The organism is Paenibacillus sp. NPDC093718, from assembly GCF_050279985.1.
Taxonomy (GTDB): Bacteria; Bacillota; Bacilli; order Paenibacillales; family Paenibacillaceae; genus Paenibacillus_AQ.
The window spans coordinates 1-57671 of sequence record NZ_JBNNUS010000017.1 but is presented as its reverse complement, the minus strand read 5'-3'; the positions used below and the strand labels follow the sequence as shown (position 1 = coordinate 57671).

General features: G+C 48.6%; 67 protein-coding genes and 1 other annotated feature (1 of these 68 running past the window's edge). Of the genes, 1 reads left to right on the top strand and 66 read right to left on the bottom strand.

Annotated elements, in window-relative coordinates; translation table 11 throughout:
* The 48 genes from ACQKPA_RS31215 to ACQKPA_RS30980 all read right to left on the bottom strand — a co-directional run.
* Window positions 1–570, bottom strand: partial view of an adenylate kinase gene (locus ACQKPA_RS31215; RefSeq protein ID WP_427496216.1) — the 5' portion only. 75 nt of this gene lie to the left of the window's left edge; the window shows 570 of its 645 coding nt (coding positions 1–570); the start codon lies at window positions 568–570; its stop codon lies beyond the left edge, outside the window.
* An 89-nt stretch (window positions 571–659) separates the two neighbouring features.
* On the bottom strand, window positions 660–1958 hold the full coding sequence (gene secY / locus ACQKPA_RS31210; protein ID WP_427496215.1) for a preprotein translocase subunit SecY: 1299 nt from the start codon (window positions 1956–1958) through the stop codon (window positions 660–662).
* Window positions 1958–2398 (bottom strand): 50S ribosomal protein L15, encoded by a 441-nt coding sequence (gene rplO, locus ACQKPA_RS31205; RefSeq protein WP_006212903.1) that lies wholly within the window; start codon window positions 2396–2398, stop codon window positions 1958–1960. Before rplO ends, secY begins: the two co-directional genes overlap by 1 nt.
* Window positions 2399–2444: 46 nt before the next feature.
* The gene (rpmD, locus tag ACQKPA_RS31200; protein WP_006212904.1) at window positions 2445–2630 is read right to left on the bottom strand and encodes a 50S ribosomal protein L30; all 186 of its coding nucleotides are present in this window, start codon (window positions 2628–2630) and stop codon (window positions 2445–2447) included.
* A gap of 12 nt (window positions 2631–2642) precedes the next feature.
* Window positions 2643–3140: a 30S ribosomal protein S5 gene (gene rpsE / locus ACQKPA_RS31195; protein WP_009589212.1), complete on the bottom strand. Its 498-nt coding sequence runs from the start codon at window positions 3138–3140 to the stop codon at window positions 2643–2645.
* A gap of 26 nt (window positions 3141–3166) precedes the next feature.
* Complete coding sequence (gene rplR, locus ACQKPA_RS31190; protein ID WP_071221017.1) at window positions 3167–3535, bottom strand: 50S ribosomal protein L18; 369 nt, start codon at window positions 3533–3535, stop codon at window positions 3167–3169.
* Window positions 3536–3646: 111 nt separating this feature from the next.
* Complete coding sequence (gene rplF / locus ACQKPA_RS31185; protein WP_071221018.1) at window positions 3647–4189, bottom strand: 50S ribosomal protein L6; 543 nt, start codon at window positions 4187–4189, stop codon at window positions 3647–3649.
* Between the two features lie 29 nt (window positions 4190–4218).
* Window positions 4219–4617, bottom strand: a complete 399-nt coding sequence (gene rpsH / locus ACQKPA_RS31180) for a 30S ribosomal protein S8 (RefSeq protein WP_006212908.1) — start codon at window positions 4615–4617, stop codon at window positions 4219–4221.
* Between the two features lie 33 nt (window positions 4618–4650).
* Window positions 4651–4836: a type Z 30S ribosomal protein S14 gene (locus tag ACQKPA_RS31175; protein WP_074961883.1), complete on the bottom strand. Its 186-nt coding sequence runs from the start codon at window positions 4834–4836 to the stop codon at window positions 4651–4653.
* Between the two features lie 46 nt (window positions 4837–4882).
* Window positions 4883–5425, bottom strand: a complete 543-nt coding sequence (gene rplE, locus ACQKPA_RS31170; RefSeq protein WP_007132558.1) for a 50S ribosomal protein L5 — start codon at window positions 5423–5425, stop codon at window positions 4883–4885.
* Between the two features lie 28 nt (window positions 5426–5453).
* Window positions 5454–5810: a 50S ribosomal protein L24 gene (gene rplX, locus ACQKPA_RS31165; protein ID WP_006212910.1), complete on the bottom strand. Its 357-nt coding sequence runs from the start codon at window positions 5808–5810 to the stop codon at window positions 5454–5456.
* 77 nt (window positions 5811–5887) lie between these two features.
* Window positions 5888–6256, bottom strand: coding sequence for a 50S ribosomal protein L14 (rplN, locus tag ACQKPA_RS31160; protein ID WP_006212911.1), 369 nt, complete (start codon window positions 6254–6256; stop codon window positions 5888–5890).
* A 36-nt stretch (window positions 6257–6292) separates the two neighbouring features.
* A complete protein-coding gene (gene rpsQ, locus ACQKPA_RS31155) occupies window positions 6293–6559 on the bottom strand; it encodes a 30S ribosomal protein S17 (RefSeq protein ID WP_427496214.1) in 267 nt (88 codons plus the stop codon).
* A gap of 44 nt (window positions 6560–6603) precedes the next feature.
* The gene (rpmC, locus tag ACQKPA_RS31150) at window positions 6604–6801 is read right to left on the bottom strand and encodes a 50S ribosomal protein L29 (RefSeq protein ID WP_007132561.1); all 198 of its coding nucleotides are present in this window, start codon (window positions 6799–6801) and stop codon (window positions 6604–6606) included.
* Window positions 6791–7225, bottom strand: a complete 435-nt coding sequence (rplP, locus tag ACQKPA_RS31145) for a 50S ribosomal protein L16 (protein WP_009589221.1) — start codon at window positions 7223–7225, stop codon at window positions 6791–6793. Before rplP ends, rpmC begins: the two co-directional genes overlap by 11 nt.
* A 2-nt stretch (window positions 7226–7227) precedes the next feature.
* Entirely contained in the window at window positions 7228–7893 is a 666-nt protein-coding gene (gene rpsC, locus ACQKPA_RS31140; protein ID WP_006212915.1) for a 30S ribosomal protein S3, read from the bottom strand.
* Between the two features lie 13 nt (window positions 7894–7906).
* Complete coding sequence (rplV, locus tag ACQKPA_RS31135; RefSeq protein WP_015737624.1) at window positions 7907–8239, bottom strand: 50S ribosomal protein L22; 333 nt, start codon at window positions 8237–8239, stop codon at window positions 7907–7909.
* 36 nt (window positions 8240–8275) lie between these two features.
* Window positions 8276–8551, bottom strand: a complete 276-nt coding sequence (gene rpsS, locus ACQKPA_RS31130; protein ID WP_023964919.1) for a 30S ribosomal protein S19 — start codon at window positions 8549–8551, stop codon at window positions 8276–8278.
* 73 nt (window positions 8552–8624) lie between these two features.
* Window positions 8625–9455, bottom strand: coding sequence for a 50S ribosomal protein L2 (rplB, locus tag ACQKPA_RS31125; protein ID WP_427496213.1), 831 nt, complete (start codon window positions 9453–9455; stop codon window positions 8625–8627).
* Between the two features lie 29 nt (window positions 9456–9484).
* Window positions 9485–9778: a 50S ribosomal protein L23 gene (rplW, locus tag ACQKPA_RS31120; protein WP_006212919.1), complete on the bottom strand. Its 294-nt coding sequence runs from the start codon at window positions 9776–9778 to the stop codon at window positions 9485–9487.
* Window positions 9778–10401 (bottom strand): 50S ribosomal protein L4, encoded by a 624-nt coding sequence (gene rplD, locus ACQKPA_RS31115; protein WP_009589231.1) that lies wholly within the window; start codon window positions 10399–10401, stop codon window positions 9778–9780. Before rplD ends, rplW begins: the two co-directional genes overlap by 1 nt.
* Window positions 10402–10427: 26 nt before the next feature.
* Complete coding sequence (rplC, locus tag ACQKPA_RS31110) at window positions 10428–11051, bottom strand: 50S ribosomal protein L3 (protein WP_009589211.1); 624 nt, start codon at window positions 11049–11051, stop codon at window positions 10428–10430.
* Window positions 11052–11092: 41 nt separating this feature from the next.
* Window positions 11093–11401, bottom strand: coding sequence for a 30S ribosomal protein S10 (rpsJ, locus tag ACQKPA_RS31105; RefSeq protein ID WP_006212922.1), 309 nt, complete (start codon window positions 11399–11401; stop codon window positions 11093–11095).
* 457 nt (window positions 11402–11858) lie between these two features.
* Window positions 11859–13049 carry an elongation factor Tu gene (gene tuf, locus ACQKPA_RS31100; RefSeq protein ID WP_071221020.1) on the bottom strand — a complete coding sequence of 397 codons (1191 nt, stop codon included), beginning with the start codon at window positions 13047–13049 and terminating at the stop codon, window positions 11859–11861.
* Between the two features lie 97 nt (window positions 13050–13146).
* The gene (gene fusA, locus ACQKPA_RS31095; RefSeq protein ID WP_427496212.1) at window positions 13147–15228 is read right to left on the bottom strand and encodes an elongation factor G; all 2082 of its coding nucleotides are present in this window, start codon (window positions 15226–15228) and stop codon (window positions 13147–13149) included.
* Window positions 15229–15276: 48 nt separating this feature from the next.
* Window positions 15277–15747, bottom strand: coding sequence for a 30S ribosomal protein S7 (gene rpsG, locus ACQKPA_RS31090; RefSeq protein WP_006212929.1), 471 nt, complete (start codon window positions 15745–15747; stop codon window positions 15277–15279).
* A gap of 53 nt (window positions 15748–15800) precedes the next feature.
* Window positions 15801–16220 (bottom strand): 30S ribosomal protein S12, encoded by a 420-nt coding sequence (gene rpsL, locus ACQKPA_RS31085; protein WP_006212930.1) that lies wholly within the window; start codon window positions 16218–16220, stop codon window positions 15801–15803.
* 140 nt (window positions 16221–16360) lie between these two features.
* Window positions 16361–16612, bottom strand: a complete 252-nt coding sequence (locus tag ACQKPA_RS31080) for a ribosomal L7Ae/L30e/S12e/Gadd45 family protein (protein ID WP_015737626.1) — start codon at window positions 16610–16612, stop codon at window positions 16361–16363.
* Between the two features lie 171 nt (window positions 16613–16783).
* Window positions 16784–20398 (bottom strand): DNA-directed RNA polymerase subunit beta', encoded by a 3615-nt coding sequence (gene rpoC / locus ACQKPA_RS31075; RefSeq protein ID WP_427496211.1) that lies wholly within the window; start codon window positions 20396–20398, stop codon window positions 16784–16786.
* A 93-nt stretch (window positions 20399–20491) separates the two neighbouring features.
* Window positions 20492–24037, bottom strand: a complete 3546-nt coding sequence (gene rpoB / locus ACQKPA_RS31070) for a DNA-directed RNA polymerase subunit beta (protein WP_427496210.1) — start codon at window positions 24035–24037, stop codon at window positions 20492–20494.
* 348 nt (window positions 24038–24385) lie between these two features.
* Complete coding sequence (locus ACQKPA_RS31065; RefSeq protein WP_427496230.1) at window positions 24386–24991, bottom strand: class I SAM-dependent methyltransferase; 606 nt, start codon at window positions 24989–24991, stop codon at window positions 24386–24388.
* A gap of 182 nt (window positions 24992–25173) precedes the next feature.
* Window positions 25174–25536, bottom strand: coding sequence for a 50S ribosomal protein L7/L12 (gene rplL / locus ACQKPA_RS31060; protein ID WP_076326231.1), 363 nt, complete (start codon window positions 25534–25536; stop codon window positions 25174–25176).
* A gap of 67 nt (window positions 25537–25603) precedes the next feature.
* Window positions 25604–26107, bottom strand: a complete 504-nt coding sequence (rplJ, locus tag ACQKPA_RS31055) for a 50S ribosomal protein L10 (protein ID WP_009591975.1) — start codon at window positions 26105–26107, stop codon at window positions 25604–25606.
* Between the two features lie 58 nt (window positions 26108–26165).
* Window positions 26166–26324 (bottom strand) — a sequence feature (ribosomal protein L10 leader region).
* A 69-nt stretch (window positions 26325–26393) separates the two neighbouring features.
* Window positions 26394–27086, bottom strand: a complete 693-nt coding sequence (gene rplA / locus ACQKPA_RS31050) for a 50S ribosomal protein L1 (protein ID WP_009591966.1) — start codon at window positions 27084–27086, stop codon at window positions 26394–26396.
* Between the two features lie 80 nt (window positions 27087–27166).
* Window positions 27167–27592, bottom strand: coding sequence for a 50S ribosomal protein L11 (gene rplK, locus ACQKPA_RS31045; RefSeq protein ID WP_076326233.1), 426 nt, complete (start codon window positions 27590–27592; stop codon window positions 27167–27169).
* Between the two features lie 71 nt (window positions 27593–27663).
* On the bottom strand, window positions 27664–28197 hold the full coding sequence (nusG, locus tag ACQKPA_RS31040) for a transcription termination/antitermination protein NusG (protein ID WP_006212939.1): 534 nt from the start codon (window positions 28195–28197) through the stop codon (window positions 27664–27666).
* 21 nt (window positions 28198–28218) lie between these two features.
* Window positions 28219–28410 carry a preprotein translocase subunit SecE gene (gene secE, locus ACQKPA_RS31035; protein WP_006212940.1) on the bottom strand — a complete coding sequence of 64 codons (192 nt, stop codon included), beginning with the start codon at window positions 28408–28410 and terminating at the stop codon, window positions 28219–28221.
* A gap of 24 nt (window positions 28411–28434) precedes the next feature.
* Entirely contained in the window at window positions 28435–28584 is a 150-nt protein-coding gene (gene rpmG / locus ACQKPA_RS31030; protein ID WP_006212941.1) for a 50S ribosomal protein L33, read from the bottom strand.
* Window positions 28585–29159: 575 nt separating this feature from the next.
* Window positions 29160–29804 (bottom strand): RNA polymerase sporulation sigma factor SigH, encoded by a 645-nt coding sequence (gene sigH / locus ACQKPA_RS31025; protein ID WP_427496209.1) that lies wholly within the window; start codon window positions 29802–29804, stop codon window positions 29160–29162.
* A gap of 204 nt (window positions 29805–30008) precedes the next feature.
* A complete protein-coding gene (locus tag ACQKPA_RS31020; RefSeq protein ID WP_427496229.1) occupies window positions 30009–30527 on the bottom strand; it encodes an NYN domain-containing protein in 519 nt (172 codons plus the stop codon).
* 5 nt (window positions 30528–30532) lie between these two features.
* On the bottom strand, window positions 30533–31285 hold the full coding sequence (gene rlmB, locus ACQKPA_RS31015; RefSeq protein WP_113061177.1) for a 23S rRNA (guanosine(2251)-2'-O)-methyltransferase RlmB: 753 nt from the start codon (window positions 31283–31285) through the stop codon (window positions 30533–30535).
* Between the two features lie 89 nt (window positions 31286–31374).
* On the bottom strand, window positions 31375–31818 hold the full coding sequence (locus ACQKPA_RS31010; protein ID WP_427496208.1) for a Mini-ribonuclease 3: 444 nt from the start codon (window positions 31816–31818) through the stop codon (window positions 31375–31377).
* Window positions 31815–33221 carry a cysteine--tRNA ligase gene (gene cysS / locus ACQKPA_RS31005; RefSeq protein WP_427496207.1) on the bottom strand — a complete coding sequence of 469 codons (1407 nt, stop codon included), beginning with the start codon at window positions 33219–33221 and terminating at the stop codon, window positions 31815–31817. Before cysS ends, ACQKPA_RS31010 begins: the two co-directional genes overlap by 4 nt.
* Before the next feature lie 58 nt (window positions 33222–33279).
* The gene (gene cysE, locus ACQKPA_RS31000; RefSeq protein WP_427496206.1) at window positions 33280–33972 is read right to left on the bottom strand and encodes a serine O-acetyltransferase; all 693 of its coding nucleotides are present in this window, start codon (window positions 33970–33972) and stop codon (window positions 33280–33282) included.
* Between the two features lie 680 nt (window positions 33973–34652).
* Window positions 34653–36116, bottom strand: coding sequence for a glutamate--tRNA ligase (gene gltX / locus ACQKPA_RS30995; protein ID WP_427496205.1), 1464 nt, complete (start codon window positions 36114–36116; stop codon window positions 34653–34655).
* 69 nt (window positions 36117–36185) lie between these two features.
* On the bottom strand, window positions 36186–36674 hold the full coding sequence (gene ispF / locus ACQKPA_RS30990) for a 2-C-methyl-D-erythritol 2,4-cyclodiphosphate synthase (RefSeq protein ID WP_427496204.1): 489 nt from the start codon (window positions 36672–36674) through the stop codon (window positions 36186–36188).
* Window positions 36671–37366, bottom strand: a complete 696-nt coding sequence (ispD, locus tag ACQKPA_RS30985) for a 2-C-methyl-D-erythritol 4-phosphate cytidylyltransferase (protein WP_427496203.1) — start codon at window positions 37364–37366, stop codon at window positions 36671–36673. The genes ispF and ispD overlap by 4 nt, the downstream gene beginning before the upstream one ends.
* Before the next feature lie 78 nt (window positions 37367–37444).
* Window positions 37445–38533, bottom strand: a complete 1089-nt coding sequence (locus ACQKPA_RS30980; protein WP_427496202.1) for a PIN/TRAM domain-containing protein — start codon at window positions 38531–38533, stop codon at window positions 37445–37447.
* Window positions 38534–38929: 396 nt separating this feature from the next.
* Between ACQKPA_RS30980 and ACQKPA_RS30975 the strand changes: the two genes are divergently transcribed.
* On the top strand, window positions 38930–39325 hold the full coding sequence (locus tag ACQKPA_RS30975; protein WP_071221035.1) for a DUF1573 domain-containing protein: 396 nt from the start codon (window positions 38930–38932) through the stop codon (window positions 39323–39325).
* A 123-nt stretch (window positions 39326–39448) separates the two neighbouring features.
* On the opposite strand, the gene pssA is transcribed toward ACQKPA_RS30975, so the two are convergent.
* The 18 genes from pssA to ACQKPA_RS30885 form a co-directional block, all read right to left on the bottom strand.
* Entirely contained in the window at window positions 39449–40183 is a 735-nt protein-coding gene (pssA, locus tag ACQKPA_RS30970; RefSeq protein ID WP_071221036.1) for a CDP-diacylglycerol--serine O-phosphatidyltransferase, read from the bottom strand.
* A gap of 49 nt (window positions 40184–40232) precedes the next feature.
* Window positions 40233–41309 (bottom strand): DNA integrity scanning diadenylate cyclase DisA, encoded by a 1077-nt coding sequence (gene disA / locus ACQKPA_RS30965; protein WP_071221037.1) that lies wholly within the window; start codon window positions 41307–41309, stop codon window positions 40233–40235.
* 13 nt (window positions 41310–41322) lie between these two features.
* Complete coding sequence (gene radA / locus ACQKPA_RS30960; RefSeq protein ID WP_427496201.1) at window positions 41323–42690, bottom strand: DNA repair protein RadA; 1368 nt, start codon at window positions 42688–42690, stop codon at window positions 41323–41325.
* A gap of 552 nt (window positions 42691–43242) precedes the next feature.
* Entirely contained in the window at window positions 43243–45699 is a 2457-nt protein-coding gene (gene clpC / locus ACQKPA_RS30955) for an ATP-dependent protease ATP-binding subunit ClpC (RefSeq protein WP_071221039.1), read from the bottom strand.
* Window positions 45700–45808: 109 nt separating this feature from the next.
* On the bottom strand, window positions 45809–46873 hold the full coding sequence (locus ACQKPA_RS30950) for a protein arginine kinase (RefSeq protein WP_427496200.1): 1065 nt from the start codon (window positions 46871–46873) through the stop codon (window positions 45809–45811).
* Window positions 46874–46911: 38 nt separating this feature from the next.
* Complete coding sequence (locus ACQKPA_RS30945; RefSeq protein ID WP_427496199.1) at window positions 46912–47436, bottom strand: UvrB/UvrC motif-containing protein; 525 nt, start codon at window positions 47434–47436, stop codon at window positions 46912–46914.
* A 24-nt stretch (window positions 47437–47460) separates the two neighbouring features.
* Window positions 47461–47922, bottom strand: coding sequence for a CtsR family transcriptional regulator (locus ACQKPA_RS30940; RefSeq protein ID WP_427496198.1), 462 nt, complete (start codon window positions 47920–47922; stop codon window positions 47461–47463).
* Between the two features lie 357 nt (window positions 47923–48279).
* Window positions 48280–48996 carry a GntR family transcriptional regulator gene (locus ACQKPA_RS30935; RefSeq protein ID WP_427496197.1) on the bottom strand — a complete coding sequence of 239 codons (717 nt, stop codon included), beginning with the start codon at window positions 48994–48996 and terminating at the stop codon, window positions 48280–48282.
* A 7-nt stretch (window positions 48997–49003) separates the two neighbouring features.
* Window positions 49004–50020 (bottom strand): sugar kinase, encoded by a 1017-nt coding sequence (locus ACQKPA_RS30930; RefSeq protein WP_427496196.1) that lies wholly within the window; start codon window positions 50018–50020, stop codon window positions 49004–49006.
* The gene (gene dagF / locus ACQKPA_RS30925; RefSeq protein WP_427496195.1) at window positions 50013–50768 is read right to left on the bottom strand and encodes a 2-dehydro-3-deoxy-phosphogluconate aldolase; all 756 of its coding nucleotides are present in this window, start codon (window positions 50766–50768) and stop codon (window positions 50013–50015) included. Before dagF ends, ACQKPA_RS30930 begins: the two co-directional genes overlap by 8 nt.
* A gap of 1 nt (window position 50769) precedes the next feature.
* Window positions 50770–51873: a DgaE family pyridoxal phosphate-dependent ammonia lyase gene (locus ACQKPA_RS30920; protein WP_326114810.1), complete on the bottom strand. Its 1104-nt coding sequence runs from the start codon at window positions 51871–51873 to the stop codon at window positions 50770–50772.
* Entirely contained in the window at window positions 51851–52954 is a 1104-nt protein-coding gene (locus tag ACQKPA_RS30915; RefSeq protein WP_427496228.1) for an amidohydrolase/deacetylase family metallohydrolase, read from the bottom strand. Before ACQKPA_RS30915 ends, ACQKPA_RS30920 begins: the two co-directional genes overlap by 23 nt.
* Window positions 52955–53307: 353 nt before the next feature.
* Window positions 53308–54054, bottom strand: coding sequence for a hypothetical protein (locus ACQKPA_RS30910; RefSeq protein WP_427496194.1), 747 nt, complete (start codon window positions 54052–54054; stop codon window positions 53308–53310).
* Window positions 54051–54752, bottom strand: a complete 702-nt coding sequence (locus ACQKPA_RS30905) for an ABC transporter ATP-binding protein (RefSeq protein ID WP_427496193.1) — start codon at window positions 54750–54752, stop codon at window positions 54051–54053. Before ACQKPA_RS30905 ends, ACQKPA_RS30910 begins: the two co-directional genes overlap by 4 nt.
* 23 nt (window positions 54753–54775) lie before the next feature.
* Entirely contained in the window at window positions 54776–55141 is a 366-nt protein-coding gene (locus tag ACQKPA_RS30900) for a GntR family transcriptional regulator (RefSeq protein WP_076326254.1), read from the bottom strand.
* A 45-nt stretch (window positions 55142–55186) separates the two neighbouring features.
* Complete coding sequence (locus tag ACQKPA_RS30895) at window positions 55187–55945, bottom strand: ABC transporter permease (protein ID WP_427496192.1); 759 nt, start codon at window positions 55943–55945, stop codon at window positions 55187–55189.
* A complete protein-coding gene (locus ACQKPA_RS30890; RefSeq protein WP_427496191.1) occupies window positions 55938–56975 on the bottom strand; it encodes an ABC transporter ATP-binding protein in 1038 nt (345 codons plus the stop codon). Before ACQKPA_RS30890 ends, ACQKPA_RS30895 begins: the two co-directional genes overlap by 8 nt.
* A 500-nt stretch (window positions 56976–57475) precedes the next feature.
* On the bottom strand, window positions 57476–57671 hold a 196-nt coding region (locus tag ACQKPA_RS30885; RefSeq protein ID WP_427496190.1), incomplete at its 5' end, for a hypothetical protein.

Below are 57671 nucleotides of genomic sequence, written 5' to 3'. Positions count from 1 at the left end.
ACCTTTGTTCTCATAAAACGTGAGGAGTGGTGCTGTTTTGTTGATATATTCGTCTAAACGAATGCCGACGCTCTCTTCGTTATCATCGGAGCGTTGGTACAATTCGCCGCCGCATTTATCACAAATGCCTTCCTGTTTAGGAGGATTAAAGATCACATGATAAGTCGAACTACAGTTTTTGCAAATCCGGCGGCCGGTAAGGCGAGCCAGAAGCTTTTCCCGATCAACTTTCAGGTTGATGACGTGATCAAGACCAGTATTCAAGCGGGCGAGAATCTCATCCAGCGCTTCCGCTTGCGAAAGGGTTCTTGGAAAACCGTCCAATAAAAAACCTTTTTCGCAATCGGACTGCTGCAGTCGCTCTTCCACAATACCAATCGTAACGTCATCCGGTACCAGCAGACCCTGATCCATGAATTCCTTCGCTTTAATCCCGATGGGAGTTCCTTGTTTGATCGCGAGACGAAATGCATCGCCCGTTGAAATATGAGGAATACCGAATTCATTCACGATGTTCTCTGCTTGCGTCCCTTTTCCTGCCCCAGGAGGACCCATGAATAAGATGTTCACCTTACGTCACTCCCTCCCCTTGATTGACTAGCAAGAACAACACAATAGGCGCCGGGAAGCGATACAGACCACTCGCCGGAACCTATCGCCTATTTATTGATAAAACCTTTGTAATGACGTTTGATCAGTTGGCTTTCGATCTGCTTCATCGTATCCAGTGCAACACCGACCACGATCAAGAGGGACGTACCACCAATCTGAACCGTACGCGGAAGACCTGCAAGTGATCCAAAGAACACCGGAAGTACGGAGATCACGGCCAGGAACAGAGCTCCTGTCATGGTCAGACGGGTCATAACCCGGGTCAGATACTTCTCGGTAGCTTTACCAGGACGAATACCTGGTACATAGCCGCCGTTCTTCTTCATATTATCAGCCATTTGGTTCGGGTTCATCTGCACGAAGGTGTAGAAGAACGTGAAACCAATGATCATGAGCACATACAGTACCATTCCAAGCGGGCTGTCATAAGCCAGGTTCGCCGTAATCCATTTTGACCAATTCTGGTGCGCCCAGAAGCTGGCAAGGATAACCGGGAATTGCAGCAATGACATCGCAAAGATTACCGGAATAACGCCTGCTCCGTTAATCTTCAGTGGAATGTGTGTGTTCTGTCCGCCGTACATTTTGTTTCCTACAACACGCTTCGCGTATTGAACCGGAATTTTACGGATACCTTGCTGAATGAATACAACACCGGTAATGATCAGAATCAAAATCAGAAGGATAATGACACCCTTCAGAATGTTCATAAACACTTGACCATCCTGAATGAAGTTCGATTCAATCGTTGTCCGAATGTGCATCGGAATACCAGCAGCGATACCAGCAAAGATAATGATCGAAATACCGTTACCGATTCCGCGTTCCGTAATCTGTTCACCGAGCCACATCAAGAATGATGTACCTGCAGTAAGTACGATCGCGATAACAACAAAGTCGATAAAGGTTGCTCCAGGAACCATTTCGGCGCCATACAGGCGGTTAAACCCGACGGACATACCGAATGCCTGGATCAAACCCAATATTACCGTACCATAACGTGTAATTTGAGCCAACTGTTTCTTCCCGTGTTCCCCTTGTTTGTTCCATTCCGCAAACTTTGGAATGACGTCCATCGACAGCAACTGCACGATAATGGACGCAGTAATATATGGAAATATCGAAAGGGCGAAGATCGAAAACTGCGATAGTGCGCCCCCCGAGAACGTGTTAAGAAGACCGAACAACTCATTGCCTGCCTGATTCGTCTGTGTAAAGACCTCTTTGTTAACACCGGGAACCGGAACAAAGGATCCAAGACGGAAGATGATCAGAACGAATAAGGTGAACAAAATACGCTTGCGAAGGTCATCCACACGCCATATATTTTTCAGGGTCTTAAACATTAGATCACCTCGGTTTTACCGCCGGCAGCCTCGATCTTCTCTACCGCAGATTGAGAAAACTTATTAGCTTTTACAGTCAAAGAAACGGTAACTTCACCGTTGCCAAGAATTTTGATTCCGCTCTTTGTATTGTTAACAATACCGCTCTCAACCAAAACTTCTGGAGTCACTTCAGTACCTGCTGCAAAGCTGTTAAGTTCTTCGATGTTCACAATCGCGTACTCTTTCCGAGTTGGGTTTACGAAACCGCGCTTCGGAAGACGACGATACAATGGGTTCTGTCCACCTTCGAAGCCTGGACGTACACCACCGCCGGAACGAGAGTTTTGTCCTTTGTGACCGCGACCCGACGTTTTACCCGTACCGCTACTAGTACCGCGTCCAACGCGCTTGCGCTCTTTGCGGGATCCAGGTGCTGGGCTCAGCTCATGTAACTTCATCGTTCGTTGCACCTCCTTAATATGTCCGGGAATAAACTGCCCGGGATTAACCTTCGATTTCTTTAACAGAAACCAGGTGATTTACTTTCTTGATCATTCCGCGAATTGCAGCATTGTCGCTTTGAACCACGGAATGGTTGATTTTGCGAAGTCCGAGTGTTTTCACGGTTGCACGCTGATCCTCTGGACGACCAATCACGCTGCGTACGAGGGTGATTTCAAGTTTAGCCATGAGATTCCCTCCTTAACCCAACAGCTCTTCGACGGATTTGCCGCGAAGCTTGGCAACATCTTCAACACGCTTCAGGCGGGACAACCCTTCCAAAGTCGCATTGACCATGTTCATGGAGTTCGAAGAACCTAGAGATTTTGTCAAAATGTCGCCTACGCCAGCCAGTTCAAGTACTGCACGAACCGGTCCGCCAGCGATAACTCCAGTACCTTCAGATGCCGGCTTCAACAATACTCGGCCTGCTCCGAAGTGACCTGTTACGAGGTGAGGAATAGTTGTTCCAACAAGTGGAATGTGAATCAGGTTTTTCTTAGCATCTTCAATACCTTTGCGGATTGCATCCGGTACTTCGCCTGCTTTACCGATACCTGCTCCTACCCAACCTTTGCCATCACCGACAACTACCAGTGCACTAAAGCTAAAGCGACGTCCGCCTTTTACAACTTTAGCAACGCGGTTAATGTTTACTACTCTTTCAGTCAGTTCTAAAGTGTTAGGATCTACACGCAAGTCGTTTACCTCCTTTTGAAAATATCTTAGAATTCAAGGCCTGCCTCGCGAGCTGCCTCTGCAAGTGCTTGAATACGTCCATGATACAAGTATCCACCACGATCGAATACGATCACTTTGTAACCTTTGTCTGCAGCACGTTTTGCAACGAGTTCGCCGACTTTACGAGCGGATTCAACGCTTCCGCCGTTCTTGATGTCGTTAGCCAGTTCTTTATCCAGCGTAGAAGCTGATGCCAAAGTCACGCCAGCCACGTCGTCGATCAATTGAGCATAGATGTGTTTCGAAGAACGGAACACGTTCAGACGTGGACGTTCTGCTGTGCCTTGGATTTTCTTACGGACACGCAGGTGTCTTTTCAGACGAGCTTTGTTCTTGTCTTGTTTCGTGATCATGCTTCCATTTCCTCCCTTCAGTTTTGCCTTAAGAGCTTCACTTTTAGACGCATCGGGTAAGTATGGGAGAAGAAGTAAGTTATCCACCAGGTGAATCCCCGGTTAGCTAACTTATTTCTTCTTACCAGCTTTACCTTCCTTACGGATAATGCGTTCACCTTCGTATTTAATACCTTTACCTTTGTAAGGCTCAGGCTCACGTACGGAACGAATCTTAGCAGCGTATGCACCTACGCGCTCTTTATCGATACCACGAACCGTGATTTTTGTGTTTGCCGGTACGTCGAACTCGATACCTGGCTCCGGTGTAATTTCAACTGGGTGGGAGTAACCCACGTTCAGAACGATTTTATCTCCGGATTTGCTTGCACGGTATCCGACACCTACCAACTCAAGGTTTTTCGAGAATCCTTCAGTTACACCGTTGACCATATTCGAGACAACGCTGCGGGTCGTGCCGTGAAGAGAGCGATGTGTTTTGTTGTCGGAAGGACGAACAACATTGATCTCGTTGTTTTCTACTGTAATTTGCATGTCTTTATGCAGTTCACGAGTCAAGGTACCTTTAGGTCCTTTAACAGTGATTACAGTGTTATCCAGTGTGACTTCCACACCGTTTGGAATAGCAATTGGTTTACGACCAATACGGGACATTCATTACACCTCCTATCTTGTGACGTTGATTACCATACGTAGCAGAGAACTTCTCCGCCAGCTTTGGATTGACGAGCTTCTTTGTCGGTCATAACTCCCTTAGACGTGGAGATGATCGCAATACCCAAACCACCAAGTACGCGAGGTACTTCGTTGCTCTTCGTGTAAACGCGAAGACCTGGTTTGCTGATTCTTTTCAGACCTGTGATTACACGCTCGTTGTTGGAACCATATTTCAGGAATACACGAATGATCCCTTGTTTATTGTCTTCCACAAACTCTGCATCACGGATGAAGCCTTCACGCTTCAAAATGTCAGCGATTTGTTTTTTAATCGTCGAAGCAGGCATTTCTACTGTTTCGTGGCGAACCGTGTTCGCGTTACGAATACGAGTTAGCATATCTGCAATTGGATCGGACATAGTCATGTAGGATAAACCTCCTTCCCGTTTATAAACTTCTTACCAGCTTGCTTTTTTCACGCCAGGAATCTGGCCTTTATAAGCTAATTCACGGAAACAAATTCTGCAAATTTTAAACTTCTGCAGTACCGAATGTGGGCGACCACAACGTTCACAACGGGTATATGCCCGTACTTTGTATTTCGGTGTACGTTGTTGTTTAACTTTCATCGAAGTTTTTGCCACTTAGCCTGACACCTCCTAAATAGTTTCGGAGAAAAGGACAACCGTCTTATTTCGCGAAAGGCATGCCCAGTTGAGCAAGCAGTTCACGGGATTCTTCGTCGGTTTTAGCAGTCGTTACGATAACGATATCCATACCGCGAACTTTATCCACTTTGTCATACTCAATTTCAGGGAAAATGAGTTGCTCTTTCAGACCGAGCGTATAGTTACCGCGTCCGTCAAATGCTTTGGTGGACACGCCTTGAAAGTCACGTACACGTGGAAGTGTAACGTTGAACAGCTTGTCGAGGAAGTAGTACATACGCTCACCGCGCAGTGTTACCTTCACACCGATAGGCATGTTCTCACGCAGTTTGAATCCCGCGATGGATTTCTTCGCACGGGTGATAACCGGTTTTTGACCAGCAATCAGCTGCATGTCGTTCACAGCGGAATCAAGCACCTTCGAGTTAGCTACAGCGTCACCTACACCCATGTTGATGACAACCTTCTCGATTTTTGGCACCTGCATTACTGTCTTATAGCTAAACTTCTGCATCAGAGCAGGAGTTACTTCGTTCAAAAAACGTTCTTTCATTCTTGCTGCCATGATTCAAGGACCTCCTTTCTAAACCGTCTTATTTATCGATAACTTCTCCGGATCTTTTTGCTACGCGAACTTTTTTACCGTTGTCCAGTACTTTGTAACCGATACGGGTTACTTTTCCGCTCTTCGGATCAACGTGCATAACGTTCGATACATGGATCGGAGCTTCCTTCTCGATGATACCGCCTTGTGGGTTCATTTGGTTTGGCTTCTGGTGCTTCTTGATCATGTTCACACCTTCAACCAAAACACGATTTTCACGAGGGTACGCTGCGATGACACGGCCTTTTTTGCCTTTGTCTTTACCGCTGATGACGATAACTGTATCATCTTTTTTCACGTGCAGTTTGTTGCTATGGGATTCCAGAACTTTTTTCACTTTAGGCATTCGTTACACCTCCTATGACTAGCCAGTTCAACTATTTATCGGGTTCCCGAAAAGTTACGTCACTTTTTGGGGTGTTATTAGATTACTTCCGGAGCCAAGGAAACGATTTTCATGTAGTCTCTTTCGCGAAGTTCGCGAGCAACTGGTCCGAAAATACGAGTTCCGCGTGGGCTTCTGTCGTCTTTAACAACAACAGCTGCATTCTCGTCAAATGAGATGTAAGATCCGTCTTTACGACGTACAGAACGTTTCGTACGAACGACTACCGCTCTTACTACATCACCCTTTTTGACAACGCCGCCTGGTGTTGCTTGTTTGACGGAACATACGATCAAATCACCGATTTGAGCTGTACGACGACCAGTACCACCCAATACGCGGATACACATCAGTTCCTTCGCACCGGAGTTGTCAGCAACAGCTAAACGTGTAAATGGTTGAATCATTTAAATTTCCTCCTTCCATCAAAAACTGATCATATCTTAGATGATAACCGCTTTTTCAACCACTTCTACCAATCTCCAGCGCTTGTCTTTGGAGAGAGGACGAGTTTCCATGATTTTAACGGTATCTCCGATTTGAGCTTGATTGTTCTCATCATGCGCTTTAAATTTTTTCGTGTATCTAATGCGTTTGTGATACAAATCATGCTTCTTATAAGTTTCAACAGCTACAACAATGGTTTTATCCATTTTATCGCTGACAACTTTACCAATTTGCACTTTACGAGCATTGCGTTCTTCGCTCATTTGTTAGCCTCCTTCCTGAATACAGAACAGCGAGTTCTGTTTCATTAACTAATCCCAAGTTCTCTTTCACGGATAACGGTTTTAGCACGAGCTATTTCTTTGCGAACGTCACGGATCCGAGTAGGGTTGTCAAGCTGGCCTGTGGCCAATTGAAAACGGAGGTTAAAGAGTTCCTCTTTAAATCCGGCGATTTTTTGCTCGATTTCTGCAGTGGTTAAGTTGCGCAGTTCATTAGCTTTCATTTGCTTCACCACCCACTTCTTCTCGTTTCACAAACTTCGTTTTAACAGGCAGCTTGTGAGCGGCGAGACGCATCGCTTCGCGGGCGATTTCCTCGGACACGCCTCCAAGTTCAAACATGATCTTGCCTGGTTTTACAACGGCAACCCATTTCTCAACGTTACCTTTACCGCTACCCATCCGCACTTCGAGAGGCTTTTGAGTAATCGGCTTATCTGGGAAAATCTTAATCCATACTTTACCGCCACGACGAATGTAACGAGTCATTGCGATACGAGCAGCCTCGATCTGACGGTTCGTGATCCAGCCTGGTTCTGTAGCTTGCAGACCAAATTCGCCGAAGTTCAGTTCAGTACCGCCTTTAGCTTGACCTCTCATATGGCCGCGCTGTTGTTTGCGGTGTTTTACACGTTTTGGTACCAACATGATTAGTTGCCTCCTTCCTGAGCAGCTTGTTTCTTAGCCGTAGGAAGAACCTCTCCACGATAGATCCATACTTTCACGCCGATACGGCCGTAAGTCGTATGCGCTTCTGCTGTACCATAGTCGATGTCTGCACGAAGCGTATGAAGTGGAACAGTTCCTTCACTGTAGCCTTCCGTACGAGCAATCTCGGCTCCGCCAAGACGTCCGCTGACCGATGTTTTAATCCCTTTTGCTCCAGAGCGCATAGTTCTTTGAATCGCTTGTTTCAGTGCACGACGGAAAGACACACGACGTTCCAGCTGTTGTGCAATGCTTTCAGCAACAAGAATAGCGTCCAGTTCAGGGTTTTTGATTTCAGAAATGTTAATGTGAACTTTTTTACCGCCGGCAATTTTAGTCACTTGTCCGCGCAGTACTTCTACTTCGGAACCACCTTTACCGATAACCATACCTGGCTTCGCAGTGTGGATCGTCACGTTCACACGATTAGCCGCTCTCTCGATTTCGATACGGGATACAGCGGAGTCTTTCAATTTATTTTTCAGGTATTCACGGATTTTCACGTCTTCCAGCAAAAGATCACCGAAGTCTTTGCCTGCATACCATTTGGATTCCCAATCACGGATAATACCGATACGGAGTCCTACTGGATTTACCTTTTGGCCCACACGTTTTCCCTCCTTATTTTTCAGCTACCACCAAAGTAATGTGGCTGGTGCGTTTATTGATCCGGCTTGCACGTCCCATCGCACGCGGGCGGAAACGTTTCATAGTCGGTCCCTGGTTGACATAAGCTTGCGTCACAACCAATTTAGTTACATCCAAAGAGTAGTTATGCTCAGCGTTAGCGATAGCCGAGTTCAAAAGCTTCTCAACAACCGGAGATGCAGCTTTCGGAGTGTGACGAAGAATTGCGATCGCTTCGCCGACTTGCTTACCGCGGATCAAGTCAACAACGAGTTGAGCTTTACGAGGAGCAATACGAATCGATCTAGCATGTGCTTTTGCTTCCATATGTTTAACCTCCTCTCAAACAAAGAGCTTCATTAATTATCTTCTTGTTTTCTTATCATCTTCATGACCTTTGTAAGTACGAGTTGGAGCGAACTCTCCCAACTTGTGTCCTACCATGTCCTCTGTTACATATACAGGTACATGCTTACGGCCATCGTATACTCCGAACGTGTGACCGATAAATTGCGGGAAAATAGTGGAGCGGCGGGACCAGGTTTTGATCACAGCCTTTTTGCTTGCGCTGTTCATGTCCTCCACTTTTTTGAGCAGATATCCGTCAATAAAAGGTCCTTTTTTCAAACTACGGCTCATATTGAAATCCTCCCTTCACCAAATTGTCTCGTTACCTTCGAGCCTGTCACGAAGTTATGCACTTAATCGCGCATTACTTCGTGCGGCGGCGAACGATATATTTGTCAGAAGCTTTACCTTTTTTACGTGTTTTGTAACCAAGGGTTGGTTTACCCCATGGAGACATAGGCGATTTACGTCCGATTGGAGCGCGGCCTTCACCACCACCGTGAGGGTGATCGTTAGGGTTCATTACCACACCACGTACTTCAGGACGTTGTCCAAGCCAGCGGCTACGACCAGCTTTACCGATTTTGATCAACTCATGGTCTTGGTTACCCACAGAACCGATGGTTGCACGGCAAACTTTCAGGATGCGACGAACTTCACCGGAAGAAAGACGAACAGTTACGTACTTTTCTTCTTTACCGAGAAGTTGAGCTTCTGTACCAGCAGCACGAACCAATTGTCCGCCTTTACCTGGTTTCAATTCAATGTTGTGGATAACGGTACCTACCGGAATGTTTTCCAGTGGAAGTGCGTTACCGATCTTGATGTCAGCACCTACTCCAGATACTACTTGGTCTCCAACTTTCAGACCTTTAGGAGCGATGATATAACGCTTTTCACCATCTACATAGTGAATCAGAGCGATGTTGGAAGTACGGTTCGGGTCGTATTCGATTGTAGCAACGCGACCTGGTATGCCGTCTTTATTCCGTTTGAAGTCGATGATACGGTATTTACGCTTGTGTCCGCCGCCATGGTGACGAACCGTAATTTTACCTTGGTTGTTACGGCCAGCTGTTTTGCTCAGCGGAGCCAAGAGCGATTTCTCCGGCTGATTCGTGGTGATTTCTTCGAAAGTCGACACGGACATGTTGCGTCGAGCCGGGGATGTCGGTTTATACTTTTTAATAGGCACTGAATTTTCCCTCCTTACTTAAGAAATTCTTATTCAACCGATTCAAAGAACTCGAGCGGTTTGCTGTCTGGAGCCAAAGTCACGATTGCCTTTTTCCATTCGGTTGTGTAACCGGAATAACGGCCATAACGCTTTGGTTTTGCAGGGACACGCATCGTATTCACGTTCGATACTTTAACTTTAAAAATAGATTCGACAGCTTGCTTGATCTCGGTCTTGTTAGCACGGATATCCACTTCAAAAGCATATTTCAGCTCTGCCATGTAGTCAGCCGTACGTTCCGTGATCACCGGGCGCTTGATTATATCGCGTGGGTCTTTCATTACGCGAGCACCTCCTCTACCTTCTGAACTGCTTCCTTCGTAATGATCAGTTGATCGTACGACAGTACGTCAAGAACATTAATGCCGTCAGCCGCTACGAATTTCACACCAGGAATATTACGTGCGGAAAGGGCTACATTATCATCATAGCTTGGAGCAACAATCAGAGCTTTGCGGCCTACTTTCAGGTTGCTAAGAATGTTAGCAAACTCTTTCGTTTTCGGCGTATTCAGCGTCAATTGATCCAATACGATAATTGCGTTGTCAATCACTTTGGAAGACAATGCGGATTTAATAGCCAAACGACGGACTTTCTTAGGAAGTTTAAATGTGTAGCTGCGCGGAGTTGGTCCAAATACCACGCCGCCGCCTTTCCATTGTGGAGAACGGATCGAACCTTGACGAGCACGGCCAGTACCTTTTTGTTTCCAAGGCTTACGTCCGCCGCCGCGTACTTCAGAACGTCCTTTTACTTTGTGGGTACCGCGACGAAGGGAAGCGCGCTGCAACAATACTGCACTGTGCAGTACGTGTGCGTTCGGCTCGATGCCAAATACAGCTTCATTCAATTCTACTTCGCCAACTTGGCTACCGCTGACATTATAAAGTGCTACTTTAGGCATTGTTTGTTCCTCCTTTCTTTAGGCGATTATTTCTTCACCGTTTCTTTGATTTGAACGAAACCTTTTTTAGGTCCAGGAATGGAGCCTTTAACAAGGATTACGTTACGCTCTGCATCGACTTTAACAACTTCGAGCTTTTGAATCGTAACTGTCTCATTGCCCATGTGACCTGGCAGACGTTTTCCTTTAGGAACACGGTTTGCCTGGATCGAACCCATGGAACCTGGTCTACGGTGATAACGGGAACCGTGAGACATTGGTCCGCGGCTTTGGCCCCAACGCTTGATTACACCTTGGAAACCTTTACCCTTGGAAATACCCGTTACGTCAACAAATTCGCCTTCTGCGAAGACATCAGCCTTCAGCTCTTGTCCAACCTCGACACTCGCGAGGTCAACACCGCGAATTTCGCGAACGTAGCGCTTAGGCGCAGTGTTTGCTTTTTTCGCATGGCCTGCTTCTGGTTTGTTAGATCTGTTCTCTTTCTTATCAGAGAAACCGACTTGAATCGCTTCGTATCCGTCGTTTTCCAGATCTTTCTTTTGAAGAACAACACAAGGACCTGCTTCGATAACCGTTACAGGAATTACAACACCCTCAGGGGTAAACACTTGAGTCATTCCGAGCTTTCTACCTAAGATACCTTTCATGTTGACACCTCTTTTCTCTTCTCTAATTCATTATGCAATTCTTACAGTTTGATTTCGATATCTACACCGGACGGCAGGTCCAAGCGCATCAAGGCATCCACAGTTTGTGGAGTCGGGTTCACGATGTCGATCAAGCGTTTATGTGTACGCATTTCGAACTGTTCCCGAGAATCCTTATACTTGTGTACCGCACGGAGAATGGTAATTATTTGTTTCTCAGTTGGAAGCGGGATCGGACCGGATACACCAGCACCCGAACGTTTTGCTGTCTCAACAATTTTCTCAGCGGATTGATCAAGAACTCTGTGGTCGTATGCTTTCAAGCGAATACGAATTTTTTGCTTTGCCATTTTATTCCCTCCTTCTATCGCCCAATTTGGTATCGGACATACTCCGCGAAAATTTTCCAACCACCTGCCTCATGGCAAAGGGGCCGGGTGTGTCGGTAACCTCTCGCATCATCGCAACGTCGCAGAACAACATTCACTATTATATATAAAAGATAGGCGTATTGCAAGCACTAATTCATAATTAATATGCATTTGCATCATTAACCGAAAGTTGCAGGACTTGGTTAATAGATTCCATCGCTTCCGCATATCATATTGTACCGAGATCTCTCTTCTATATAATAGATTGTTCCGAATCTAAGTGCTGACATTCATCAGAGATTGTAATCGGGTAATTTGGGCTGTTCTCAAAAGAAAAAGAGCCTGATCCAAAGGATCAGACTCTTTTATCAGGACATCACATTGTTGCTAGTTACAATACAGTGTTGCTATATTCAAGGCTATTCGTAAGCCTTAATTATTTAATGATGGAAGCAACGGAACCAGCACCTACGGTACGGCCGCCTTCACGAATGGAGAATTTAGTTCCTTCTTCAATCGCGATTGGGTTGATCAGGTTAACCGTTACAGTGATGTTATCACCAGGCATAACCATTTCAGAACCCTCTGGCAAGTTGATCACACCAGTTACGTCCGTAGTACGGAAGTAGAACTGTGGACGGTAGCCAGTGAAGAAAGGCTTATGACGTCCGCCTTCTTCTTTGCTCAGTACGTATACTTGAGCTGTGAACTCTGTGTGTGGTTTAACGGAAGCAGGCTTAGCAAGTACTTGACCGCGCTCGATTTGAGTACGCTCAACACCACGAAGCAATGCACCGATGTTGTCACCAGCTTGTGCGGAATCCAGCAATTTACGGAACATCTCAACGCCCGTAACAACGGATTTCTTAGTTTCTTCAGCGATACCAACGATTTCGATCTCGTCACCAACTTTGATCGTACCACGCTCTACACGACCTGTAGCAACGGTACCACGACCAGTGATGGAGAATACGTCCTCGACAGGCATCAAGAAAGGCTTGTCAGTGTCGCGCTCAGGCAATGGGATGTACTCGTCGATTGTTTTGAACATTTCAACGATTTTTTGCGCCCATTCGCCATCTGGGTTTTGCAGAGCTTCACGAGCGGAACCACGAGTGATCGGAGTGTCGTCGCCTGGGAAGTCATACTCGCTCAGAAGGTCGCGAACTTCCATTTCAACCAATTCCAAGAGCTCTTCGTCTTCAACCATGTCGCATTTGTTCAGGAATACAACGATGTAAGGAACGCCTACTTGGCGGGACAACAGGATGTGCTCGCGAGTTTGCGGCATTGGGCCGTCAGCTGCGGATACAACCAGGATCGCTCCGTCCATTTGAGCAGCACCAGTGATCATGTTTTTAACATAGTCAGCGTGACCTGGGCAGTCAACGTGTGCGTAGTGACGAGTATCAGTTTCGTATTCAACGTGAGCAGTGGAGATTGTGATACCGCGCTCGCGCTCTTCTGGAGCTTTGTCGATTTGGTCGAATGCTACAGCAGCACCACCGTAAGTTTTGGACAATACAGTTGTGATTGCAGCAGTCAGAGTTGTTTTACCATGGTCAACGTGACCGATAGTACCGATGTTAACATGGGGTTTCGTACGTTCGTATTTAGCCTTTGCCATTTGAACAATTCCTCCTTAAGGGGATTATATATGTTTGGGCCGGAAGCGGAGTTAACGGGATGTTGGTCCCGCCTCCTATCCAGCAGGTAAAACGTTATTACTCTCCGCCTTTGATCTTGGACACAATTTCATCGGAGATATTCTTAGGAACTTCTTCGTAGTGGGAGAGTTCCATGGAGAACACACCGCGTCCTTGTGTACCCGAGCGAAGGGTAGTGGAGTAACCGAACATTTCGGAAAGAGGTACTTTCGCACGGATAATTTGAGTGCCACCACGGGAGTCCATACCTTCGATACGTCCACGGCGGGAGTTCAGCATACCCATTACGTCGCCCATGTATTCCTCAGGCACGGTAACTTCAACTTTCATGATAGGCTCAAGCAGGACAGGCTTACACTTGTCTTTAGCTGCTTTCAGAGCCATGGAACCGGCGATTTTAAACGCCATTTCATTGGAGTCAACATCATGGTAAGAACCGTCGACGATCGTTGCTTTAACGTCAACAAGCGGGAAGCCGGCAAGTACACCGTTCTTCATTTGCTCTTCAATACCTTGTTGTGCTGGACCAATGTATTCTCTTGGTACCGAACCACCGACAACTTTGCTGTCGAATTGGTTACCGCTACCTGGTTCCAGAGGTTCGAACTCAACCCATACGTGACCGTATTGTCCACGACCACCGGACTGACGAACGAATTTACCTTCAACGCGAGCTGGTTGACGGAATGTTTCGCGATAAGCTACCTGTGGTTTACCCACGTTGGTTTCTACCTTGAACTCACGACGCATACGGTCGATGATGATGTCCAAGTGAAGCTCACCCATACCTGCCAGGATCGTTTGGCCTGTTTCTTCATCAGTATGCGCACGAAGAGTTGGATCCTCTTCCGTCAACTTACCGAGAGCCACACCCATTTTATCTTGGTCAGCTTTTGTCTTAGGTTCAACTGCGATTTCGATAACCGGATCAGGGAAGTTCATGGACTCCAGGATAACCGGGTTTTTCTCATCACATAGTGTATCACCTGTACCCGTATCTTTCAAACCTACGGCAGCTGCGATATCTCCGGCGAACACTTCGGAAATTTCCTGACGGCTGTTCGCATGCATTTGAAGGATACGACCAATGCGCTCACGCTTGCCTTTAGTTGCATTCAGTACGTAAGAGCCGGATTGCAGTACACCGGAATATACGCGGAAGAATGTCAGCTTACCAACATAAGGGTCCGTAGCGATTTTGAATGCCAAAGCCGAGAACGGCTCTTCATCGGAGGAATGACGGATAGCTTCAGTTCCATCTTCAAGGGTACCCTTGATGTCTGGAACGTCAGTTGGAGCCGGCAAATAATCGATTACGGCATCAAGCATCAACTGAACGCCTTTGTTACGGTAAGAAGATCCACAGATAACCGGGAAGATCTTAACTTCGACAACACCTTTACGCAGAGCAGCTTTCAACTCAGCGATGGTGATTTCTTCACCTTCAAGATATTTCATTGTCAACTCTTCGTCAAGTTCTGCTACCTTCTCAACCAACTCGTTGCGAAGCTCTTCCACTTGATCCTTGAATTCTGCTGGAATTTCGGTTTCTTCGATATTTTGTCCGAGGTCATCCTTATACATAAAAGCTTTTTCCTCGATAATATCGATGATGCCAATGAAATCATTCTCTGCACCGATCGGAAGCTGAATCGCTACCGCATTCGCTTGCAGACGCTCTCTCATATCTTTAACTACGTTCAAGTAGTCGGCACCGATAATATCCATTTTGTTTACGTATGCGATCCGCGGAACTCCATAACGGTCTGCTTGTCTCCAAACAGTCTCCGACTGAGGTTCAACGCCCTCTTTCGCACTGAATACACCTACTGCCCCATCCAATACACGAAGGGAACGTTCAACTTCTACTGTGAAGTCAACGTGCCCCGGGGTGTCGATAATATTAACGCGATGACCCTTCCAAGAAGCGGTAGTCGCAGCGGATGTAATCGTGATACCGCGCTCCTGTTCCTGCTCCATCCAGTCCATTGTAGCTGCACCCTCGTGAACTTCCCCGATTTTGTGCGTACGGCCTGTATAGAACAAAATCCGCTCTGTAGTGGTCGTTTTACCAGCGTCAATATGCGCCATGATCCCGATATTACGTGTATTTTTCAAGGAGAACTCTCTTGTCGCCATGCGAATAGTCTCCCTTCAAAATTAGAAGTGTTAATTAGTTGCTGAATCCTACCAACGGTAGTGAGCAAACGCTTTGTTCGCTTCAGCCATTTTGTGTGTATCTTCGCGTTTCTTAACGGAAGCGCCTGTGTTGTTGGAAGCATCGATGATCTCAGCCGCCAAACGCTCTTCCATGGTTTTCTCGCCGCGGTTGCGGGAGTAGTTTACGAGCCAACGTAATCCAAGGGATGTACGTCTCTCTGGTTTAACTTCGATCGGAACCTGGTAGTTAGCACCGCCGACACGACGAGCTTTAACTTCCAATACTGGCATGATGTTCTTGATAGCCGCTTCAAACACTTCCATCGGATCATTACCAGTACGTTCCTTGATGATGTTGAACGAATTGTAAAGAATGCTTTGAGCAACACCTCTTTTACCATCCAACATGATGCGGTTGATCAGACGAGTTACCAGCTTGCTGTTATACACTGGATCTGGCAGCACGTCTCTTTTAGTTACTGGACCTTTGCGTGGCATGGATATCCCCCTTTCTTCAGTCATGAGTCATGTTACGAGAACATGAGCATCAATTAGCTTTTTGCTTTAGGACGCTTCGTGCCGTATTTGGAACGAGCTTGCATCCGGTTGTTTACACCAGCGGTATCAAGTGCGCCGCGAACGATATGGTAACGTACACCCGGAAGGTCTTTTACCCGTCCACCGCGAACCAATACAACACTGTGCTCTTGCAAGTTATGTCCGATACCCGGAATGTAAGCCGTCACCTCAATGCGGTTCGTCAAGCGAACACGAGCATATTTACGAAGTGCGGAGTTCGGTTTTTTCGGCGTCATTGTGCCTACACGAGTGCATACACCGCGTTTTTGCGGAGCGCTCAAGTCGGTCTCCTCACGTTTCAAAGCGTTAAAACCTTTTTGAAGAGCTGGAGATTTCGATTTGTAAACTTTAGCTTGACGGCCCTTGCGAACCAGTTGGTTAATTGTTGGCATGCTAGCCACCCCCTTCCCGTATTTATCATTCGATTACAAACCCCGTTTAAGTCCACAGACCCAGGCGGTTCATAAAAGAACAAATGAAAAGTTTTTGCCGAGAGAAGTAACGCCTTCTCCAACAAAAACGATTTCTCAAATCATGATTTCAAGACAGCTACCATAGCTGCACCAACTTCAATACCGCATGCTTCTCCAAGCTCTATCATCGTGGGTACATAGTTGATATGCACGCCATTCTTATCACACTCGGATACGACTTTTGAAATCAAACGTTGGTCGCAATCTTCAGCCACATAAACTTCTGTAGCCAAACCGGATTCAACGGCCTTCATCGTTTGTTTGGTGCCAATCTTGATGTGTGCATCCTGTAATCCTTTATCATTAGACACAAGTCATTCCTCCAAAAGAACAGGGAACAAAGAAACTATTCACGCACCTTTGCTATATTAGCATCTGCCCTAATCGATGTCAAGCTATTAAATCAGGAAAAAAGAAACTTTGGGACGAGGAGGGCTTCCGCATCTTAAGATACGGAATTCTCCCCATCACCTGACTGTTTCTTAATCTATAGAAGCTGTTTCGAGTTCCTGACTTTCGTCATTCACATCGTTTTGTCCCTCGAACTTCACGCTGCGATAACGGTTCATACCGGTACCTGCAGGGATCAGTTTACCAATGATAACATTCTCTTTCAGACCAAGCAGCTGATCGACTTTACCTTTAATGGCAGCGTCAGTCAACACTCGAGTTGTCTCCTGGAAGGAGGCTGCTGACAAGAACGAATCAGTTTCGAGAGATGCTTTTGTAATCCCGAGGAGAACCGGTTTAGCAACCGCTGGTTCTTTTCCGGAGAGAATAGCGTCTTTATTAGCTGTCTCGTATTCATGCATATCCACGAAGGAGCCTGGCAGCAGGCTCGTATCCCCCGCATCAACGATACGGAATTTACGCAGCATCTGTCTGATCATAACTTCAACGTGTTTATCGTTAATTTCTACGCCTTGGTTTCGGTATACGCGTTGAACTTCCTGAAGGATGTAGTTCTGCACGCCACGGATACCTTTAATACGAAGCATTTCCTTCGGATCAATGGAACCATCGGTCAGTTCATCCCCGGCTTCAATTTGCTTGCCTTCGCTTACGCGCAGACGGGAGCCATAGGTAACCGCGTAAACTTTGGATTCAGCTTCACCTTGAATTTCGATTTCACGACGGTCTTTCGTTTCACGGATCTCTTTAACCACACCGTCGATCTCACTAATGGTCGCTTGACCTTTAGGATTACGGGCTTCAAAGAGCTCCTGGATACGCGGAAGACCTTGTGTAATATCATCACCGGCAACGCCGCCTGTGTGGAATGTACGCATCGTGAGCTGTGTTCCCGGTTCGCCGATGGATTGAGCCGCGATAATACCAACCGCTTCACCAATCTCAACATGCTTACCAGTAGCCAGGTTACGTCCGTAACATTTTTTGCAGACGCCATAACGTGCACGGCAGCTCAAGATGGAACGAATTTGAAGCTTCTCAACGCCAGCTGCTACGATTTCCTCAGCTTTGTCGGAGTCAATCAATTCGTTACGATTTACGATGATCTCTTTCGTTTCCGGATGACGGACAGTTTCAAATGCATACCGTCCCTCAATACGGTCGTAGAGATCCTCGATAACTTCTTTACCGTCCTGAATACGGCTAACGGTAAAGCCTTTATCCGTGCTGCACTCATCTTCGCGAACGATAACATCCTGGGCTACGTCAACAAGTCGACGAGTCAAGTAACCGGAGTCAGCGGTACGAAGCGCCGTATCGGCAAGACCTTTACGCGCACCGTGCGTGGACAGGAAGTACTCGAGTACCGTCAGTCCTTCACGGAAGTTCGATTTGATTGGGAGTTCGATGATACGACCCGACGGGTTCGCCATCAGACCCCGCATACCGCCGAGCTGAGTGATCTGCGATTTGTTACCCCGTGCTTTGGAATCTACCATGAGCATGATGGAGTTAAAGCGGTCCATCGATTTCATGAGTACATCCGTAATATCGTCCTTGGTCTTGGACCAGATATCGATAACACGGTCATAACGTTCTTCATTCGTAATCAAGCCGCGGCGATATTGGTTCGTTACCACTTTAACCTTCTCGTCGGACTCTTTCAGAATTTCATTTTTCTCGTCAGGTACGATAACGTCGGATACCGCAACGGTTACGCCTGCACGAGTAGAATAGGTGAAACCGAGCTGCTTGATTTTATCCAAAATCACAGAGGTTTCCGTTGTATGGTACGTTTCGAAGCAGCGTGCAATGATGGAACCCAGATATTCCTTACCAACAGCACCGCTGATTGGCAGTTCCTGAATCACTTTTTGAATATCTGCACCCTTCTCGTATACGAAATACTTCTCAGGCGTGCCTTGCAGCAAGTTCGTACGAGTCGCTTCATTGATGTAAGGGAAGCTGGCAGGGAAAATCTCGTTAAAGATAATCCGGCCGATCGTCGTAACCAAAATCGCATTTTGCTGTTTCTCCGTAAAGCTGGTTTTGCCCAGGGCTTTCACCGGAATCGCTACGCGTGCATGCAGACCGGCTGCTTCACGCTGATAAGCGGAAACCGCTTCGTTCACGCTGCCCAGAATCATGCCGGTACCTTTTTCTTCCTTGTTATCCATTGTCAGATAGAAGGAACCCAGTACCATATCCTGAGAAGGCGTAACAACCGGCTTACCGTCTTTCGGGTTCAAAATGTTACCCGATGCCAGCATCAAAAGACGTGCTTCAGCTTGAGCTTCTGCAGACAAAGGAACGTGAACCGCCATTTGGTCACCGTCAAAGTCAGCGTTATACGCTGTACATACGAGCGGGTGGAGACGGATCGCATGGCCCTCTACCAGAATCGGTTCAAACGCTTGAATACCGAGTCTGTGAAGCGTCGGTGCACGGTTCAGAAGAACCGGATGCTCTTTAATAACCTCTTCGAGCACATCCCATACTTCTGGACTTACACGTTCTACTTTGCGCTTCGCACTCTTGATATTATGGGCAAGGCCTTTGTTGACCAGTTCTTTCATAACGAACGGCTTGAAGAGCTCAAGCGCCATTTTCTTAGGCAGACCGCATTGATACATTTTCAGGTAAGGACCTACAACGATAACGGAACGACCGGAATAGTCAACCCGTTTACCGAGCAAGTTCTGACGGAAACGTCCTTGTTTACCTTTCAGCATGTGGCTGAGGGATTTAAGCGGACGGTTACCTGGACCTGTGACCGGACGACCGCGACGGCCGTTATCGATCAATGCATCGACAGCTTCCTGCAGCATGCGCTTCTCGTTCTGTACGATAATATCCGGCGCGCCGAGATCCAGCAGTCTTTTCAGACGGTTGTTCCGGTTAATAACACGACGGTACAGATCGTTCAAGTCGGAGGTCGCAAAGCGTCCACCATCAAGCTGAACCATCGGACGAAGCTCCGGCGGAATGACCGGCAGCACATCCAGGATCATCCACTCCGGATTGTTGCCGGAGTTACGGAACGCCTCAATCACTTCCAGACGCTTGATGGCCCGGTTGCGGCGCTGACCCTGTGCAGTGCGTAGTTCTTCCTTAAGGAACTCAAGCTCTTTGTCAATATCGATGTCTTGAAGAAGCTTCTTAACCGCTTCAGCACCCATGCCTGCTTGGAATCCGTAGCCGTACTTCTCACGGTAGCTGCGATATTCCTTCTCGGACAACAGTTGCTTCTTCTCCAGCGGTGTATCTCCCGGATCGGTTACAACATAAGATGCGAAGTAAATGATCTCCTCCAGAGATCGTGGGGACATATCCAGAGCCAGACCCATACGGCTTGGAATACCTTTGAAATACCAAATATGCGATACCGGAGCCGCAAGCTCGATATGGCCCATCCGTTCACGACGGACTTTAGCGCGTGTTACTTCAACGCCACAGCGATCGCAGACTACTCCTTTATAACGGACACGCTTATACTTACCGCAATGACATTCCCAGTCCTTCTGCGGACCGAAAATCCGCTCACAGAACAGGCCTTCTTTCTCCGGCTTCAATGTACGGTAGTTAATCGTTTCCGGCTTCTTCACCTCTCCGCGAGACCAAGAGCGAATTTTTTCCGGTGAAGCAAGACCGATTTTCATGTACTCAAAATTGTTAACGTCCAACAAGGAGCAACCCTCCTCAACCTAGTCCTATTTATGTGCTATACGACCATAACACCACCGCCGACTTATAAGCCGACGGGGGTGAATGATTGACCGTTATTCCACTCCGACTTCAGTGCCTTCCAAGTTAAGGCTCAGTTTATCACCTTGAGCATCGTCCTCGTCATCGAGTTCTTTCATCTCGATTTCCTCTTCATTCTCGCTCAGGATTTTGACGTCCATACCGAGAGACTGAAGCTCTTTAATCAATACCTTGAACGATTCAGGAACACCCGGTTCCGGAACGTTCTCGCCTTTGACGATGGATTCGTAGGTTTTCACCCGGCCGACCACGTCATCCGACTTGACGGTAAGAATTTCTTGCAGCGTATAAGCAGCACCGTAAGCTTCAAGCGCCCACACTTCCATCTCACCGAAGCGCTGTCCACCGAACTGAGCTTTACCACCCAGCGGCTGCTGCGTAACGAGGGAGTATGGTCCCGTAGAACGGGCGTGAATTTTATCATCAACCATGTGCGCGAGCTTGATCATGTGCATGACGCCGACGGTAACTTCACGTTCAAAACGTTCACCCGTCCGTCCGTCGTACAATACGGTCTTACCATTGCGCTGCATGCCTGCTTCTTCCATCGTATCAAACACGTCATACTCGCTTGCACCGTCAAATACCGGTGAAGCTACGTGAATGCCGAGCTGGAGCGCAGCCATACCCAAGTGAACCTCGAGCACCTGACCGATGTTCATCCGTGATGGAACCCCTAGAGGGTTCAACACAACTTGAACCGGCGTGCCATCTGGCAGGAACGGCATATCTTCTTCAGGCAAAATACGGGCAACGACACCTTTGTTACCGTGGCGTCCGGCCATTTTGTCACCTTCGGAGATTTTACGTTTCTGTGCAATGTAAACGCGAACCAGTTGGTTAACGCCCGGCGGCAATTCGTCACCGTTCTCACGTGTAAACACCTTCACGTCTACGATGATTCCGTCACTACCGTGAGGTACGCGCAGCGAGGTATCGCGCACTTCGCGAGCCTTCTCACCGAAGATCGCATGCAGGAGACGCTCTTCCGCCGTCAGCTCGGTTACACCCTTAGGCGTTACCTTGCCTACGAGAATGTCGCCAGCGCTGATTTCGGCACCGATGCGGATAATTCCGCGCTCGTCAAGGTTCTTCAGCGCTTCTTCACCTACGTTAGGAATATCACGCGTAATTTCTTCCGGACCGAGCTTTGTGTCACGAGCTTCGGATTCGTACTCCTCGATATGAATCGAAGTGTACACATCCTCTTTGACCAGTTTCTCGGAAAGAAGAATCGCATCCTCGTAGTTGTAGCCTTCCCAAGTCATGAACGCAACTACGACGTTGCGGCCCAGTGCCAATTCACCCATCTCCGTGGATGGACCGTCTGCGAGAATGTCACCTTTTTTGATGACATCGCCGCGTTTAACGATTGGGCGCTGATTGATGCATGTTCCTTGGTTCGAACGCATAAATTTGTGTAATTTATGTTTAATAAGATCGCCTTTGACTTCTTGTCCGTCGACATTTTCCACACGGCGGACCCAGATTTCATTAGCGGATGAACGTTCAATAATCCCGTCATGTTTGGATACAATACATACACCGGAGTCTTTCGCAGACTTGTGTTCCATTCCGGTTCCGACGAGCGGAGCTTTTGGAATAAGAAGCGGAACAGCCTGCCGCTGCATGTTGGATCCCATCAGCGCGCGGTTGGAGTCATCGTTCTCAAGGAACGGAATGAGCGCCGTCGCTACCGACACAACCTGTTTAGGCGATACGTCCATGTAGTCTACACGGTCGCTCGGCATAGGAAGAATGTTATCGGATTGCTTGTTATAACGGACGATAACCATTTCGTCAGCGAAGGTACCGTCTTCGTTGAGCTCGGCGTTCGCCTGGGCAACGATGTAGTTATCCTCTTCGTCTGCAGTCAGGTAATCGATTTGGTCCGTTACTTTGCCGGTCTTCGGATCCACCCAACGATACGGAGCTTCAATGAAGCCATATTCGTTGATGCGCGCAAACGTCGACAAGGAGTTGATCAGACCGATGTTCGGTCCCTCCGGCGTCTCGATCGGGCACATACGGCCATAGTGACTGTGGTGAACGTCCCGCACTTCAAAGCCCGCACGCTCACGAGTCAAACCGCCAGGTCCGAGAGCAGACAGACGACGTTTATGCGTCAGTTCCGCAAGCGGGTTGGTCTGATCCATGAACTGGGACAACTGGGAGCTGCCGAAGAACTCTTTAATCGATGCGATAACCGGACGTATGTTGATCAGCGCCTGCGGCGTAATCACGTTTGCATCCTGAATCGACATTCTCTCACGAACGACACGTTCCATCCGGGACAAACCGATACGGAACTGATTTTGTAGCAATTCGCCTACAGAACGCAGACGACGGTTACCCAAGTGGTCAATATCATCCGTATTGCCAATTCCATGCAGCAGGTTGATGAAGTAGCTGATGGAAGAAATGATATCTGCCTGTGTGATGTGCTTCACCGATTTATCGATATTTGCGTTCGCGATGACCTTCACGACTTTGGCATCCTCGATTGGCGAGAATACATCGATCGTTTGCAGCGGGATATCCTCGCTGTCCATGACACCGCCGGTAACATGATAATTCTTAAAGCCTACGCTCTTCTCAAGGTAAGGCATAATCTCGTCCAAAAGACGGCGGTCTACGGTTTGACCAGCTTCTGCAATGATCTCACCCGTATCGGTGTCTATCAGACTCTCAGCCAAACGTTGATTAAAGAGACGGTTCTTAATATGAAGCTTCTTGTTGATCTTGTAGCGACCAACGTTAGCCAAATCATAACGCTTCGGATCGAAGAAACGGGCAACAAGAAGGCTCTTCGCATTCTCCAGTGTTGGCGGCTCGCCCGGACGAAGACGTTCATAGATTTCGATGAGCGCTTTTTCCGTAGAGTCGGTGTTGTCTTTATCCAGCGTATTTTGAATATATTCATCATTGCCCAGAAGATCCAGAATCTCGGCATCTGTACCAAAACCAAGTGCACGTAAAAGTACCGTTACAGGGATTTTACGGGTGCGGTCGATCCGGACATAGATAATGTCCTTCGCGTCCATCTCCAGTTCCAGCCAAGCGCCGCGGTTAGGGATAACTGTTGCAGTGTACGTCGTCTTACCGTTTTTATCCACTTTTGTGCTGAAATAGACGCTGGGAGAGCGAACCAACTGGCTGACAATAACCCGTTCGGCACCATTGATAATGAATGTTCCGGTTTCCGTCATTAACGGGAAGTCTCCCATGAACACTTCCTGCTCCTTGACCTCTCCGGTCTCCTTGTTAATGAGCCGGACTTTCACGCGGAGCGGCGCCGCATAAGTAACGTCGCGTTCTTTCGCGTCATCGACGGTGTATTTCGGTTCTCCAAGGCTGTAGTCAATGAACTCTAGTACCAAATTACCTGTGAAATCCTGAATCGGCGAGATGTCCTGGAACATTTCGCGGAGTCCTTCCTCCAAAAACCATTCATAAGATTTTTGTTGGATTTCAATCAGGTTCGGAACTTCGAGTACCTCGTTAATACGAGCATAACTTCGCCGAGTGCGTCGACCATATTGAACAAGATGTCCTGCCAACTTAAACTCACCCCTCATGTCTACTCACTTTAAAAATTTCATTGCGAACCTCTGTTTGTAACACTATAATGGAACATACAGAGGACACTCCCATAAATAGAGAAAAGCCCTTATCGAATACCTTTTCGAAAAAAGAGCAGCTTATCCATGGTTATGATAATCATCTCATATCCTGTAGATTTGCCCAAAATGTACATATTATACGTCAATATGATCGACTTTATGCATCTTTCCGCACATTAAGTCTTGACATTTCAGCCAACTAAAGACAAAGAGACCATCCTAATACTGACATTTTATAATAATACCATACCAGCATACCCAAGTCAACAGCCTAGTCGAACTATTTTAAGAAGATTTCGTCGCTTTGAATATCCGGTATCCTTTATCCTTCGTTACTTCCTCAACCTGGTGAAATAAACTCTCCAGCTTCGCTTTCGCTGAAGGCGCGCCTTGCTTCTTCTGAATTACAACCCACAGCTGCCCATCCTCGCGCAGATGCTTCCACGCTTCTTCGAATATGGCATGTACCGTCTCTTTCCCGGCACGAATCGGCGGATTGGTGAGAACAACGTCGAATTGCTGACCCTGCACCGCAGCAAACAAATCACTCTCCAAGATGGTCACATTGGATATACCATTGCGTTTCGCATTCTCCTTGGCTAATTCGACAGCACGGCTATTAATGTCGATCATCGTCACATGGCCTTGGGGAGTCATTCTTGCCGCCGACAGACCGATCGGACCATATCCGCAGCCTACATCCAATACTTCAGCATGCTGATCAAAGTTCATGGCCTCTATTAATACCTTGCTCCCATAATCTACGCCGCTCTTAGAGAATACGCCCGCGTCACTGATAAAGTTGAAAGTCTGCCCCCGAAGTTCCGTCTTTAACTCCTTACGGTCATGAGCAATTTCCGGCTGATTCGAGTAATAATGTTGATTCGGCATCATTTCCTCCGTCTTGAATCAAAGTCTGCCGCCTAAGATATATCGCTCTTAAGCGCTCTTATCCCAGTATAACCTTTCTTGCGGAGAATCAGTACCTTGTGATCTCCCCACCACAATAACAAACCCCTTGAACAAATATTCAAGGGGTTTGTTTCTTGCTGAGGTGAATCTCAAGATGTTAATTACTTAACTTCTACGGATGCGCCTGCTTCTTCCAATTTAGCTTTAACAGCTTCTGCTTCTTCTTTAGCTACTTTTTCTTTCAATGGTTTTGGAGCGTTGTCAACCAGTTCTTTTGCTTCTTTCAAGCCAAGACCTGTGATTTCGCGAACCACTTTGATTACGTTGATTTTGGACGCTCCTGCGCTAGTCAGGATTACGTCAAATTCGGATTGCTCAGCAGCTTCAGCTGCACCAGCGCCACCTACAACAGCTACTGGAGCTGCAGCAGTTACACCAAATTCTTCTTCGATTGCTTTTACGAGATCGTTCAGTTCCAGAACGGACATACCTTTAATTGCTTCCAAGATTTGCTCTTTGCTCATTGGGTTGAACCTCCATTTATTATTAGGATTTTATAGTTGTTGTTACACAGCTTCAGCAAGACAAAGCTTATGCGCCTTGTTCTTCTTTCTCAGCAACAGCCTTAACCGCAAGCGCGAAGTTGCGCACTGGAGCTTGAAGCACGCTGAGGAGCATGGAGAGGAGACCTTCGCGGGACGGAAGTTCTGCCAGAGCTTTGATTTCGCTCTCTCCGATTACACGGCCTTCTACTACGCCGCCTTTCAATTTCAACGCGTCGTTTTTCTTAGCAAAATCGTTAAGGATTTTTGCTGGAGCGACAGCGTCATTGGTACCAAATGCAACAGCTGTTGGACCAGTCAAGACTTCGTCCAGATCAGTCAGCTCTGCTGCCGCAGTTGCACGGCGAAGCAGTGTGTTTTTCAGTACTTGGAACTCGACGCCAGCTTCACGAAGCTGTTTACGAAGTTCAGTTACTTGCGCAACGTTCAATCCGCGATAGTCAGCAACTACTGTCGATACGCTCTCGCGCAGCTTAGCAGCAACAACATCAACCGCTTCTTGTTTCGCTTGAATCACTTTTGCGTTTGCCAATGATTACACCTCCTGGTTGTATTAGTAGCGTAAGAGCACCAAGCTCTCCGCTCTTCCTACGGGCACTAAAAAAGCCTCCGTAGAATCACGAAGGCCTGATGAATCATCATTTGGCCGGTGTAACCGGACAAATTGTTGACGTTCTATCATAACACCTCGGTAGGAAATTAAGCCTGCTTAGGGCACCTACTGTCTACGGTAAGCATATTCAACTTTAATGGTCAGTCTCAAAGACTCACAACTGTTACATAATATCAAACCTCATTGACCAAAGTCAATGGTAATATTATCTGTAGACGGTTGTGTTCACGCGAGCGCTTGGTCCCATTGTCGAGGAAACAGCAATACCTTTCAGGTATACACCTTTAGCAGCAGCTGGTTTCGCACGATTCAATGCATCGATGAGAGCTTTGAGGTTCTCATTCAATTGAGCTGCATCGAAAGACACTTTACCGATCGGAGCGTGAATTTGACCTGCTTTGTCCAGACGGTACTCGATTTTACCGGCTTTGATTTCTTGAACAGCCTTAGCAACATCGAATGTAACCGTACCAGCTTTAGGGTTAGGCATCAGGCCTTTACCACCGAGCAGACGGCCAAGTTTACCGACTTCACTCATCATATCAGGTGTAGCTACGCAGACATCAAACTCGAACCAGCCTTGTTGGATTTTGTTGATCATGTCTTGATCGCCAACAAAATCAGCGCCAGCAGCTTCTGCCTCTTTCGCTTTTTCACCTTTTGCAAATACCAGAACGCGTTGTGTTTTACCTGTGCCGTGAGGCAAGACAACAACACCACGAACAGCCTGGTCTTGTTTACGAGGGTCTACACCCAAACGTACAGCCGCTTCAACAGTTTCGTCGAATTTGGCAGTTGCGGCCTTCTTCACAAGCTCTACAGCTTCCAAAGGCTCATAAGTTGCTTCGCTGTCGATCAGCTTCGCAGCTTCAACGTATTTCTTACCGTGTTTAGCCATGTTTGTTTTCCTCCTTTGTGGTGTTAGCGGAAATTCCTCCCACATAATCCGAACCTAGTTCGGTTTCAATCAAAAGACAATTAGTCTTCGATTGTGATACCCATACTACGGGCAGTACCTTCTACCATCTTCATTGCAGCTTCAACAGATGCAGCGTTCAGGTCAGGCATTTTTGTTTCAGCGATTTGACGAACAGCGTCACGCTTAACAGTAGCAACTTTCTTCTTGTTAGGCTCGCCGGATCCTTTTTCGATCTTAGCAGCCACACGAAGCAGAACAGCAGCCGGTGGAGTTTTAGTGATGAACGTAAAGGAACGATCTTCAAACACCGAAATTTCAACCGGAATGATCAGACCAGCTTGATCAGCAGTACGTGCGTTGAACTCTTTACAGAATGCCATGATGTTGACACCCGCTTGACCCAATGCAGGACCTACTGGAGGAGCCGGATTCGCTTTACCTGCAGGAATTTGCAGTTTCACAATCTTGATAACTTTCTTAGCCATGGTTGACACCTCCTTGCATCAATAGTGGTAGCGGACGCTTTGACACGCCCTCCCACAAGAAACCTGAAGAATTAGATCTTCTCCACTTGAGTATAATCCAACTCCAGCGGGGTTTCCCGTCCAAACATGTTGACGTGAACTTTCAACTTGCTCTTTTCAGCCAAAATCTCTTCCACGGAGCCCACAAAATTCGCAAAAGGACCAACCTTGATACGAACGGATTCCTTGATGTCGAATTCGATCTTCGGTTTCGGCTCTTCCATGCCCATATGCTTCAGAATCTGTTCTACTTCTTCTGGAAGCAAAGGCGTCGGTTTAGAACCGGACCCTGTCGAACCAACAAAACCGGTCACTCCTGGTGTATTGCGGACAACATACCAAGAATCATCGGTCTGAATCATTTCGACCAAGACATATCCCGGGTAAACTTTACGCATGACGGTTTTTTTCTTGCCGTCTTTGTTTACGATTTCTTCTTCCATCGGAACAAGAACGCGGAATATTTTGTCCTCCATGCCCATGGACTCGACACGTTTTTCCAAATTGGCTTTGACTTTATTCTCATACCCAGAGTAGGTATGAACTACGTACCATCTTTTTTCCATATCAAGCCACCTGGGACCCTTCTAAATTATCGCTTCGATCACAGCGGAAATACCGATGTCTACAACCCAAAAATAAATCGTGACAAACACAATGGTGCCGAGAACAATTAAAGTATAGTTCGTCAGTTCTTTACGATTGGGCCAGCGAACTTTTTTAAGTTCCGCCCAGCTTTCAGAGAAAAAGGAAAACAGAGACTTGAAACCACGTTTCACGCCGACTACACCTCCAAAAGAAAACTATCTGGTTTCGCGATGAGGAGTTTGCTCGTTACAGAACTTGCAAAATTTCTTCATCTCCATGCGGTCGGGGTGATTTCGCTTGTTTTTGGTGGTTGTGTAGTTTCTTTGTTTGCAGCTTGTACAAGCCAAAGTGATAATTACCCGCATGATGTGCACCTCCCGAAGACGTCCTTCTTTGTCAGAAGAATCGATATTGATCCTAGTAGAAACAACCTTGTTCTCATCGAAACCCGGTTATTTCTGCGAGATGAATAAAACCGTTGTTCCAAAAGCTGTAACAACGATCCATTCATAAAACACGCGAATTTAGGCCTACCTAAAACACTTTATCACAAGGATAGCGCCATTTCAAGCCTTTTTCTCTCTGATTGCGGGCTGCAATAAATGCCATTGCCAGCTAAACCAGGGAATGAGTCCCCGGAATACTGTAAACATCTCGCTGTAAAAAACTGTGGCGTTTCACAGTCTTTGTCCATCCTGCATAGCATTTAGTCTATATCCAGTATGTTCAATCTTCCAACAGATGAAACACCAAATATTACACATTTTGCTTTTTGCGAAAATGGACATCTTGGAATTTCGTTCTATCATATCTGCCGGCTAAAAATAAATGGGGACAAAGTATATAAGAGATCCTTCGCCGGCCATCCTGATTCAAAAACCATCAGGCAATTAAAAAAAGGCTCTGATTGAGCCTTCTGCTTCTTATCCGACACTTGCTATTAATTATCCCTGACTTCCAGATAACGTTCAAGCTTTCGCTTTACTCGCTGGAGTGCATTGTCAATCGATTTTACGTGACGCCTTAAATCTACCGCAATCTCTTGATAGGATCGACCGTCCAAATAGAGCATCAGGACTTTCCGTTCCAGATCGCTTAAGATTTCGGACATCTTGTCTTCCAGGCCGACAAATTCCTCTTGATTGATGATCAGTTCCTCGGGATCGCTTACCGCAGTACCGCAAATGACATCCAGCAGCGTACGGTCCGAATCCTCGTCATAAATCGGCTTGTCCAATGAGACATACGAATTGAGCGGAATATGCTTCTGTCTCGTAGCGGTCTTAATTGCCGTAATGATCTGCCTGGTAATACAGAGCTCGGCAAAGGCCTTGAACGAGGACAGCTTATCCCCTTTAAAATCACGAATTGCCTTGTACAGCCCGATCATGCCTTCCTGGACAATATCTTCCCGGTCAGCGCCAATCAGAAAATAGGAGCGGGCTTTAGCACGTACAAAATTCCGGTATTTATTGATCAAATACTCCAGCGCCCCGCTATCACCCTCGCGGACCGCCTCGACAATGTCTTCATCGCTTATCACATCATACCCTGACAATATGACTTCCTTGAGGTCCACACTCAATAGAATCCCTCCGGCCCGGAACGCACGGTAGCCCGTCACTCGCTTGAAATATATGACAAGTATATATGATGTCTACTAGACCGTCAACCACGTTCTGCCTAAATTAGACCGATAATAACATTTAATGTAAACTTTTTCATAGATTCATATACCGTTTCATTCTCCAAATGAGCCGACCTTTCGTCCCTATTGTGTAAAACAATTCTATTCCCTTCGCCAGCGCTCGAACATCTGTCTCACATCCGGCGGCAGCTTCCCGTCAAGTGTATTCCGGCTCTTGGTCTGCTCTTTCGTTATTTTCTGCTTCACTTCGCGCTCGCTCTGCTCCACTTCGTTAAGCAACTCCCGGGCGGACAGCCGGAGTGCTCCCCGAGCAAAAATCACGTGCTGCTCAATTAAATCGCTGGTCGCCACATAAATTTTACGCCGACGGTGGCTGAACTCTCCGACTAGCCGTTCAATGCACTCATCGGCGGTTTCTTTCTCCTTCGTAAAAAACACCTGAACCTTGCCTTGTGTGTAGGATTTCCCCAGTCCAGGAACACGGTATGCGTCAAAAATCACCACGACTCTGAGGCCTGAGAACGCCTGGTAATCCGCTAATTTCTCCAGCAGCATGTCTCGCGCTTCATGCATGCTGCTGTTGGCGAGCTTCGCAAGATATGGCCAGCCGCCGATCATATTATAACCGTCGACCAGCAGCACATCCCGCCAATCGGCCATCATTGCTAACCTTGAAGGCGGCGACGGCGAAGCACTTCGTACATAACGACACCTGCGGCAACCGAGGCGTTAAGCGAATTGATCTTTCCGGCCATCGGCAGTTTCACAAGCACATCGCATTTCTCACGGATCAGACGCCCCATCCCTTTATTCTCATTACCGATAACGATAGCGACCGGCCCGTCAAAGACCTCGGTGTCATACAATTCCTGAACGGCATCAACAACGGTCCCGACAACCCATACACCCATTTCCTTCAGCTGATCGATGGTTTGGCCCAGATTGGTCACCCTAGCTACGGGCACATACTCCACTGCGCCGGCGGATGTTTTGGATACTGTTGCCGTTACTTGTGCGGATCTGCGCTTAGGCAGTATGACGCCATGCGCACCCGTGCAGTCTGCCGTCCGGAGAATCGAGCCCAAATTGTGCGGATCCTCGATCTCGTCGAGAAGCAGCAAGAAAGGCGGTTCGCCTTTTTCCTCCGCAACCTTCAGCAAATCTTCCACTTCCACATAAGCATAGGGTGCCGCTTGGGCAACCACGCCTTGATGCTGAACCCCCGGAACCATCTGATCCAGCTTGCGTTTGTCCACATGCTGAATGACAATACCCAGTTTCTTCGCTTCCGCGATGATCGGCAGGGTCAGGTGCTTTTGCGCATTTTCGGCAATCCATATTTTGTTGATCGTACGTCCTGATTTGAGCGCTTCCGTGACGGAGTGCTTACCAGCTACTACTTCCTCTTCTTGCAACATGTAGGTCTCCTCCTGCATATCAGCCGGCGTCCCCCCTTTCGGAAACACCGGCTGTATCGTTTCAATGTGATGCGATATTGTCTAACGGTCTATTTAACAGACCCCTCAATATACTCGATGCTCTTCCCTATGAGCTCACGAAGCCGTTCCTGCTCCCCCGTATAATATAAATACCCAACCAGCGTCTCAAATGCCGTTGCATGCCGGTATTCGAGGACGTCGGCATTTTTGGGGATGCTGCCAGATTTGGCGTTGCGTCCCTGACGCACTATATCGCGCTCTTCTTCCGTCAGCTCCGGATCCAGATAAGCCAATATTCGGCTCTGTGCCTTCGCCGACACAAATCCTGTTGCCGTCCGGTGCAGGTGATGGGGGCGGAGATTCGCTCTTGATATCAAAAACTGCCGCACCGCCACCTCATAAATGGCATCTCCGATATAGGCAAGCACGATAGGCGGGATTAACCGGGCGGGCTTCGACGGCGGAAAATCGAACCAGCCTACTGCGGGATCATGATGCTCAGGCCCGCTCATTTACGCCGCCAGCGCATGCCTTGCGCCGTATCCTCAAGCACGATGCCTTCGTCCGCCAGCTTGTCGCGGATTTCATCCGCTCGGGCCCAATTTTTATTCTTCCGGGCTTCGATACGTTCGGCAATCAAAGCTTCAATCTCCTCATCCAGCAATTCATCCGTGCCTGTATTTACGATGCGCAGCACGCCGTTCATTTCGTTGAAAGCGCGCAGCACTTCATACAGATCCGCCGCAGGAATCGAAGCTTCCTTCAGCAGCTGATTCGCCTCGCTGGCCCATTGGAACATGGCGGTGATGGCGTCCGGCGTGTTGAAATCATCCTGCATCTTCTGGTGAAATTCGACAAGGACGGCCGATATTTTATCCGCAACTTCCTGGCTTACGGTATCGTCCTTCGAGCCGATCGCGGTACTCAATCGATGCTCGACATTAGCCGCCGCATTCGCGAGGCGGTCCACGCTGTTCTGCGCCTGCTCCATCACCTCATCGCTATAATTCAGCGGGTTGCGGTAATGGGTGGACAACATGAAATAGCGGATAGCTTCTTTCGTATATTGTTCACGAAGTTCCTTAACCAATACACCGTTGCCTAACGATTTCGACATTTTCTCGTTATTGATGCGGATATATCCATTGTGCATCCAATAGTTCGCGAGCGGTTTGCCTGTCAGTGCCTCGGACTGTGCAACTTCGCATTCATGGTGCGGGAACTGCAGGTCCTGGCCGCCGCCATGGATATCCAGCGTATCCCCGAGATAACGACGGGCCATGGCCGAGCACTCAATATGCCAGCCTGGGCGGCCGTCGCCCCAAGGACTGCTCCAGTAGATCTCTCCAGGTTTCGCGGCTTTCCATAGAACAAAGTCTTCTGGATTTTCTTTCCGCTTATCCACCTCAATCCGGATACCGAATTGCAGCTCATCGAGATTTTGCTGGGACAGCTTCCCGTAATCGTCAAACTTGCGGGTCCGGTAGAATACATCTCCTCCGTTCTCATAAGCAAAGTCGCGGTCAATGAGTTCCTGTATGAATTCGATAATGCTCTCCATATTATCCGTTACGCGCGGATTCAATGTCGCTCTTGGTATGCCAAGACCGTCCAGATCCTCGTAATAGGCGTTAATAAACTTATCCGCGACCTCCGGAACGGTCGTCCCGGTTTGCTCCGCTTTCCGGATCATTTTGTCATCCACATCCGTAAAGTTCACCACGTAGTTCACGTCATTACCCTGATTCTCAAAGTAAGCTCGAACCACGTCGAAAAAGATCATCGGCCGAGCATTCCCGATATGGATATAATCGTATACGGTAGGACCGCACACGTAGATCTTTACCTTCCCGGGTTCCTGAGCAACAAATGTTTCTTTCATGCGGGTTAGCGTGTTATAGATTTGCAGTGCCATAGGGTATCATCTCAATCCTTTCATTCCATCGCTTATTGTTCCTTAACGGCTTACGGGCTTACTCTTCTTTGACCGAAGACACAACGGCGGCCTCGGATACCATGCCTTTGGGCAGGTTTCGTTTGCTCTCATGAAGCTCCGCCCGGAGCTGATCGATCTCCTTCTGCATCGAACGGAGCATATCTACAATCGGATCGGGCAGATTCGTGTGATCCAGCCGGTCGCGCACCCGCTCCCCGTTCTGTTTCACGATTTTCCCCGGATTGCCGACAACGGTGCTGTTTTGGGGAACAGGTCTTAATACGACTGCATTGGAACCAATGTTACAGTTATCCCCAATCGTAAAGGAACCTAGCACTTTCGCCCCCGATCCGATGACCACGTTGTTGCCGATGGTTGGGTGCCGCTTGCCTTTTTCCTTACCGGTACCACCGAGGGTAACCCCCTGGTAGATCACCACGTCATCCCCAATCTCACAGGTCTCTCCAATGACAACCCCCATCCCGTGGTCAATGAACAGCCGCTGCCCGATACGGGCTCCCGGATGAATCTCGATCCCTGTCATAAACCGGCTGAACTGAGATATCAACCGGGCCAGCGTATACCATCGCCGCTTAAATAATGCATGAGCTACCCGGTGCGCCCACAGTGCGTGAAGCCCCGAGTAGGTGAATACCACTTCAAAAAGTCCCCGGGCAGCCGGGTCATTCTCGAACACTGTCCGAATATCCGATTTCATCTGTTTAAACATGAACGCTCCCTCTTTCCCCTCTTCCAATCGCGCATGCAACTTGCTATCCATCGTTATTCCTGTGTAAATAAAAAACGCCCCTGCAGCTTATCGCTGCAGAGGCGCTAGACCGCGGTTCCACTCTGCTTAGAACCGGCACAAGCTTCCTCCCTTCGACAGGGACGGATTCTACCGATTCTCTTCATGTCATTAACGGCAGACGACCGGCATGATCTAACGATTATGTTCGCTTCAACCATGCAGCTCACAGGTGCATTTCCGCTGCAGGCGACGGGACAACTCTCAGCCGGCAAATTCAAGTGGTCCTTGTCTTCTGCCGATTGTCCTCTCTGGAACGTGCCTGTTTTACGCGTACTTCTCCTGATCGTAGCTTTTATACGTTTATATTTGTTGATCCATGCTTCATAAATGACCGCATTGCTCACTAGAGACCGGATTGTGCTTCCGATCGCTGTTGCCTTCCGATTTCTTTAACGATAATACATAGGTTGAAGTCGGAAGACAAAGGCGAACGCTTCGCTTCTACAACACGATTCCGTCCTCTCCGCTGCTTCCCTGTATGAGTAAATGCCCCATTTAATAAAACCCTAGATCAAAGAATACTTCACTTATAGTTTGGTGTAATTATAACTGATGATATACGGGCTGACAAGGAACGTTTATCGAGGAAGCCGCCCGAATTATGCGCCTTTGATCTGAGAACGCAAACGGTCAAGCACGCGATCCCTGCCAAGAAGCCAGATCGTCTGGTTCAGGTCGCGGCCATGGGTTTGTCCCGTCAAGGCTACGCGGATCGGCATAAAGAGCTGTTTGCCCTTAAATCCAGTCTCCTTCTGAACTTCCTTGATCAACGCCGCAATCTTCGGAGCGTTAAACTCATCCGCCTGCTCGATCTTCGCAAGGAATGCAGACAATACGGCAGGCACCTGCTCGCCGCCCATCACTTCAATCCCTTCGGCATCCAGCTCCAGATGTGTACGGAAGAACACTTCCGACAGATCCACGATATCCGAAGCCGCCGTCATCTGCTCCTGATAGAGCGCCACGAGCGCGCGTGCCCATTCCTCTTGCTCGGCGGTAAGCTCGGACGGCAAACGGCTGGCTTTCTGCAGATGCGGAATGGCCAAATCGGCAATTCGGTCCGGATCCGCGTTCTTAATGTACGTGTTATTCATATGAGCCAGCTTGTTCGTGTCGAATACCGCGGGGCTCTTGGACAGGCGATGCTCATCGAAGATCGAGATCAGCTGCTCTTGAGAGAACACTTCCTCTTCCCCTTCCGGAGACCAGCCCAGCAGCGAGATGAAGTTGAACAGCGCTTCAGGCAAATAGCCAAGCTGGTCATACTGCTCAATGAACTGGATGATCGATTCGTTGCGCTTGCTCAGCTTCTTGTGATCCTCGCCCACGATCAGGGTCATATGTCCAAACTGAGGCGGCTCCCAGCCAAACGCTTCATAGATCATCAGTTGGCGTGGCGTATTGGATATATGATCCTCCCCGCGAAGCACATGGCTGATCTTCATTAGATGATCGTCTAGGGCTACCGCGAAATTGTAGGTAGGAATGCCGTCTTTTTTGACGATGACGAAGTCGCCCGTCTCTTTGCTGTTAAATGAAATCGTGCCCTTCACCATATCATCGAACGTGTAGATACGATCTTCCGGAACGCGGAAGCGGATGCTCGCCACACGGCCTTCAGCCTCAAGCGCCTGGCGCTGCTCTTCTGTCAAATCCCGGTGCTTCCCGGAATAGCGCGGTGTTTCACCGCGAGCCATCTGCTCTTCCCGCTCCTGCTCCAGCTCTTCTTCCGTGCAGTAGCAGCGGTAAGCAAGCCCGCGATCCAGAAGGTCCTGCCAATATTGTTTATAAATATCAAGACGCTCGGTCTGGCGATAAGGTCCGTACTCGCCTCCGACATCCACGCTCTCGTCCCAATCCATGCCCAGCCACTTCAAGTATTTCAGCTGGCTTTGCTCCCCGCCTTCTACGTTGCGTTTTACATCCGTATCCTCGATGCGGATAATGAATTTCCCGTTGTTCTTGCGGGCGAATAAATAATTAAATAATGCCGTTCTGGCATTGCCGATATGTAAATGTCCCGTTGGACTCGGTGCATAGCGCACGCGGACTTCTCCGGTCATTGTAACCCCTCCGCTTCCCTATTCTTTCAAGATTCCTAGCTCAAAAAACTCCCTTATTGAACACATACTTCAAGATGATAGCATACCTTTTACGAGGCAGACAACCGATTGCGCGGCGATTCCTTCGCCCCTGCCGGTAAACCCGAGCTGCTCGGTTGTGGTGGCCTTCACGTTAACCTGATCCACCTCAGCATCCAGCGCTTTGGCAATCACTTCCGCCATTTGCGGAATATAGGGTGCCATCTTCGGCTTCTGCGCAATTATGGTGGAATCGATATTACCAAGTGTATACCCGCGTTCCTTCGCCATGACCCATACCTGTTCCAAAAGCTTCAGGCTGTCGGCGTCTTTGAAGGCAGGATCGTTATCGGGAAAGTGGCGACCAATGTCGCCAAGCCCAAGCGCCCCCAGGATCGCGTCCGTTACGGCGTGCAGCAGCACGTCAGCGTCGGAGTGCCCGAGAAGCCCTTTGTCATAAGGAATCGTGACGCCTCCGATGATGCACGGCCTTCCTTCTACGAGTTGATGTACGTCAAACCCCTGTCCTACTCGAATCATTCCATGTCCTCTCCCTTACGTTTCTGTAAAAAAGCTGCATATTCCAGATCCTCCGGGGTGGTGATCTTAATATTGCTGTATTTCCCCTCCACCACGGTAACCGGATGTCCTGCACGCTCCATCAGCATGGCATCGTCGGTGCCTGTAAACCCATCCTTCGCTGCAGCCTCATGCGCGGATAGCAGGTCGGAAAGACGAAAAGCCTGTGGGGTCTGGACGGCCCACAGACTTTGACGGTCCGGGGTGCCTGTAATCAGCCCCTTACCGTTCACCTGTTTAATCGTATCCTTCACGGGAACCCCAAGTACCGAGGCGCCCTCGCGGATTGCCGCATCGCGGCAGACTTCAATTTCCTCTTGCGTTACAAACGGTCTTACGCCGTCATGTATCATTACCCACTCTGAAGAAATTTGCTTGATGCCTTGGTATACGGACTGCTGCCTCTCGCTTCCCCCCGGGATTACAGCGGACACCTTGTCCAAACCGTATTCCTGAATCCAGGATTCGCAGCGAGGGACATCCTCCATCCCCGTCACAAGCACAATTTCCTGCAGCCATGGTATCCGGCTGAATGCTTCAAGCGTATGAACGATAATGGGCTTTCCGTTCAGAGCCAGGTACTGCTTGCTCTCCCGGGTGCCCATCCTCGTTCCTTTTCCCGCCGCTACAATGACAGCGCCGAAGTTACTCATCAAGCACCAAACTCCTGTCTCACCCTTCATCGTCACTTACGGACGAATAGCGGATATGTATATCCCCATCATACCCCTTTACTGGGCTTTTTCCAACAGTTTTGGTTTCGCGAAGATCATCCGGCCCGCCGAGGTTTGCAGTACGCTGGTAACGAGCACCTCCATCATCGTGCCGATGTACTCGCGACCGCCCTCCACGACAATCATCGTGCCGTCATCCAGATACGCGACGCCTTGACCGTGCTCCTTGCCGTCCTTGATAATCTGTACCAGGATTTCTTCTCCTGGCAGGACCACCGGTTTGACCGCGTTAGCGAGATCATTAATGTTCAGGACCGACACGCCCTGCAGCTCACAAACCTTATTTAAGTTAAAATCATTCGTGACCACTTTGCCTTGAAGGACTTTGGCCAGTTTCACCAGTTTGCTGTCGACCTCGGATATTTCCTCAAAATCGCCTTCATAAATGAGTACCTTGACGTCCAGCTCTTTCTGGATTTTGTTCAAAATATCAAGGCCGCGCCGGCCGCGATTTCGCTTAAGAAGGTCTGAGGAATCCGCAATATGCTGTAGTTCCTCCAGAACAAACTCAGGAATGACAATCGTTCCTTCGATAAATCCTGTCTTGCAAATATCCGCAATTCTCCCGTCAATGATGACACTCGTATCCAAAATCTTATGTTCCTCTATGCGCCGTCCCTCAGGCTCAGCTGCTTGACTCCACTTGCCCGACATCCACAAGGAAGCCAGTTCATCCTTCTTCTCCAATCCAATGCGAAACCCGACGTAACCGCCAAGCAGCGTAATGCCAACCTGCAGCAGCTGCCCTGCTTGTCCGAGCAAGGACAACCCCGGTGACAGCAATAGAGACAGCAGCAGGCCGCTCAACAGTCCGGCAGTACCCGCAGCCAGCTCGTTCATCGGAATGCGGGAGAACGAAGTGATCAGGCTGTGGAGCCATCTCGTGACCCGATCCGCTGACAGCACACCGATCATGCCAAATAATAATCCTCCAAGCACCGCGAAGGCTCCGCTTCCCGCTGCAAATAAACCTTGTCCAAAAATAGGCGAGAGCCCTGAGAAAGACCGTTCCATTGTATGATATAACGTATACCCGCCCCATGCTCCGCATAATACTGTAAATGCTAAAATAGCTTTTTTTACCATGAGCTTCCGCACACCTCCTTTTTATACCTGAATATCTTTGCTTCTATTTTCCAGTATGGTCCAATTTATAAAGTCGTAATCGTGCCCACCGATCTTTTTTTAAGATTATCGAGTGTAAAAGTTTTCGTTAACCCAAATAAATTTGATCATCGCAAGATAAACATCCTCAAAAAACGCGGTCTCTCTTCTGTAAAGGGGCTCCGATAGACGTTTTTTTTATAATATTTCCATATCCCCATATGCTACCGGTTTGCCTACCCCCATCAGGCTTTGACGTGTACTGACATCAACCTCGCAAATGGAATTGACCGCCTGCAGACACCTGAAATTGGTTGAAATCGCCTGAAGTAGTGGAATATAATGAACTCAATTCATAATATCGAGGTGGATGTATAAATGAGCGCTCCTAGTTTACAGGCTTTTCAGGACCAAGTTTCCGAATTGTTGCTCCGTCACCGCAGTCTCTTGGATGTTCTGTCTAAAAATGGTCAAAGCAATGCTTCAGTCAACCGGGCCGTAACCAAGGCCATCACAGAATGCGGATGCATCGAGCTCCACGCCACGAAGCAAACCTTCGATATCGGCGCTGATCTCGAATCAGCCCGGGAATTAGCCGGCACGCACGTCGAAGGCCATCTGTGCGAGAATTGCCGTGAAGCGGTAAGCACCGAGCTTGGCCGCAACCTGTTTTATATGTCTGCTCTTGCGAATCTTCTGGACATTCAACTGGATGAAGTTGTTGTCAAGGAGTCGCAGAAATGCTCCACATTGGGTATTTTTAACCTGTCGTAAAACCGCCAACATGATGACGGTTCGTAACGGCAAGGCCACTCCGTGCATACAAAAAAAGCATTTATCTCGCTGCGCTAGCAGGGAAATAAATGCTTTTTATTTGGAGATATGTCCGAATCCGGCTTATCGGTCAGAGGATTGATAGGCCTCATCTGAATTGGGATCATCCTTTTTACGACGTTTTTTGCGGTTCAGCCTGCGGAAATTCTGCTGCAAGCCATAACCTGCGTACAGGACCAATGGCAAGAATATCAGTTTGGAGGTCTGCTCTGGTAAGAACACGGCAACCATGACTGCGCCAATGATGACGAGCGGCGTAAATTTAATCGCTGTTTTCGGAATGCCAATCTTCTTGAAGTTCGGGTACTTGACTGCGCTAACCATGAGATAAGAAAGTAGAAGTACGGCAATAATCATATAAGTTGCTGTAATCTCTTCATGGAATAACGCCAAGGTAGCCAGCACGCCTCCCGCAGCGGGGATCGGCAGGCCGATAAAATATCCCGGTATGCCCGGACGAACATTAAATCTTGCAAGACGCAGTGCGCCGCACATCGGAAATATGGCGGTCACTGTCCAAGCCAGTGCTGTATTAATATCCGTAAACGCTACGGTATACATAATGAGTGCTGGTGCTACGCCAAATGAAATTACATCGGATAATGAGTCAAGTTCCTTACCGAGCTCGCTTTGGGCATTTAACGCCCGAGCTACCCGACCGTCCAGTCCGTCAAGGAGCATGGCAATGATAATCATAATAGCCGCCATACTCGTTCGACCTTCCGTCGCCAAGATGATACCAATCATTCCGAGAAACAGATTACCTAAAGTAAACATGTTCGGAATTGATTTCGTCATTTTTTATTCACCTCATTAATGTTACGTACGAACATCGATTGTAGGTCTTTTAGATTTGTCTGTCAATGAATACTTGTTCTTGCAATCGTTTCAGACCTTCTTTAATGGTGCGTGCGCGAACTTCGCCAATCCCGTCCACTTCATCAAGTTCATGAATGGAAGCGGTCATAATGCTGGATAAATCATGGAACTGATCTACCAGATTACGAACGATCACATTCGGAAGGCGCGGGATTTTGTTCAAAATTCGGTAACCACGCGGCAGTATTTCTTCCTCCGAAGCAGCGGCGGAAGCCGGATAACCAAGAAGCCTTACAATATGATGAATGTCCAGCAGCTCCTCATCCGTTGAACGCTTCAGCGCGAGAATGATCTCGCGGATCTTCTCCTCGCTGTACTCCCGGGCATAGTCCGCATACAGCAGCCAAGCCTCTTCCTCCATATTGCTCACAAGCTCATCCATTTGCATGCTGATCAAGCGACCTTCGTTGCCGAGCTCGTTGATATAACGCTTGATCTCCTTCTTAATGCGGAGCACCATCTCCACCCGCTGAATGACGTTTACGACTTCAGGGATGGTGACCAGTTCTTCGAATTCGGATGCCGAGAGGTTGGTAAGCGATTGGTTAAGCACCACGCGGTATCGTTCCAGCGTCTGTATGGCCTGATTGGCTTTGGTTAAGATGACGCCGATTTCCTTCAATGCATACCGCAGCGAGCCTTGGTACAGCGTAATGATGTTTCGGCGCTGTGAGATGGACACAACCAGCTTGCCCGTCTGCTTCGCCACCCGCTCCGCTGTTCTGTGCCGTATCCCTGTCTCGATGGAAGAGATCGAGGAATCCGGAATCAGCTGGGTATTCGCATATAAGATTCGTTTCAAGTCTTCACTGAGGATGATGGCCCCGTCCATCTTGGCCAGCTCGTATAAATAGTTTGGCGAAAAATCGCAGTTAATGGAGAAGCCGCCGTCGACAACTTCCATTACCTCCGGGCTGTAGCCTACAACGATCAGGGCGCCCGTCTTCGCCCGCAGCACGTTCTCCAGTCCGTCGCGAAACGGCGTTCCCGGTGCTACCAGCTTTAGCAAATCATTCATTTTGTCCAGTTGGCTCGTTTCTTTCACCTTCGTATGCCCCCTAATCTAACGCAACCGCTAATGCATCTGCAACGGTGTTTACTCCTATAATTTGTATTCCTTTCGGATGCTTCCATCCCTTCAAACTCTTCTCCGGCATGAGTACGCGCTTAAAACCCAGCTTCTCGGCTTCTCTTACCCTCTGCTCCGCTCTTGAAACGGCCCGAACCTCACCGGTCAGGCCCACCTCGCCAAAAATAACGTCATACGGCTTGGTCGGAATGTCGCGGAAGCTGGACGCTATGCTGACCGCTATGGCCAGATCCACCGCAGGTTCGTCGAGCTTCACGCCGCCCGCTACGTTCAGATAGGCGTCTTGGGTTTGCAGGTACATGCCCATCCGTTTCTCCAGCACGGCAATGATTAGATTCATGCGATGGTGGTCCACCCCTGTGCCCATCCGGCGCGGTGACGGGAAATGGGTTGTGGAGATGAGCGCCTGCAGCTCGACCAGAACCGGGCGAGTTCCCTCCATGCTTGCAACAACGGTTGAACCCGCTACACCTAAAGGCCGTTCTGATAAAAACAGTTCCGATGGATTCCCGACTTCCCGAAGTCCATCCTCACCCATCTCAAAAATGCCAATCTCATTCGTCGAACCGAAACGGTTCTTTACCGCACGAAGCAAACGGTAAGTATGGTGACGCTCTCCTTCAAAATAAAGCACACAGTCCACCATGTGCTCCAGCATCCTTGGGCCTGCAATAGCGCCTTCCTTGGTCACATGACCGACCAGGACGGTCGCTATGCCTTTCACCTTCGCCAATCGCATGAAGCGTGCCGTACACTCCCGTACCTGGGAAACGCTGCCCGGCGCACTGGTTACCTCCGGCAAATACACCGTCTGAATGGAATCAATGACAACAAAGCCAGGTTTTACGTTCTCAATGGCTTCCTCAATCGATTCGAGGTTGGTTTCACAAAGGACAAACAGCTCCGGGGACAGCGCCCCGAGCCGATCTGCACGCAGTTTGGTCTGGCGTACGGATTCCTCACCGGAAATGTACAGAACGCGTATACCGTTCTGGGCCAATCGATTGGAGGCTTGCAGCAGCAGCGTGGATTTGCCGATGCCGGGATCACCGCCGACTAACACCAGTGAGCCCGGAACCAGCCCGCCGCCGAGCACACGGTTCAATTCCGCAATGCCCGTCTGGATTCTGGGTTCTTTACCACTTTCTATATTTATGATCGAAAGGGGTTTTTCTTTACTATGAAAAAGAGGGGAATTCATCCCCTGCGTCTTGACTACCGTCTCGGTCTCTTCAACCATGGAATTCCATGATTGGCAGCCCGGACATTTTCCGAACCATTTGGGCGCTTCATAGCCGCACTCGGTACAGAAAAATTTCGTTTTAGTTTTTGCCATGTGAGTCTCCTTTATGTCGCACATCCTTTGTCGGATTCCGTAAAACCCTGCAAAATCAGGCATTACTCAAAGTTTACCATTTCTTATAATTCAACGTAAAGGTTAATTGGAAACTTTACGCGGGATGAGAAGGATTTGTTTCAAATTTGAAGGATCGGGGGAAGATCCACATTATTTTGATGCAATTTATCAAACATAAGTACATATAAACCATACGTGTCCGCTTCGCTGCCGGATCGTTCTTACGATCGCTGTTAAAACCAGGAAACTGGCATTGAAATCAAAAGTGGTTTCCCGGTTTTAAAGGCGACCGCTGTCGCTTCTTCAGAACGATTCCGTCCTCTCCGCTGGGCTCATACATGAAGGTCTGTTTTCTTATTTCGCTATTCTTCCAGATGCCTTTTTAATTTACCGATATAAATAGCCTCGGTCATTTCATTCACATAACTTCTGAGCATCCAAGTTTCTGCCCCATACAAAACCTTCATCTTCCATTAGCCTTAAAATCAAAATCCCCGCTGGATTTCATTCCAGCGGGGGTTGAAGTTACACTTATTCAGTTTCGACTGATGCAGCAGTGACGCTTTCGTTCTTGTTCACCACAAGCTCGCCATTAGCCTCATCAATTACGAGGGAGTCACCCTTGGCCACAGTACCTTTCAGCAGCTCCTCGGAGAGACGATCCTCGATGTGCTTCTGGATAGCCCGGCGCAACGGGCGGGCACCGAAGGCCGGATCGTATCCTTCCTTGGCGATGAAGGCCTTCGCTTTGTCTGTGAGCTCGAAATGCACCTCGAATTCCTTCAGACGCTTACGCAGCTCGTCGGACATCAATGTCACGATTTCGGCAATGTGTTTCTCTTCCAAAGAGTGGAATACGATGATCTCGTCAATACGGTTCAAGAACTCCGGACGGAAGCTCTTCTTGAGCTCATCCATCACTTTGCCTTTCATGTTGTTATAATCGCGGCCTGCATCCGTCACCGCAGTAAAGCCAAGCGTAGAGTTTTTCTTGATCGCTTCCGCCCCCACGTTAGAGGTCAGGATGATCAGGGTGTTGCGGAAGTCCACCACGCGGCCCTTGGAATCGGTCAAGCGTCCGTCTTCCAGCACTTGAAGCAGGATGTTGAATACCTCAGGGTGAGCCTTCTCGATTTCATCGAGCAGGACAACGGAATACGGCTTGCGGCGTACTTTCTCGGTCAGCTGACCGCCTTCCTCGTAACCTACATATCCCGGAGGCGCTCCGACAAGGCGTGACGTGGAATGCTTCTCCATGTACTCGGACATATCGATCCGCACAACCGCATTCTCGTCTCCGAACATCGCTTCAGCAAGAGCGCGTGCCAGTTCGGTTTTACCTACCCCGGTAGGACCCAGGAAGATGAAGGAGCCCATTGGACGCTTCGGATCTTTCAGGCCTGCACGTGCCCGGCGAACGGCCCGGCTGACCGCTTTGACCGCTTCCTCTTGACCGATCACGCGGCTGTGGAGGATTTCTTCCAGATTCAGAAGACGCTCGGTCTCTTCTTCTTTCAGTTTATTTACAGGAATACCAGTCCAGTTGGCTACAACGTCGGCGATATCCTCCGGTGTTACCTCGGAATCGGTACGTCCTTGTTTTTCTTTCCATTGATTCTTCGTGATTTCTAGTTCTTCACGCAGCTTCTGCTCCGTATCGCGCAGCGCTGCAGCCTTCTCGAATTCCTGGCTTTGGACAGCTGCGTCTTTCTCTTTGCGGATGTCCTCCAGATGCGCTTCCTGATCTTTCAGATTTGGCGGTATGGTATACGTATGAAGGCGAACTTTCGAACCAGCCTCGTCAATCAGATCAATCGCTTTATCCGGCAGGAAGCGGTCCGTAATGTAGCGGTCAGACAATTTCACAGCCTGCTCGATCGCTTCATCCGTAATTTTCACGCGGTGATGCGCTTCGTAACGGTCACGCAGTCCATACAGAATCTGAATGGCTTCCTCCGGCGACGGTTGGTCCACCGTAATCGGTTGGAAACGGCGCTCGAGGGCAGCATCTTTTTCAATATATTTGCGGTATTCATCCAGTGTGGTTGCTCCGATGCACTGAAGTTCTCCGCGTGCCAATGATGGCTTAAGAATGTTGGAAGCGTCAATCGCACCTTCTGCACCGCCTGCACCGATCAACGTATGCAGCTCATCGATGAACAGAACAATGTTGCCTGCTTGACGAATCTCATCCATGATTTTTTTCAGGCGATCCTCAAACTCACCGCGGTATTTCGTACCCGCAACAACTGAGCCCATATCCAGCGTCATGACGCGTTTGTCACGCAGTGTCTCCGGAATTTCATTGTTAATAATGCGTTGTGCCAGGCCTTCCGCAATCGCCGTCTTACCTACCCCTGGTTCACCAATCAACACCGGGTTGTTCTTCGTACGGCGGCTTAGTACCTGAATCACGCGCTCAATTTCTTTGCTGCGTCCAATGACCGGATCCAGGTTGCCTTCTTTGGCAATGGCGGTCAGATCGCGAGCGAGACTGTCCAATGTAGGCGTGCTTACGTTTTGCGGCGTGCCATGATGGCTCGATACCGCTTCGCTGCTGCCAAGCAGCTGCAGTACTTGCTGGCGAGCTTTGTTCAGGCTAATGCCCAGGTTGTTCAGCACGCGTGCTGCAACCCCTTCACCTTCACGAATCAGCCCCAGCAGAATATGCTCAGTACCTACGTAGGTATGACCAAGCTTACGAGCTTCGTCCATGGAGAGCTCAATTACCTTTTTCGCTCTTGGCGTATAGGCAATGTTGGTAGGCTGCTCCTGTCCGCGTCCGATTAATGTTTCGACTTCATCCTGAATTTTCTCAAGACCAAGTCCAAGTCCGATCAGCGCTTTGGCTGCAATGCCGTCTCCTTCACGAATAAGTCCTAGCAGGATATGTTCTGTGCCGATATTGTTGTGCCCCAGACGTACCGCTTCTTCCTGAGCCAATGCAAGCACCTTTTGTGCACGTTCCGTAAATCTGCCAAACATCATAGTATTGCACCTCCACGTTTCAATTAATATATTGAACCTCGCGGATTTCGGTGTATCGTCAGCTTAGGACGCTTAAACCGTCATCCAACTGTAAAACGAGTATAGATCCTTAATGGTTACCCAATGTTTCTCTGATGAGCTTAGCCCTGTACATGTCGCGTTCGGAAGGAGTCATGCCCTCTCCGTAGGTCTTCTGCAGAAAGCCCGGCTGCGTCTTCACATTCAGTTCATTCATGACCGGGATTTCCGGACCTTCCAGAAGGCCGAGATCCACACCAAGCCGAACATCGGACAACCGCTGGGCCGCTTCCTTCGAATCCATCACCGCTGCATAGGACAGTATGCCATAGGAGCGCATAACCCGATCCGTAATCCGGAGCTTGGATTCACCCAAGAGCCGGGCTCTGGCATTCTTCTCATGCTCGATGATCTGCAGGGCGACGCTGTGAAGATTCTCAATGATCTCCGACTCGGTTTGACCGAGCGTAATCTGATTCGAGATTTGAAACAAGTTACCTAACGCTTCGCTGCCTTCGCCGTAAATCCCTCTTACAGTCAAACCCACCTGTGATACAGCCGAGAGAATCCGATTAATCTGCTGTGTCATAACAAGAGCGGGCAGATGCATCATGACCGATGCGCGAAGGCCGGTTCCGACATTGGTCGGACAGCTGGTAAGATAACCTCGCTTGTCATCAAACGCATAATCGATCTCGGATTCAAAAACATCATCCAGCGCCGTCGCACGTGCCCATGCCTCACGAACCTGAAATCCGGGATATAAACACTGTATGCGCAGGTGATCCTCTTCATTGATCATAATGCTGACGGATTCATCTTCCGTAAGGATGACTGCACCGTTTCGGGATTCATTCGCCAGATTGGGACTGATCAGATGCTTCTCAACAAGAACCTTCTTATCCAGCTCATCAATCTCACTTAATTTAATTACATGTAAATCCCCGAAATCCTGCAAATCGTCCTTATTCTCCAGCACATTCGTCAGGCGCTCTAGCACTTCTCCTGACTGCTGATCCGTTGCCAGCAGCGGGAAAGGAAGATGCTGCAGATTGCGCGCCACCCTGACACGGGTGCTGATGACAATGTCGGAATCCTGACCGTTCCCGCGCATCCACTCGCTCAGCGCCGAATCGGTAAACCGGAGATTAGACATCACGCATTCCTCCTACTAAAGTGCAAAATCTTACAATCTTATCCCTGAGCCATATTCCGCTCCAGCTCACGGATTTGGTCCCGGATCTCGGCAGCCGATTCAAACTCCTCCTGCACGATCCGAATTTGAAGCTCCTTCTTAAGCTCATCGATTTGGCGTTTGATCTGAATCCGACCACCCGTACGCTTCGGCACTTTGCCGACATGGGATGTTCCCCCATGGACTCGCTTAAACAATGGATCCAATCGATCCGAGAAATATTTATAACACGAGCTGCAGCCGAACCGGCCAAGCTTGCTGAACTGGGAATACGTCATACCGCATTCTTCGCACTGCAGCGTCTGGGCCGTTTTTGCGCCGGGACTCTGGCCCTTGCCTGAAGGATCCAGATCCAGAAGACCTGACAGCAAACTGTGTATAGAAAAACCATTCGACGTGCCGGGGATCAATTCCCCTTTTTCGCGGGCACAGGTTTCACAAAAATGAAACTCCGTTTTCTCCCCGTTCACAATTTTGGTGAAATGAAGTGTCGCCGGCCGTTTACCGCATTCTTGGCATAACATAATCCGATGCCCCCTTACACAGACTCACTTACCTAATAAAGAAATAAGCATCGCCTTCATAATCCTTGCACGCAGCTCATCCCGATAAGGAAGCTTCACATTCAGACACTCCCTTGAAATGGCGGCCCGCATCAGGCTGGCCTCCCGCTTCGTTAAAAAACGGGACTCCTCCAGCTGGTAAATCAATCCTTCAGCCACCGTCTGGTCAATCATGCTGCCAATGGTATGATGAAGATGCTGCTGGAGTGCAGTATGCTGGGGAAGCTCGATACGCTGGATGCGTATGTACCCGCCCCCGCCGCGCTTGCTCTCGACAAGAAAGCCCTTCTCCAGCGTGAACCGTGTACTGATCACGTAGTTAATCTGGGAAGGAACGCAAGAAAATTGCTCCGCCAGATCGTTGCGTTGAATTTCAACGGTACCCTCCGGACTTTCCTGCAGTATGCTCTTCAGGTAATGTTCGATAATATCAGAGATATTACGCATTGGTCTGTTCATCCTCCACTGTTTGAAACGTTAAGACGGATAGTGATCTTACACGTCCGCACAGAGCCTTGCTTATACGTTAATTTTAACCATAATCAAAATCAGCGAACCCTCTCGTTGACTTTGACTTTCTTTGACTTTGATTTCATTATAGCACATTTTTTCATTTTGCCAAGAGGTACTTCTCAATTTCACGCTTTGCCTTTATTCTTATTGTACCCAGTTCCTTGATCGCTTATAGCCTCTTCTTCAAGAACAATTCATACAAAAGGCAACAAAAAAGAAGCAGCCTCCATACCGGTGAAAACCGGTTTCAAGACTACTTCTCCTTATCATAATCCTGTATCGTGTCAATCTTTAAGCGTCATAACTGATCAAGTAGTGCTGCAGCTCCGTATTGTAATAACCGATGCTGTATTCAATGATGCTGCCTGTCCCGTCATAAGAGGTTCTGAGCCGCTTCAGTAACGGCGAGCCTATACTTACTTCAAGCAAGGAGGCAATTTCTTCATTTGCCACGGTTGCCAGGAAACGGTCGCGGAAATTTTCCAGCGTGATTTGACTTTCCTCGATGCGGTCATAGAGAGACGGTAGTTCGGTGGAACCGAACTCTTCGCCCATATCCACTTGGGATGACACGTAGTGAGTGTAGTAAATAAAAGGACTCCCGTCCAGTAAATACAATCGTTCAATAAGCAGGCACCGCTCCCCAAATTTTAAGAACAATTCGCTATCCGGTTCATTATGCACCCATTCCGTCTTCAGGTGACGCTTCCGAATCTGGTGTCCTTCTTCGACCAGAATCTCGGTAAACAGCTTGCCTTTGGAAAGCTTGGAGAAGGAAGTGTTCCGGGTCACAATCGTTCCTACCCCGCTCCGCTTCTCTACATACCCTTCCTGATACAACTCCTGGATCGCATTGCGGACCGTCATTTTACTAACGTTAAATTCCTGCTCCAGCTGCGGCTCGGAAGGAATATGGGAGCCAAGTGGATATTCCCCATGCAGAATCCGATCTTTTATGATCTTCTTGATTTGCAAGTATAACGGACCGTTCTTCCGCGTGATCGACATGCTTCTCCTACCTTTCCACGTCAGACATATGATGACTCATTGCCTGAAGCACTTCGCGTTCGTTCGCCGTCGGCGTATCCCCTGTTACGGTATGGGCAAGCATCGCCGCAGCTGCGGCAAAATCAACCGTCCGATTCGGTTCATAACCCTCCGAGATCCCGTGGATCACCCCGCTGGCGTAAGCATCACCCGCGCCGATACGATCGTGAACGGAAAACGTCAACGTTTTGGAAAAATGAAACGCTCCATCCGTGTAGAGATAGCCTTGCAGGGAATGGGTGTTATCCCCGTTGATCTTGCGGTGGGTACCCGACGCAACCGTAATATTATACTTCGCTGCCACCTTCGGAATCAACTCCTGCAGCTGTTCGTTCCGATCCTCCCGGGTCGTCTCCATGCCAAGGATATAGATAGCATCCTTCTCATTCATAAAGACGATATCCGCAAGTGACAGCATTTCCTCATAGTGCGGCTTGGCAAACTCATAGCGGTCTGTCCCCCATAAAGAGGGGCGATAATTGCAATCGAACACAACGGTTCCCCCGTTAGCCTTAACTTCACGAGCCAGTGTCTTCATTTGACCTCGTACCGTGTCATTCATGGAAAGAGTTATACCGCAAAAATGGATCATGTCTATCTTTTGGGCAATCGCACCGAAATCGTACATGGCATCCTCTGCCGTGTTAAAGCTGCTGCCCAGCCGGTCCGTATAGGTCACGCGTCCGGGTCTGACACCAAAGCCATTCTCCAGAAAGTACATGCCAACATATTTGCCTCCGCGGCTAATGAGCGAAGTATCGATGCCAAGCTTGCGCAGGTAGGAAACCGCCGCTTCGCCAAGCGGGTTATCCGGCAGCGTGCTGACCAGATAACCGTTATGACCGAACCTTGCCACAGCCGAGGCGATGTTTACCCCCGTGCCGGAAAAAGAGTAATTCAGATGGCTCTCTTGAGCCAAGGAAGCATATCCCGGTACTTGAAGACGCATCATCACTTCGCCATATGCGGCAATCGTCTTAGGCATATTGATCAACCAGGGCTTTTAGCTTGCGATGCAGCTCTTGAACATCGCTAATGATTGTATCTCCGCTTGCCGAGTCGATAATCGAGGAGTACACGTGCGGGATGACCTGCTGTACTCCCGCTTCGAATGCGATGCGTACGATGGCTTCAAAATTCTCTTTATCAATCCCGCCTGTTGGTTCAAGCGCAAATCCTTCCTCCGCACACGCCTTCGCTACCGCGCGGTACTCATCCTCCAGCTTCAACCCCTGCATCGGGAAATACTTTAGTGCGTTGCCGCCCATATCGCGTACAAGCGCGATTGCCGATTTTACGGGGACGATGGCTTTGTCCGATCCGGCAGCGCTCACCGGTCCGGTAGATATGTTCACGTAGCCCACTTGTCCCGAAGGGGACACGAGGCTGTTGATCCAGCTTTCTTCGCCGCCCAGATTGGCACGTGTAGCACCAACTGCCGGGAACACCTGATTGATATGCGTGCCTGGGTAGCTTTTGACAATCTCGGCTACCACCGCAGCTTGGCGGTTATCGCCGGCACCCAATCCGATCGATACCGCATCTTCGATAACGGCGCCGTACTCCTTCATCGCAATAACGGCCTCTTGTGCGTTCGGATAATTTTTGGACAATACGCCGACCAGCACATGCCCTTCCGAAGCTTCAAAAATTTCCTTCGCATTCTGAATGCTGCCTGCAAGTACGTTCAGTGCCGCACGATTTCTGTAAAGACGTTTCTCCATGTTTGCCATCTTAGTTTCCCCCTGCAATCTGCTGTATTCTCGTTATAATGACTTGCAAATCATCCCCGGAAAGCGAGCGAGGATCGATATCAAAATACCCCTGGCGAACACCGTAATCCCTGGTGTACACGGCAATATCGCCTTCGCGAAGCTGATCGTTCATGGATTTGGCACTGACCCCGGCCGCATTTTCATCGACTTTCACGCGCCCCCTATAGATCGCCCTTCCCGCTTCGTCCTGAACAATGGTCACCTCAATGCCCGGTAATTTCGATAAGGATTTCATTTCCTCCAGTGCCGCTTTCTCCTGCTCACTCTTATCTTCCTTCACCATATACTCGTCTAGCGCCTGAAGCAGTCCAAACGTCGTTTCCTTGCCTACCTTCATGCTGCGCCCAATACCATGAAGCTGCGCTTTTACCCACTCGACGTATTGACGTTTGCCGCCGACAATGCCGGAGGTCGGGCCTTCAATTGCCTTGGATCCGCTGTATATGGCCAGGTCGCCGTATTTCACATACTTCTGGATATCCTCTTCGGCAGCAGCATCGATAATCAGAGGAAGTCCATGTGCCTGGGCCACTTCTGCCGCTTCTTCCACCGAAATCATATTTTTCTGTACGCAGTGATGGGATTTCACATACAAAATGGCGGCTGTACGCTCATTAATCGCTTCTGCGATATGCTCCTTGCGCCCTTCGTTGGCATACCCAACTTCAACGACCTTGCCGCCCCCGAGATAAACCATCGTTTCAACAGGTGCACCATACTGCACATTATGTCCCTTAAACATGATAATCTCGTTCTTCGCGATTGGCTCCTGGTGCAGTCGGTCACTGCGTCTGCGATTGCCTTCGGTGACGATTCCAGCCACGGAAAGCGCGATTCCGCTGGAAGCGGAATTGACAACGACCGCAGCCTCGGAACCAAGGATGCGCGCCATGTAATCGCCCGCCTTATCTACCAGATCCGCGATTTCCACGTAACTCTGCCCGCCGATCCTCATCGCTTCCATGACGGTATCCGTCGGCGCCGATACGCCAAGAATACTCATGCGCCCGCTGGCATTAACCACGCGTTTCAACCCGTATTTAGCATGTAATGAATGATCCATTGACAACCACTCCTCTGGCTTCGATATATCGATCAGCGATTCGGGTCTCCCCTTCGGAATCAGTTAAACTCATAGCGCCCTGCTGCAGGGCAAACAGCGTCAGGTGAGCGGCATCGCCGGCTTGAATTCGGCCAAGCTCGGGACGACGCAACCATCCTGCTGCATGGTCCGTTACCGCTGAGACCACCTCCTGCAGGCTGTACCCCAAATACAGGAACTTCGTCATAACATTAGCCAGGCTGTACACTGGGCCATTGATGCGATTCCCGCGATAAATATCGGTGCTGATCGTGTCCGGCTTAATCCCTTGGGTCTTGGCATACTCCGCCACCAAGAACGAGAAGCTTGCCGTTCCATGGCCCACATCCAGATGAACGCCGCGAGCTATCGCTTCCACCAGGGCAGGGATCGGCTTCCCGTCCGAATCAAATAAATTGTTGGCTTTGCCGTTCAAATAATGAGTAATAATGTCGTCTTTCTGAAGCAGCTCCAATACTTCCTCAATCGGAGGTGGCCCTGACCCGATATGTACCATTAGCGGCAGTGACGTTTTCTCCGACAATTTTCTTGCAAGTCGAAGCGGTTCTACCCCATTGTCCCTGACGACGCTTTTGCTGATTCTGGCCTTGAGTCCAATGATCAGATCCGGATACGTGCATACCGCCTTTGTTGCCTTCTCGGCATCAATCCATTCCAGACTGGACAACTCGTCGACCCGCTGCAGACCGATATGCGAAATATTCAGAAAAGCAAACACATTCGTCTTGGACCTTGCAACTTCGGCTGCGAGTTCTCCAATCGTATCCGCGCCGCAGCTCCCTGCGTCGATTATGGTGGCAACCCCTTGCTTAACGCCGATTTCGTCGATGGCATCTCCGTAAGGCTCCAGGTTGGCGACCGCATGGACGTGCATATCGATCCAGCCGCTGGACACATATAGTCCCGTACCATCAAAACTGTTGGCACCCTGTGCCGTGTTCGCATCCGTTATTTCGGTTATGAACCCGTTCTCCATGACAATGTCAAAAGGTTCATCCTCATGGACCGTCTTTACATTGCGTATAATAAAACGCTGTTCCAATATCTTCATAGCTTCACTCCTTCAGCCTAACCGGACCAGCTTGGATCCTCTTATCCCGTCGGTTTACATTGTGTAAGTTGAGTGTCGTGGTTATAGCATAGCACAGAACGAGCGCTACGTGAATATAACGTTATAATGTTTAAATCACATTGCTGTATTTATCCCCTATTTCACATGATCTAATGGAGGGTTCCACTCTTGCTCAGGAAGGCTATGGGTAAGGTTCTAGTTCTGTTTTGCCCCTGTTATCTCCTTCCATACGCAAAAAAACTGCCCTCGATAGGCAGTCTTTTTGTTCGTCATAGTCTAAACCTTATTCATTTGTCTTCCGGATTTCCAAGTATCTCTTTTGGTTATACCTCAACCTTCCGGTCGATGAGGTAGACCGTTGCATACACGATCAAGGCGGCCAATATCACTTCAAAAGCAAGTGCCCCCCATGCTAATGTATATTGCACGGTCGATACCGTAAGGTCTGCCTCTTTCTCATAAAACGATATGCTAGCCATAGGTCCGACCCACGCAGCCTCTTCTCCGAAAAGCATTTGGCTAAGCCAGCCAAGTACGTATTGCAATACGAAGAACACCAGAATGCCGATCCATGTACTGCCCTTCTTCGTGATGCTCCTGGACACGGTAATTGCAAAAAATATCGCAATCATCAAATAGATGAATTTCCATACCATCAGCAGGGCAAGCCCGACATAATACGAAACGGGAACATCAGCGAAATTGATATATTCCCAAATGTCCGCCTCATTCAAGTAGTACCACAAATGCAGAGCCATCAATATCCCAAGTACCAGCAAGCTTACACATGCCAGTAAAAGTGATGAAACCACATTCCACACGGAATGTACGGGAAGTAAACGCCGGTGATATGCCTTTATGTTATAGCCGAAGTTCTTGCCAGTGACCACAAGAAGCAGAACACTCATAGAGCCATAAGCCAGCATGCTTAGACCCAACATTATTCCAAGCTCCCAATCTCTTATCGAGCCTGCTACCGTGATCGCAATCTGAACGATGAGAAGGATCGCGAAGGCGCCGAGCAGCGTCGTTGAGTTTCTCTTCCAGTCGTATTTGAACAGTTTCATCATTCCGCATACACCTCTTTAAACATCTCATCCACACTTTTTCCGTGTTTTAGGCGGATGTTCTCAACTTCGTCATGCATAACGACTTCGCCGCCCTGAATAAAGATCACTTCATCAAATATCCGCTCAATATCCCGGACCAAATGGGTTGAAATGATAATGCTGCTGTCTTCGTTGTAGAACTCCACAATCGCATCTAAAATTTTGCCTCTGGCTACCGGATCCACCCCGCCAATCGGCTCATCCAGCATATACAGCTGGGCTTCACGGGACAAGGCCAATGATAACTGCAGGCGCTCATTCATTCCTTTGGATAAGGAACTGATGCGGTCATGTGGCTTTAAATTCATGAATTCCAGCATGTTGCGTGCCTTCTCCACATTAAAGTCCTCATAAAAATCTTTAAAATATGCCACCGCATCCGATACCTTCATCCAGGATTCCGTCACGGGCCGATCCGGCATAAAGGAAACGACGGCTTTGGTTTCCAGGCCGACCGGTTTGCCATTCACGTAAGCGCCGCCCGTTGTCGGCTGGATCAACCCAGCGGCAATTTTCATAAGCGTGCTCTTTCCGCTGCCGTTGGTACCCAGCAAACCAATGATTTTCCCACCGTTAATATCCAGATTAACTTCATGTAACGCTCTGCGGCCACCGGCATACGTTTTGGTCACATTCCTTACCTGCAACAGATTCTCCACCGTGATTTCACCTCCGCTATGGATCATGGCTGCTTCACAGCATCTTCCACGATCGATATGATGTCCTGATCTTTAAAGCCAAGCTCCTGCATGCCGCGAATAAAGCGTTCCAGTAGATCGCCTGCCATTTCTTTTTTGATTTCCATAATTTTGGATTCCTCGCTTGTCACGTATCGGCCCAATCCCCGCCGCGTCTCCACAATACCCTCACGCTCCAATTCCTGAAAAGTTCGCTGCACCGTGTTTGGATTTATTTGAAGCTCACTCGCTAATTCTCGAACCGATGGGATTTTATCACCGGGCTGCAGTTTACCGATGATGATTTCTTTCTTTAAATACGTCATGATCTGTAAATAGATCGGCAGATTATTGTCGAATTCTATACTCACTGTCGGGTTGCTCCTTTCCGCCGCTCTACCTCGAACTCAGGTCCCTTATGCGACATCCCGTTTTTTAAACGTAACAAAGCCTATCGCAAGAAACAAGAGGAGATATACAGCGAGCATCATCATTGAGAATGTTAAACTCATGCCTGGAATCGGGGACCCTGCACCTCCGCTGTACATGGAAAGATCCACGTTCAGGAACAGCAAGTATTTAGACCAGGAGTAACGCGCAAGCAGCTGTATCACCATACTTTCCATAATGACCATGAACATGCCGATGCCGATTGCAGGACCGGTAGATCTCGTTAGAATGCCTACCATAAAGGTTAGCGTTACATAAACGATCGTATACACCAGGTTGTTCACGGCTCCAATGAGCACATCTCCAAGCGTAACGGAGCCGACATCCATGCCGAACGTAATTTGACCAGTCAGCACGGCTACAGCAAACATGAAGGCCACCAGTATTAAGATGTATATCAATACGGCAACATATTTCGATGCCAAAATCTTGGTGCGGCTCTGTGCACGTATAAGCAGCAATTTGATTGTTCCCATGCTGTGTTCCTTCGCTACGGCTCCTGCCGTCACGACAATGGCAAGCAGGGTCAGTACTTGCCCCATTCCCTTGGTTGTTACTGCTATCTCGGCAAATTCATAACCGGTACTGCCCCCACCGGAAAACTTATAGAGCAAGAACGCCGTGAAGACCACCATTCCGGCCAAAAGCGCATATGGCAGGAAGAAGCTGCGTTTCTTAAACATTTTGAGCCATTCATTCCAGACGAGATTTCCAAAGCTATGCAATGCGGTTGCCTCCTGTCCATTTTAAGAATTCTTCTTCAAGAGACGATTTGATCTCTTCCACCCGGTAAATCCGTACCCGTGCATCACACAGTGACTGGATCAGCGAAGGAATATCTTCTTCCTGAAGTTGAAGGGTAATGATTCCCTCCTCCAGTTGGGAGTTGAGCAATGTGATGTTTTGCAAATGTCTAATCGTTTGTTCAGCCATGGTCGCGTCATTCACGCGGAAGCTTACTGTAGTAAATTCTTCATTAACGACTGTCCCCCCGATAGAACGCTCGGTTACGAATTTACCCTCCTGGATAACGACCACGCGGGTGCACATCAGTTCCATCTCCGACAGCAGGTGGCTGGATACGAGAATGGCAATTCCCTCATCTTTGGCGATTTGCTTCAAGTAATCCCGCATCTCGCGGATACCGGCTGGATCCAGGCCGTTCGTCGGCTCGTCAAGAATGAGGATGGATGGATTATGCAGCAAAGCCTGCGCGATTCCAAGTCGTTGGCGCATTCCCAGGGAATAAGCACGTACCTTCTTGTGGATGGCATCCTGGAGCCCAACAAGCTTAACAACCTCCATGATTCTCGTGATGGTCACTCCCTCAGACATCCGCTGGTACTGTCTCAGGTTGTCATAACCGCTCATGTACGGATAGAATTCCGGGTTCTCGATAATGCCCCCGATATGGCGAACGGCTTGAACGAAGTCCTTCTTGATGCTGTGCCCTTTTACCTGTACATCGCCCTGGGTCATCTCGATTAACCCTACAATCATCCGAATGGTTGTTGTTTTGCCCGCGCCGTTCGGTCCAAGCAAACCAACAATTTCACCGCGATGAATCTCAAAGGATAATCCATCAACGATATTCTTCTTTCCAATCGTTTTGGTGACTTGATTGACAGTAAGAACTACGGGACCTTGCTTGGAATTCTTCCACTCCGTAGAGGCCGAAGCGTGTAGTCCGTTCTTTAAGTCCATTGCGGCATTCTCTATATTGGTTGTTGCTTCATTTGACGCATTCCCGTTCATGTTTTTTCTTCCACTCCTTCTTGTATCGGTGTCATAGTTAAATAGTACACTAGTGTCTTGGTTCTGTAAAGCCTAATTTCTTGTTTCATATTTCATATTGATATCCATCGGTTGGAAAGCTGGAGTCTAAGTTCACATCGATGAAGCCTGGCGAGCAGGTTGTGATGGGGTTTATCCGCCACTGTGAAACCTATCAGCGTTCCACATACGGTGCTGCCTTATGAACAGAGGAACGTTAAGAACCTGGTTGAGGCACAAGTCTTGAAGTATATATGGTTGGCAGCTATCCATGAGTACCCGGACACATCACTGCTCGCAGAGATAACGGAGTTCGCATGATGTACAAATAGGGATATTAGGCAAAACAATGGTCACAAAGGCAAATTATCGCTCATGATTTTATTGTTGGTTCCTGAAACAAAAAAGACGATCCCACCGGGATCGTCTTTTTAAGTATTGAATCTGTTGTTCGGAGATGCTTCAAATTCCAATCATACATCTTAATAGCTGGTACCCATCATAAGTAGCGCCTGCGTGGAGTTGTAGCTATCGCTGATCAAGGGGCAACATAATAGGTTACCTCCATACAGGAAAAGACCGTTATCGATGACTCGATAACGGTCTTTATGGTTGTTCGCTTGGCGACGTCCTACTCTCCCGGGACCCTTCGGTCCAAGTACCATCGGCGCTGGAAGG

Coding starts and splice junctions, on each gene's coding strand:
- rplL (WP_076326231.1), bottom strand. CDS start 25,536: ATGAGCAAAGAGCAAATCTTGGAAGCAATTAAAGGTATGTCCGTTCTG.
- ACQKPA_RS30920 (WP_326114810.1), bottom strand. CDS start 51,873: ATGGATCATTCATTACATGCTAAATACGGGTTGAAACGCGTGGTTAAT.
- ACQKPA_RS30945 (WP_427496199.1), bottom strand. CDS start 47,436: ATGTTATGCCAAGAATGCGGTAAACGGCCGGCGACACTTCATTTCACC.
- ispD (WP_427496203.1), bottom strand. CDS start 37,366: ATGAGTAACTTCGGCGCTGTCATTGTAGCGGCGGGAAAAGGAACGAGG.
- ACQKPA_RS31065 (WP_427496230.1), bottom strand. CDS start 24,991: ATGCCGAATCAACATTATTACTCGAATCAGCCGGAAATTGCTCATGAC.
- rplE (WP_007132558.1), bottom strand. CDS start 5,425: ATGGCAGCAAGAATGAAAGAACGTTTTTTGAACGAAGTAACTCCTGCT.
- rpsS (WP_023964919.1), bottom strand. CDS start 8,551: ATGAGCCGTAGTTTGAAAAAAGGACCTTTTATTGACGGATATCTGCTC.
- rlmB (WP_113061177.1), bottom strand. CDS start 31,285: ATGTTGCAAGAAGAGGAAGTAGTAGCTGGTAAGCACTCCGTCACGGAA.
- rplO (WP_006212903.1), bottom strand. CDS start 2,398: ATGAAGTTACATGAGCTGAGCCCAGCACCTGGATCCCGCAAAGAGCGC.
- rplA (WP_009591966.1), bottom strand. CDS start 27,086: ATGGCTAAACACGGTAAGAAATACGTTGAAGCTGCGAAGCTGATCGAC.
- rpmG (WP_006212941.1), bottom strand. CDS start 28,584: ATGCGGGTAATTATCACTTTGGCTTGTACAAGCTGCAAACAAAGAAAC.
- ACQKPA_RS30980 (WP_427496202.1), bottom strand. CDS start 38,533: ATGGTAAAAAAAGCTATTTTAGCATTTACAGTATTATGCGGAGCATGG.
- rplP (WP_009589221.1), bottom strand. CDS start 7,225: ATGTTGGTACCAAAACGTGTAAAACACCGCAAACAACAGCGCGGCCAT.
- rpsL (WP_006212930.1), bottom strand. CDS start 16,220: ATGCCAACAATTAACCAACTGGTTCGCAAGGGCCGTCAAGCTAAAGTT.
- rpsG (WP_006212929.1), bottom strand. CDS start 15,747: ATGCCACGCAAAGGTCCAGTAACTAAAAGAGACGTGCTGCCAGATCCA.
- rplR (WP_071221017.1), bottom strand. CDS start 3,535: ATGATCACGAAACAAGACAAGAACAAAGCTCGTCTGAAAAGACACCTG.
- ACQKPA_RS30890 (WP_427496191.1), bottom strand. CDS start 56,975: ATGAACGGGAATGCGTCAAATGAAGCAACAACCAATATAGAGAATGCC.
- rplK (WP_076326233.1), bottom strand. CDS start 27,592: ATGGCTAAGAAAGTTATCAAGATTGTGAAACTGCAAATTCCTGCAGGT.
- rplX (WP_006212910.1), bottom strand. CDS start 5,810: ATGCCTAAAGTGAAAAAAGTTCTGGAATCCCATAGCAACAAACTGCAC.
- clpC (WP_071221039.1), bottom strand. CDS start 45,699: ATGATGTTTGGCAGATTTACGGAACGTGCACAAAAGGTGCTTGCATTG.
- rpsJ (WP_006212922.1), bottom strand. CDS start 11,401: ATGGCAAAGCAAAAAATTCGTATTCGCTTGAAAGCATACGACCACAGA.
- rplF (WP_071221018.1), bottom strand. CDS start 4,189: ATGTCCCGTATTGGTCGTAAACCAATTGCTATTCCAAACGGTGTGGAA.
- ACQKPA_RS30950 (WP_427496200.1), bottom strand. CDS start 46,873: ATGTCTAATCTCCGGTTTACCGATTCGGCGCTGAGCGAGTGGATGCGC.
- rpmD (WP_006212904.1), bottom strand. CDS start 2,630: ATGGCTAAACTTGAAATCACCCTCGTACGCAGCGTGATTGGTCGTCCA.
- rplD (WP_009589231.1), bottom strand. CDS start 10,401: ATGCCTAAAGTAGCACTTTATAATGTCAGCGGTAGCCAAGTTGGCGAA.
- ACQKPA_RS30975 (WP_071221035.1), top strand. CDS start 38,930: ATGAGCGCTCCTAGTTTACAGGCTTTTCAGGACCAAGTTTCCGAATTG.
- rplN (WP_006212911.1), bottom strand. CDS start 6,256: ATGATTCAACCATTTACACGTTTAGCTGTTGCTGACAACTCCGGTGCG.
- ACQKPA_RS31010 (WP_427496208.1), bottom strand. CDS start 31,818: ATGAGCGGGCCTGAGCATCATGATCCCGCAGTAGGCTGGTTCGATTTT.
- secY (WP_427496215.1), bottom strand. CDS start 1,958: ATGTTTAAGACCCTGAAAAATATATGGCGTGTGGATGACCTTCGCAAG.
- dagF (WP_427496195.1), bottom strand. CDS start 50,768: ATGGCAAACATGGAGAAACGTCTTTACAGAAATCGTGCGGCACTGAAC.
- rplW (WP_006212919.1), bottom strand. CDS start 9,778: ATGAAAGACCCACGCGATATAATCAAGCGCCCGGTGATCACGGAACGT.
- ispF (WP_427496204.1), bottom strand. CDS start 36,674: ATGATTCGAGTAGGACAGGGGTTTGACGTACATCAACTCGTAGAAGGA.
- ACQKPA_RS30935 (WP_427496197.1), bottom strand. CDS start 48,996: ATGTCGATCACGCGGAAGAACGGTCCGTTATACTTGCAAATCAAGAAG.
- tuf (WP_071221020.1), bottom strand. CDS start 13,049: ATGGCAAAGGCTAAATACGAACGTACGAAACCCCATGTTAACATCGGT.
- ACQKPA_RS30910 (WP_427496194.1), bottom strand. CDS start 54,054: ATGATGAAACTGTTCAAATACGACTGGAAGAGAAACTCAACGACGCTG.
- nusG (WP_006212939.1), bottom strand. CDS start 28,197: ATGGAAAAAAGATGGTACGTAGTTCATACCTACTCTGGGTATGAGAAT.
- ACQKPA_RS30940 (WP_427496198.1), bottom strand. CDS start 47,922: ATGCGTAATATCTCTGATATTATCGAACATTACCTGAAGAGCATACTG.
- rpsH (WP_006212908.1), bottom strand. CDS start 4,617: ATGACTATGTCCGATCCAATTGCAGATATGCTAACTCGTATTCGTAAC.
- ACQKPA_RS31020 (WP_427496229.1), bottom strand. CDS start 30,527: ATGGCCGATTGGCGGGATGTGCTGCTGGTCGACGGTTATAATATGATC.
- ACQKPA_RS30930 (WP_427496196.1), bottom strand. CDS start 50,020: ATGCCTAAGACGATTGCCGCATATGGCGAAGTGATGATGCGTCTTCAA.
- rplV (WP_015737624.1), bottom strand. CDS start 8,239: ATGGAAGCAAAAGCACATGCTAGATCGATTCGTATTGCTCCTCGTAAA.
- pssA (WP_071221036.1), bottom strand. CDS start 40,183: ATGACGAAATCAATTCCGAACATGTTTACTTTAGGTAATCTGTTTCTC.
- rplC (WP_009589211.1), bottom strand. CDS start 11,051: ATGAAAGGTATCTTAGGTAGAAAGCTCGGAATGACTCAAGTGTTTACC.
- cysS (WP_427496207.1), bottom strand. CDS start 33,221: ATGGCACTGCAAATCTATAACACGCTAACCCGCATGAAAGAAACATTT.
- rpmC (WP_007132561.1), bottom strand. CDS start 6,801: ATGAAAGCTAATGAACTGCGCAACTTAACCACTGCAGAAATCGAGCAA.
- rpsQ (WP_427496214.1), bottom strand. CDS start 6,559: ATGAGCGAAGAACGCAATGCTCGTAAAGTGCAAATTGGTAAAGTTGTC.
- fusA (WP_427496212.1), bottom strand. CDS start 15,228: ATGGCGACAAGAGAGTTCTCCTTGAAAAATACACGTAATATCGGGATC.
- gltX (WP_427496205.1), bottom strand. CDS start 36,116: ATGACCGGAGAAGTCCGCGTGCGCTATGCACCGAGTCCAACGGGACAT.
- radA (WP_427496201.1), bottom strand. CDS start 42,690: ATGGCAAAAACTAAAACGAAATTTTTCTGTACCGAGTGCGGCTATGAA.
- cysE (WP_427496206.1), bottom strand. CDS start 33,972: ATGTTTAAACAGATGAAATCGGATATTCGGACAGTGTTCGAGAATGAC.